General features: G+C 48.0%; 39 protein-coding genes, 1 tRNA gene and 1 pseudogene (2 of these 41 only partly in view). 12 read left to right on the forward strand and 29 right to left on the reverse strand.

The window, feature by feature from the left end; translation table 11 throughout:
- From GA0116948_RS00520 to GA0116948_RS00550, 7 genes are all read right to left on the reverse strand, one after another.
- Positions 1-2,563, reverse strand: partial view of a non-ribosomal peptide synthetase gene (locus tag GA0116948_RS00520; RefSeq protein ID WP_089707915.1) — the 5' end (the start) only. It extends 3,758 nt beyond the left edge of the window; the window shows 2,563 of its 6,321 coding nt (coding positions 1-2,563); its start codon is at positions 2,561-2,563; its stop codon lies beyond the left edge, outside the window.
- Between the two features lie 34 nt (positions 2,564-2,597).
- Entirely contained in the window at positions 2,598-8,978 is a 6,381-nt protein-coding gene (locus GA0116948_RS00525) for a non-ribosomal peptide synthetase (protein ID WP_089707917.1), read from the reverse strand.
- 9 nt (positions 8,979-8,987) lie between these two features.
- The gene (locus GA0116948_RS00530) at positions 8,988-9,788 is read right to left on the reverse strand and encodes an aspartate/glutamate racemase family protein (protein ID WP_089707919.1); all 801 of its coding nucleotides are present in this window, start codon (positions 9,786-9,788) and stop codon (positions 8,988-8,990) included.
- A gap of 7 nt (positions 9,789-9,795) precedes the next feature.
- On the reverse strand, positions 9,796-12,846 hold the full coding sequence (locus tag GA0116948_RS00535) for a cyclic peptide export ABC transporter (RefSeq protein WP_089707921.1): 3,051 nt from the start codon (positions 12,844-12,846) through the stop codon (positions 9,796-9,798).
- Positions 12,847-12,873: 27 nt separating this feature from the next.
- The gene (locus GA0116948_RS00540; protein ID WP_089707923.1) at positions 12,874-14,259 is read right to left on the reverse strand and encodes a condensation domain-containing protein; all 1,386 of its coding nucleotides are present in this window, start codon (positions 14,257-14,259) and stop codon (positions 12,874-12,876) included.
- Positions 14,250-14,765, reverse strand: a complete 516-nt coding sequence (locus GA0116948_RS00545; protein ID WP_089707925.1) for a UpxY family transcription antiterminator — start codon at positions 14,763-14,765, stop codon at positions 14,250-14,252. The genes GA0116948_RS00540 and GA0116948_RS00545 overlap by 10 nt, the downstream gene beginning before the upstream one ends.
- A gap of 403 nt (positions 14,766-15,168) precedes the next feature.
- Positions 15,169-15,972, reverse strand: a complete 804-nt coding sequence (locus tag GA0116948_RS00550) for a PIG-L family deacetylase (RefSeq protein ID WP_089707927.1) — start codon at positions 15,970-15,972, stop codon at positions 15,169-15,171.
- A gap of 129 nt (positions 15,973-16,101) precedes the next feature.
- Here GA0116948_RS00550 and GA0116948_RS00555 point away from each other — a divergent pair, with 129 nt between their 5' ends.
- The 5 genes and pseudogenes from GA0116948_RS00555 (at position 16,102) to istB (ending at position 21,842) form a co-directional block, all read left to right on the forward strand.
- A complete protein-coding gene (locus GA0116948_RS00555) occupies positions 16,102-17,295 on the forward strand; it encodes a glycosyltransferase (protein WP_089707929.1) in 1,194 nt (397 codons plus the stop codon).
- Between the two features lie 156 nt (positions 17,296-17,451).
- Positions 17,452-17,790 (forward strand): annotated as a pseudogene (locus GA0116948_RS00560) (transposase); the annotation flags it as partial.
- Between the two features lie 84 nt (positions 17,791-17,874).
- Positions 17,875-18,973 (forward strand): IS3 family transposase gene (locus GA0116948_RS00565; RefSeq protein ID WP_205686011.1). Its coding sequence is split into 2 segments (ribosomal slippage): positions 17,875-18,131 and positions 18,130-18,973, totalling 1,101 coding nucleotides; the frame shifts between segments, so codons are not numbered across the junction.
- Between the two features lie 564 nt (positions 18,974-19,537).
- A complete protein-coding gene (istA, locus tag GA0116948_RS00570; RefSeq protein ID WP_165798308.1) occupies positions 19,538-21,082 on the forward strand; it encodes an IS21 family transposase in 1,545 nt (514 codons plus the stop codon).
- 19 nt (positions 21,083-21,101) lie between these two features.
- Positions 21,102-21,842: an IS21-like element helper ATPase IstB gene (istB, locus tag GA0116948_RS00575; RefSeq protein WP_089707935.1), complete on the forward strand. Its 741-nt coding sequence runs from the start codon at positions 21,102-21,104 to the stop codon at positions 21,840-21,842.
- Positions 21,843-21,864: 22 nt separating this feature from the next.
- Here istB and istA (GA0116948_RS00580) read toward each other — a convergent pair whose 3' ends face one another.
- The 3 genes from istA (GA0116948_RS00580) to GA0116948_RS20945 form a co-directional block, all read right to left on the reverse strand.
- Entirely contained in the window at positions 21,865-22,635 is a 771-nt protein-coding gene (gene istA / locus GA0116948_RS00580; protein ID WP_089707937.1) for an IS21 family transposase, read from the reverse strand.
- 239 nt (positions 22,636-22,874) lie between these two features.
- Positions 22,875-24,446, reverse strand: coding sequence for a hypothetical protein (locus tag GA0116948_RS00585; RefSeq protein WP_205686013.1), 1,572 nt, complete (start codon positions 24,444-24,446; stop codon positions 22,875-22,877).
- Positions 24,447-24,789: 343 nt separating this feature from the next.
- Complete coding sequence (locus GA0116948_RS20945) at positions 24,790-24,984, reverse strand: hypothetical protein (protein ID WP_123891666.1); 195 nt, start codon at positions 24,982-24,984, stop codon at positions 24,790-24,792.
- Between the two features lie 577 nt (positions 24,985-25,561).
- Between GA0116948_RS20945 and GA0116948_RS00590 the strand changes: the two genes are divergently transcribed.
- Positions 25,562-27,220, forward strand: coding sequence for a recombinase family protein (locus GA0116948_RS00590; RefSeq protein ID WP_089707939.1), 1,659 nt, complete (start codon positions 25,562-25,564; stop codon positions 27,218-27,220).
- Between the two features lie 275 nt (positions 27,221-27,495).
- On the opposite strand, the gene GA0116948_RS00595 is transcribed toward GA0116948_RS00590, so the two are convergent.
- From GA0116948_RS00595 to GA0116948_RS00605, 3 genes are all read right to left on the reverse strand, one after another.
- Positions 27,496-27,568, reverse strand: a tRNA-Lys gene (locus GA0116948_RS00595).
- A gap of 72 nt (positions 27,569-27,640) precedes the next feature.
- Complete coding sequence (locus GA0116948_RS00600; protein ID WP_089707941.1) at positions 27,641-30,067, reverse strand: penicillin acylase family protein; 2,427 nt, start codon at positions 30,065-30,067, stop codon at positions 27,641-27,643.
- A gap of 27 nt (positions 30,068-30,094) precedes the next feature.
- A complete protein-coding gene (locus tag GA0116948_RS00605) occupies positions 30,095-31,210 on the reverse strand; it encodes an aminotransferase class I/II-fold pyridoxal phosphate-dependent enzyme (RefSeq protein ID WP_089707943.1) in 1,116 nt (371 codons plus the stop codon).
- A 147-nt stretch (positions 31,211-31,357) separates the two neighbouring features.
- Here GA0116948_RS00605 and miaE point away from each other — a divergent pair, with 147 nt between their 5' ends.
- On the forward strand, positions 31,358-31,954 hold the full coding sequence (miaE, locus tag GA0116948_RS00610; protein ID WP_089707945.1) for a tRNA-(ms[2]io[6]A)-hydroxylase: 597 nt from the start codon (positions 31,358-31,360) through the stop codon (positions 31,952-31,954).
- Positions 31,955-31,963: 9 nt separating this feature from the next.
- Here the strand turns inward: miaE and GA0116948_RS00615 are convergent, their stop codons facing one another.
- From GA0116948_RS00615 to GA0116948_RS00645, 7 genes are all read right to left on the reverse strand, one after another.
- Positions 31,964-34,216: a patatin-like phospholipase family protein gene (locus GA0116948_RS00615; RefSeq protein ID WP_089707947.1), complete on the reverse strand. Its 2,253-nt coding sequence runs from the start codon at positions 34,214-34,216 to the stop codon at positions 31,964-31,966.
- A gap of 15 nt (positions 34,217-34,231) precedes the next feature.
- On the reverse strand, positions 34,232-35,221 hold the full coding sequence (locus GA0116948_RS00620; RefSeq protein ID WP_240619100.1) for a GSCFA domain-containing protein: 990 nt from the start codon (positions 35,219-35,221) through the stop codon (positions 34,232-34,234).
- Positions 35,222-35,272: 51 nt separating this feature from the next.
- On the reverse strand, positions 35,273-36,121 hold the full coding sequence (locus GA0116948_RS00625) for a hydroxymethylglutaryl-CoA lyase (protein ID WP_089707951.1): 849 nt from the start codon (positions 36,119-36,121) through the stop codon (positions 35,273-35,275).
- Positions 36,122-36,136: 15 nt separating this feature from the next.
- Positions 36,137-37,057: a 23S rRNA (guanosine(2251)-2'-O)-methyltransferase RlmB gene (gene rlmB, locus GA0116948_RS00630; RefSeq protein ID WP_240619101.1), complete on the reverse strand. Its 921-nt coding sequence runs from the start codon at positions 37,055-37,057 to the stop codon at positions 36,137-36,139.
- A gap of 55 nt (positions 37,058-37,112) precedes the next feature.
- On the reverse strand, positions 37,113-37,667 hold the full coding sequence (locus GA0116948_RS00635; protein WP_089707953.1) for an NUDIX domain-containing protein: 555 nt from the start codon (positions 37,665-37,667) through the stop codon (positions 37,113-37,115).
- A gap of 88 nt (positions 37,668-37,755) precedes the next feature.
- A complete protein-coding gene (locus GA0116948_RS00640) occupies positions 37,756-38,196 on the reverse strand; it encodes a GNAT family N-acetyltransferase (RefSeq protein WP_089707955.1) in 441 nt (146 codons plus the stop codon).
- Between the two features lie 210 nt (positions 38,197-38,406).
- Positions 38,407-39,318, reverse strand: coding sequence for an EamA family transporter (locus tag GA0116948_RS00645; RefSeq protein WP_089707957.1), 912 nt, complete (start codon positions 39,316-39,318; stop codon positions 38,407-38,409).
- A gap of 440 nt (positions 39,319-39,758) precedes the next feature.
- Here GA0116948_RS00645 and GA0116948_RS00650 point away from each other — a divergent pair, with 440 nt between their 5' ends.
- Both GA0116948_RS00650 and GA0116948_RS00655 read left to right on the forward strand, forming a co-directional pair.
- The gene (locus tag GA0116948_RS00650; protein WP_089707959.1) at positions 39,759-41,189 is read left to right on the forward strand and encodes an aminotransferase-like domain-containing protein; all 1,431 of its coding nucleotides are present in this window, start codon (positions 39,759-39,761) and stop codon (positions 41,187-41,189) included.
- Between the two features lie 45 nt (positions 41,190-41,234).
- The gene (locus tag GA0116948_RS00655; RefSeq protein ID WP_240619102.1) at positions 41,235-42,926 is read left to right on the forward strand and encodes a M28 family metallopeptidase; all 1,692 of its coding nucleotides are present in this window, start codon (positions 41,235-41,237) and stop codon (positions 42,924-42,926) included.
- Between the two features lie 69 nt (positions 42,927-42,995).
- On the opposite strand, the gene GA0116948_RS00660 is transcribed toward GA0116948_RS00655, so the two are convergent.
- Positions 42,996-43,259 carry a hypothetical protein gene (locus GA0116948_RS00660; protein ID WP_089707961.1) on the reverse strand — a complete coding sequence of 88 codons (264 nt, stop codon included), beginning with the start codon at positions 43,257-43,259 and terminating at the stop codon, positions 42,996-42,998.
- 140 nt (positions 43,260-43,399) lie between these two features.
- Between GA0116948_RS00660 and GA0116948_RS00665 the strand changes: the two genes are divergently transcribed.
- The gene (locus tag GA0116948_RS00665; protein WP_089707963.1) at positions 43,400-44,677 is read left to right on the forward strand and encodes a flavin monoamine oxidase family protein; all 1,278 of its coding nucleotides are present in this window, start codon (positions 43,400-43,402) and stop codon (positions 44,675-44,677) included.
- Positions 44,678-44,850: 173 nt separating this feature from the next.
- Positions 44,851-45,141, forward strand: coding sequence for a hypothetical protein (locus GA0116948_RS00670; RefSeq protein WP_089707965.1), 291 nt, complete (start codon positions 44,851-44,853; stop codon positions 45,139-45,141).
- Positions 45,142-45,218: 77 nt separating this feature from the next.
- Here GA0116948_RS00670 and GA0116948_RS00675 read toward each other — a convergent pair whose 3' ends face one another.
- The 4 genes from GA0116948_RS00675 to GA0116948_RS00690 all read right to left on the reverse strand — a co-directional run bounded on the left by GA0116948_RS00675 (position 45,219) and on the right by GA0116948_RS00690 (position 49,329).
- The gene (locus tag GA0116948_RS00675) at positions 45,219-45,911 is read right to left on the reverse strand and encodes a LytR/AlgR family response regulator transcription factor (protein ID WP_089707967.1); all 693 of its coding nucleotides are present in this window, start codon (positions 45,909-45,911) and stop codon (positions 45,219-45,221) included.
- Positions 45,912-45,920: 9 nt separating this feature from the next.
- A complete protein-coding gene (locus tag GA0116948_RS00680; protein WP_089707970.1) occupies positions 45,921-47,447 on the reverse strand; it encodes a sensor histidine kinase in 1,527 nt (508 codons plus the stop codon).
- Between the two features lie 163 nt (positions 47,448-47,610).
- Positions 47,611-48,234, reverse strand: coding sequence for an HAD hydrolase-like protein (locus GA0116948_RS00685; protein WP_089708892.1), 624 nt, complete (start codon positions 48,232-48,234; stop codon positions 47,611-47,613).
- Between the two features lie 135 nt (positions 48,235-48,369).
- The gene (locus GA0116948_RS00690) at positions 48,370-49,329 is read right to left on the reverse strand and encodes an MBL fold metallo-hydrolase (protein ID WP_089707972.1); all 960 of its coding nucleotides are present in this window, start codon (positions 49,327-49,329) and stop codon (positions 48,370-48,372) included.
- A 154-nt stretch (positions 49,330-49,483) separates the two neighbouring features.
- Here GA0116948_RS00690 and GA0116948_RS00695 point away from each other — a divergent pair, with 154 nt between their 5' ends.
- A complete protein-coding gene (locus GA0116948_RS00695; protein ID WP_089707974.1) occupies positions 49,484-50,497 on the forward strand; it encodes a LacI family DNA-binding transcriptional regulator in 1,014 nt (337 codons plus the stop codon).
- Between the two features lie 122 nt (positions 50,498-50,619).
- On the opposite strand, the gene GA0116948_RS00700 is transcribed toward GA0116948_RS00695, so the two are convergent.
- The 4 genes in view from GA0116948_RS00700 to GA0116948_RS00715 are tightly spaced (at most 20 nt apart) and all read right to left on the reverse strand, a layout consistent with a single transcriptional unit that may run on beyond the window.
- Entirely contained in the window at positions 50,620-51,936 is a 1,317-nt protein-coding gene (locus GA0116948_RS00700; protein ID WP_089707976.1) for a DUF4302 domain-containing protein, read from the reverse strand.
- A gap of 12 nt (positions 51,937-51,948) precedes the next feature.
- A complete protein-coding gene (locus GA0116948_RS00705; RefSeq protein ID WP_089707978.1) occupies positions 51,949-53,298 on the reverse strand; it encodes a zinc-binding metallopeptidase in 1,350 nt (449 codons plus the stop codon).
- A 20-nt stretch (positions 53,299-53,318) separates the two neighbouring features.
- On the reverse strand, positions 53,319-54,791 hold the full coding sequence (locus GA0116948_RS00710) for a RagB/SusD family nutrient uptake outer membrane protein (protein ID WP_089707980.1): 1,473 nt from the start codon (positions 54,789-54,791) through the stop codon (positions 53,319-53,321).
- Between the two features lie 11 nt (positions 54,792-54,802).
- On the reverse strand, positions 54,803-57,671 hold the 3' portion of the coding sequence (locus GA0116948_RS00715; protein WP_240619103.1) for a SusC/RagA family TonB-linked outer membrane protein. Its footprint extends 722 nt past the window's final position; 2,869 of the gene's 3,591 nt are visible here — the last part of the coding sequence; the start codon falls outside the window, past its right edge; its stop codon occupies positions 54,803-54,805.

The following is a 57,671-nucleotide window of genomic DNA, read 5'->3' on the forward strand; positions in this document are numbered from 1 at the left end:
CTTCCCTGCCCACATATTCCAGCGTTCCATCCGGCAGCCAGCGCGCCAGATCTCCTGTTTTATACATGCGCGCACCGGACCCGGCAAAAGGATCAGCTATAAACCGCTTTGCGGTGAGCGCTTCCTTATTCAGGTAACCTGCAGCCAGGCAATCACCTCCAATGTATAGCTCTCCCTCCGTACCCGGCAATGCAGGACGCAGCAGCCGGTCGAGCAGGTAAATGCTGGTATTAGCCGCCGGCCTGCCAATAGGCACAGAAAGCGTAGTGGATTGCGGATCAAATAACTGGATCATACATCCCACCGTAGCTTCAGTAGGACCATACTCATTGAAAATTTCTATGCGTTCCGCGTAAAGCCGGCAAAAGTCTTTTGCCAGCGCTGTGTCCAGCTGTTCGCCACCGAGTACCAGGATCCTTTTTCCTTCCAGCCCTTGCGGCCATGGGAATGCGGCTTCCAGGAGTATTTTCAGGTGAGACGGGGTAAGCTTCAGCACCTGTACCTGCTCATGCGTAAACACCCGCTGCAGCAGCATGGCCGGGTCCCGTTCATTGAATATAAATAAACACCCGCCGGTGCAGAGTGGCGTAAATATAGCCGTTACCGTTAAATCAAAAGCCGGTGAGGTAAACAGCGCAAAATTGCGAATGGCATCATTGGTATAAGACCGGGCAGCCCAACTTACATAATTATGCAACGATGCATGCTTAATCATCACCCCCTTAGGATAACCCGTAGATCCGGAGGTATAAATAACGTACGCCAGTTCCTGTGGTGTAACAGCCACCGGAGGCGCGTCATCCGGATAGGGATCTGCGCTAAATTCCACGTCGAGCGTTAGTACCGGCGCACCCGTATCCGGCCATTCCATGTACTGCCACATTTCCATCAGCAGCACCTTTATATTGGCATCGTTGATGATGTATTTTTTTCTTTCTTCAGGATAATTGGGATCTATAGGTACATAGGCAGCGCCGGTTTTCAGTACCGCCAGTATGGAAATAACCAACCATTCACTTCTTTCCAGCAAAATACCGGCGAAATCACCCGGTTTCAGGCCATACTTCGCTATCAGGCAGTTGGCCAGTTCATTGGAACGCTGATCGAGTTCTTTATAGCTCAGCGCCATGGCTCCGCAGGATACCGCCACCGTGTCCGGTTGTTGCTGCACTTGCCTGTTAAACAACTCCAGCACCGTTTCCGCGCTAAAGGTAACAGCGGTGTTATTGAAATTATGCAGTAAACGCGCCTGTTCTTCCGGCAATAGTGCAGGCAGCTCACTTAATGGCTGATAAGGATTGGTGGTGATGGCATCGATAATATTTACAAGGCGTGTGGTTAACTGCTGTACAAATGTTTCTCCTACCACAGCAGCCTGGTAGTTCACGATGATATCAAGGTCTGTATCAAAGAAAACAATCAGCACCAGCGGAATACCTGTATCGCCATAGGTAGATCTCAACTCCAGCCGGAACCCGTCATTACAGTTGATCGACGCCATATCCAGCGGGTAATTTTCCAGGGTAAGGATAGAATCAAAAAGATGCTCGCGGGGCTTAATGCCCGTCAGCGTTTTTATTTCATTGTATGCAATAAGGCTATGCGAACCCTGTTCTATTAAACGTGTATGTACGCCCTGTACAATATGAAGCAATGTTTCCCCGCCACCATAATTAAACCGGAATGGAAGAGTATTGATGAATACGCCCATCACATTTTCCACTCCCTCCACCATGGTATCCCGAACAGATACCGGCATTGCGAATACTACATCAGCGGTGTTCAGGTATTGCTGCAGTAACATACCATACGCCGTACAAATCACCGCCGACCTCGTAACCCGGTGCGCTGCGGCGAATTCTTTCAATTTGTTTGCATCCGCTTTGTGTCTCCACGTCAGCACCTTCCCTGCTGCCGCTGCGTGTGGTGGCTGCTGAAATGGTATCTTATTTATTTCGTATTCCCGTAAGTTTTCTTTCCAGTATTTTATAGTGGGAGACGCGCCACTATGTACCGTTATATGCTTCATTGCCTCACGGTATGCCTGTTTACGGGCCGGTGGTACTGCCGCACCGGCCTGCAACTGCCTGTAAGTGGTAAATACTTCTTTCAGCAGGATGCCTGTACTCCACCCATCAAATAAAATATGGTGATGCGTTACGATCAATATGGCCTGCACCGGTGAAATAGTAATTACATGAATGCGGAACGGGGTAAGCTGCAGATCAAAACGCCTGTTACGATCAGTGGCTATAAGCTGATCGATGTTTTTTTGATCTTCAATAAAATGATGTTCAAAAACAAGGTCGCCGGATTTCAATACAATCTGCAAAGGACGTTTTACCTTTTTCCATTCAAAAACAGTCCTCAGTATTTCATTGTCAGCCTGCACTTTACGGAATGCCTGCTCCAGCAGGGCTACGTCAATGGCGCCGCTGATATCAAATACCGCCTGCATGTTATAAAGGTTCGTGCGACTATCTTCCAGGTAATGAAATAACATGCCTTGCTGCGCAAAGCTCAGTTCCAGGATGTCCTGCACATTGGATTTTTCCAGTTTCATGTTGATGCTTTTCTAGGTGAGGCTGCCTGTATCTTTAATCAAACAAGGCATCCAGTTCTTTCTGCGAAATTTGCAGACCATCAAAATCAGATGAGGTAAAATGTATCTCCGTTTCCTGACGGATATGGCGCAAAATTTCTGAAAGCGCATTGATAAACGACCTGGTAAAACGCGCTATACTGGCTGCTTTAAAAGATTTCTGGTTATAAGAGATATTTATATGCAGCCGGTCAGCGATGACCATGCTATTACATTCCAATACCGCAGTAATACGATTTTCGCGCGCGGTCATTACCACACCATGTACCGGCGAAGCGTTGAACATAGGATAGCTGAATCCATTGCTGAGATCACCCAGGTAATTTAGCCGTACCAGCGGAATACCGGCAGCTGTGCTCAACAGGCCATGGCCGATACCGCCTTTTGGAATGGCTCTCATCAGCTCTTTTGTATGCTTGATGAGCGTATCTGAATTGTGATGATAAGATAACCGCAGCGGATACATAGCGGTAAACCAGCCGATGGTACGAACGGTATCCAGGTTGTTTAGCAAGCGGCCGTGGCTTTCCTGTTCTACTGTAAATTCATTGGCGCCGGTCCATTGATGCAGGGCAATGGCCATGGCTGCATTCAGGAGCATCAGTGTATCCGTGGCATAAATTTTATGCGCGTCTGCCAGCAGAAACCGGGTATCTGTTTCGTTAAGTTCACCGGTTTCGTATGCAAGATTCCCTGCACAATGATCGTTAGTTACCATATCTACTGGCAACAACTCCTCACCCGCTTCCTGTTGCTGCCAAAACGGGGCTTCTGCCGCTGCTTGTTCCTTCCACGTGGCAAGCACCAACGTCCAATCAGTTACAGAGGCGGTTTTCGGCGGCAGCAGCGGTTGGTTGCCCGCGGCCAGCTGCGCACAAACCAGGTGCAGATCTTCCAGGAAAATGCGCCAGGAAACGCCATCCATTACCAGGTGATGCGCAGTGATATAAAATTTTGTTCCGTGAGGGGTATGCAAACCAAAGATTCTGATCAGCAGATCGTGATGAATATCAAATGTATAAAGTGGCGCCAGCACCGGATCTTTTTGCACCAGGCCTACCTCTCCGATATCTAATCCCGGCGCTTCGAGCACCACTACCTGTTGCCTGGTATCCAGATGCCGGTTGTTGTAAAACAGCGCCTGCATATCTGCCGTGCAATTCATGCGTAATCCGTCGTGATGCGCAATGAGTATATCCAGCGCAAGGCCCAGTAAATGCGGGTCTGGCGGTTCATTAAAATCGAGCGCTACCGATTGTGTATACATGCCAGGAACCGCCAGTTGTTGCTTTATTAACCAGGAGGCGGCTGGCGGCAGCGGAACTGTTCCCGTAAGTATGCCCTGCGTATAGGCTTTGCTGGTATCGCACGTTTCAACAAACCTGCTTATTTCGCGGATAGATTGCAGGGTGAGAATTATTCTGGCCTGTACGCGAAGTTGCCGGGCAAGAAGCCGGGCTGCCAGCTGTACCGCTTTAATGGAATCTCCGCCAATGGCAAAAAAGTTGTCGGTTACCAAAAGCGCCGGCTGGTTAAAAAAATGCTGCCATACTTCCAGCAGGATTGTTTCTACTTCGCCGACGGGTAGCACCTCTTCTGTAAGTGGCGCCGTTGTTTCATATTTCAGAAGGGCTTCCTGGTCGAGCTTACCATTTCTATTCGCCGGAAACGCTTTACAGTGTGTAAATTTCACGGGAATCATATAGTAAGGCAGCCGCGATACCAGGAAATCCCTTAGTTTCCCGGCATCCGGTATTTCATCTCCCGTATAAAACGCATGTAATATTTTCCCGGGCGCCAGTACCACTACTTCCCGGATACCGGGATATTGCACCAATTGCATTTCTATTTCCTGCAGTTCAATCCGGACACCATTTATTTTTACCTGGCTGTCTGTTCTGCCAATACAGTCAATTAAACCATTGGCACAGCGTTTGGCCAGATCGCCGGTGCGGTACATGACACTGTTTGCGGCAAATGGATTGGGTACAAACCGTTGTGCGGTAAGCGTGTCCAGCCCCTGGTAACCTGCTGCCACGCCTTTGCCGGCAATATATATTTCGCCGGTAACACCAGTAGCCACGGGGCGGAGGTATTTATCCAATAAATAAATCTGTGTATTATAGATCGGCGCACCTATCAGCACCCGGTGGCCGGTATCTGTTAACGGATGGAAGGTGTGAATCATACATCCAACAGTGGCCTCTGTAGGGCCATACTCATTATGTAATGCTACAGGGTGCGGGAATTTTTTGCAGATCTCCATTGCCAGCCTGCTTTCAAATAATTCGCCGCCAACAATAAACTGCCTTACCCTGCTCGCTGTAAATACTACTGCCGGTAATTCTTTCAATAACAGCAGATGCGAAGGGGTGAGTTTTATGATATCTACCTTATTATCGCGTAATACGGTTTCTATCAGCAGCTCATTATCCCTTTCTTCATAAATTACTATGGTATTGCCTGATATCAGCGGGGTAAAAACAGAGGTGAGCGTAAGATCAAAAGATACCGCCGTGAAGAGTGGAAAATCACAGCGTGCATCCTTTACATAATAGTCTGATGCCCACCGGATATAATTACTCAGCGCATCATTCCGGATGATCACCCCTTTGGGATACCCCGTAGACCCTGATGTATACAGCATATAGGCAATATCGTCCGCACTTGCGGTAATGGCTGCCGGCTCGTATAACGGCAATGGCTCATCTGCCAGGATGCAGGTATAATCACAACTTACCTGTGAAAAATGTTCGAGCATATCCTTACTGGTGATCACAACCTTTGCCTGGCTGTTGCGGAGCATGTAGGCGATACGTTCTGCCGGCAGGGTTACATCAATCAGCAGAAAAGCTGCACCGGCCTTCATGATGCCCAGCAGGCCTGTAATCAGTAAGGGAGAACGTTCCAGTAGGATGGCCACCACCTCATTGCGGCCATCAGTCAATGGCAGTAACCTGCCTGCCATGCGGCCGGCAAGATCATCCAGTGTTTGATAAGAAAGCCGCGTGCTGCCCTGCATTACAGCGGTATGATGCGGATGCAGGGCTGCCTGCCGGGTAAAACGTTGCAGGATACCGGCATCCTCCGGATCGGTATCCTGAGTAGCATTGAATCCGTTTATAAAATGATCGCTTTCGGCTGGCAACAACAAGGATACTGTTTGCAACGGCGCATTTATATCCTGTAATATATTTTTCAGCAGCTGTTGAAAATGAGCCGCCATCCGTTGAATGGTACTTTGCTCAAACAGGGAAGTAGCATATTCAAAAGCATATTGGATACCACTGTTGCTATAAAATATTTCCAGGGAAAGATCGTACTTGGCAATTCCCGGATCAAATAATTGCCTCACCAGTTTAAAATCTCCCGTTACAAAATTGTCGGCCTGCATGTCCTGGTAAATAAACATGGTATCAAACAGGGGATGCCTTCCGGGGTCGGCAGCCTGTGCTAAAGACGCTGCCAGGCTGCTGAAGGGATAATCCTGGTGACGGAGTGCGGCGGTAATATGCTGCTGTTCCTGTTGCAATAATTCACTGAAAGAAAGTGTTGCCGGCAGCTCTCCGGAGATAACAAGATTGTTTACCAGCATGCCCATTATACCCGCAGTACCGCTTTGGGTACGCCCTCCCACCGGTATCCCGGTGGTTATATTTTCCTGGCCGCTATAAGCGGCTAGCAACAAACGGTAGGCAGTGAGCAGCATTACGTGCAGGGTGCAATGCTCACTGGCAGCTAAATGGCTTAATGCCGCCGATTCTGCTTTGGTGAAAGCAAAAAACAATTTTTCTCCGCTGCTGTTCCATATCACCGGCCGTTTAAAATCGGTTGGCAGTTCAAGCACAGGCGGCGTTTCAGCCAACTGCTCCTGCCAGTAATCCCCGTGTTCCTGCCGGGCTGGCGCCGATTGCAAAACATCGTGGTAGGTAAATGGCAACGCAGGTAATATTCCGCCGTCGTACAATACCGTGAGTTCACTGATAAAATTGCTGATGGAAATACCATCTGCAATAATATGGCTGATATCAACCCATAAAAAAGTTTCTTCATGCAGGTGCGCCAGCGCAATGCGCAACAGCCACGACGCAGTAAGATCAAAGGGCCGGATCCATGCCTGCAAACACGTATCCAGGCTTTCGTTCATCACCGTCATTTCATCCACACTCAACTTCCACTCCGGCAAAATGGTATATACAGGGCCGTTGTCTGTATTCATAAAACACATGCGTAATGCATCATGCCGTTGTATCAGCTTGTTCACCGCAGCTTCCAGCCGTTCCCTGCTTATTTTTCCCTGCAGCTTAAATGCCACCGGTATATTATAAGCGGTTGACAACGGATCTAATTCGCACGCAAAAAATATCCTGCTTTGGGCCGGCGATACTGCCTGCGCGCCGGTGGGCAGCGCAGCAGATTGCAAACCATCAAACGCATGCGCAGTGAGGGCGGGTACAAGTTCCCTGACTGTTTGATACTGGTATAAGCTGTTTAGCGGCAGCTCTTTACCAAATGTTTGTTGAATCAGCATCATCAGTGTAGCCACTTTCAGCGAGTCGCCGCCGATTTCAAAAAAGCGATCCTCCACCGATACCGGTACACCCAGTACTTCCTGCCAGATAGCCACCATCGTGGCTTCTTCAGGCAACATATCAGTTGTTTGTTTGTTTTGTAATGCCTGTTGGTCGCGGATCTGCTCCATCTCCCCGCGGAATGCGCCTTCCCGGTATTGCTCCAGCAAACGAAACCGCTCTATTTTACCACTGGTTGTTTTCGGAATTTCCGGAACCGGCAGCACATGATCAGGTGCGAAGCCCACTTCCCGGTTAATAGCGGCAATAACGCCGCTTCGTATAGGCATAAAATCCGCTATAGCTCCACGGTACAATACAAATACAATTACTTCTTCCTTACCGGATGCAGGATCGTGCATACCTGCAACGGCTATTTTATTAAGCGCCACCCCTTCCACCTTTTCTGCCACCTCTTCCAGATCATGTGGATAGTAATTTTGTCCGTTGTAAAAAAGGATATCTTTTCTGCGGCCTGTAATGTAAAGATTACCTGCTGCCATAAAGGCAAGATCTCCTGTATGCAGCCAGTTATCGCCGCTTTTAGCCTGCGTGGTGGCTACCTCATCATTGTAATATCCGGCGGTAACATTGCCGCCTTTGATTTGTAATAACCCGATACAGTTATCGGGCAAGGGCTCCTCGTTAGTGTCTACAATCCTTACAGCACAATGTTTCACCGGCCTGCCTACATTCACCACCTTTACGGTGCCTTCCTCGCCGGCATTGGCGGGTATCACCTGCCCGCCTATACGCATATGCTTACGCAGCAACGACAACGACATTGCTTTTTCCTTCAGGTCCGAAACAGATACCGCCAGGCTGGCCTCTGCCAGCCCATATACGGGCAGCATCGCATCCGCGCGCAGGCCATAAGGCGCCATGGCGCTGTTAAACGCTTCGCACAGGGAAATAGAAATAGGTTCAGCGCCATTATAGATAATACGTACCTGCGAGAGATCCAGCTCCCGCGCCGCCTCACTGTTCCAGTGTTTCAGTACATAGTTGTAGCCGAAGTTTGGCGAGCAGAGCACGCTTACCCGGTGCTTCGCTGCCTTTTCCAGCCATAGCGCAGGGCGGCGGATAAAAAGATTTACCGGGATCAGGTAATGCGGGATGTTGCAAAATACAGGGTTCAGGTGAAAACCGATCAGCCCCATATCGTGGGTCAGCGGCATCCAGCTGAGCAGCGAATCAGCTGTGGTATAAGCAGCTGCCGTACTGATGGCATCCAGGTTTAGCAGCAGGTTACGGTGCGTTAACGAAATGCCTTTTGAGTTGCCTGTAGACCCGGAAGAGAACTGTACAAAGGCAATATCATCCGGCTTCGCCTCCCGGATAACACCCTTTTTTCCCGATGCCTGCAACAACGACGGCGCCACCATACGCTGTTCCATTTGTGAAACAATGGCCTGCTGATTTGCTTCAACGGCAAATGCCTTCACTTTCTTCATCAACATAGGATCAATAGCCAGAAAAGGATCATGCAGGCGATTCCATACCGAAAACAATTTTCTGCGCTGATGATCTTTAATGCCCGGTGATAAAGGCACCGGAATAATTCCGCCCAGTAGGCAGGCCCAGAATAAAGTAACAAACGTTTGTGCGTCATCCACCTGGAATATCAGCTCCTGGCGTGGTTTCAAACCTTTTTCCTGCAAATATCCCAGCTGCTGCCATGCATCTTCGTATAGCCTGCGGTAGGAAACATACACTTCCCCTTTGCCATCGGGGATGAACGTTACACCAGCGGTATCTTTTTCACTGCAGTATTGTATTGCATCAATAAGGGTTGCGTAATTCATAGTACCATGCTAACTCCCGGCCACCCGGGATGATGAAAAGGTTTGTGAAATTTTTTCGCCTGTGGCTTCCCTGATGAGGGCCATTGCCAGTACATGTGTGGAATCCACCAGTTGCATACTGTGGCTCATTCCTGTTGTGAGCACTGTTGAAAATTCTGTACACCCCAGGATGATCAAATCGGTACCGCGGCTGCTAAAATAGCCAAGCGCTTTTTCCATCAGCTGCTGTACCTCTGCTGTAACACTGCGTGGGCTGGCTTTTATACCAAAATTCTCATCATACACCATCCGGTGTATTACCTCATGCTGAAAGGTAAAATCCGGCCACACTATCTCGTATCCCATACGTTCCAGGATGGTTCTGTATATGCCCGACCGGTAGGTACCATCTGTTCCCAGCACCCCAACACGCTGTACGTGCGTATACTGGCGCTTTATAAAATGACAGGTTTCCTGCGGCATATGCAGCAGTTTTACCTGGCTGTTGGTATTGTTCAGTTGTTGCTTTACTTCATCATAAATAGCAGGGGCATGGGAAGTATTACAGGCAATACCTATAATGGAAGCGCCGGTTGCCTCCAGCCGCCCAATGAGGCCGGCAATGGCAAAAGCCGGGTTAATATCGGTGTGGCCCTCCAGGAAAGCCGTTCTGTCGGCAATGAGTCCGGGAAAAGATAAAAGCGCCACGGAAAGATGCTCCTGGTCTGTACCGGCAGTGGTTCCGCAAATCAATTCATTAAAAAGCGCTGCCCCCGCCTGCGGTCCCATACCGCCCACAATGCCAATGATAGTATTGTTGCGGTGTATCATAATTGTGCTATTTATCGGGGTAAATCTGCCGGGCAGTTTCCATTGTTTCCAACTTTCCCTGGTTCATCTTATATACCTTATCGGCTACATGAAAATATTGGTCGTCATGTGTAATGGCAATCACTATTTTCCCAGCATCTTTCATTTTTGGTAACAGGTGCAGGTAAAAAAATTCGCGGTAGGATGGATCCTGGTCGGCCGCCCACTCATCAAACAGGTATACCGGATGATCTTCGAGGTAGCATTGCAGCAAGGCCAGCCGCTTACGCTGCCCGCCAGACAAGGCAATGGTGCTGTATTGATTGTTACTGATACTTACCTTATCGTACAGGTTTAATAACTGCAGATAGTCGCTTATTTCGGCTGCGCGATGTTCCAGGTCGGTGTCATAGATTTTTTCAAATAGATGGGCAGGACTAAAAACCGTCGAAAAATATTCACCCAGCCGGGAGCTGTCAACTTTTTTCCCGTTAATCAGTATATGTCCCTGATGAGGTTTATACAGCCCCGTCAGCAGGCGCGACAAGGTTGTTTTACCACTGCCGTTTCCGCCAATAATAAATACCACTTCACCGCTGCTGATCTCCAGGTCTATCGGCCCCACGGCAAAGCTGCCATCCTCCCCTTGCTGGTAGTGAAAACTAACCCCGGCAGCCCGTATGGATTGTACCACCGGATCTACAGGAAGGGTTTGTTTATAGATATCCATCTCTCCGGGAACATCCTGCATAAACTGCTTTACCCGTTTCCAGGCCACCCGTAATTGTAATATGCCGGGCGCCGCGCTGAGTATGCCGTTGATCGGACCGATCAGGTATAGTAGTACGATGACAAAACCGGTAACAACAGCACCGGCAACATCAGGAAACATCCTGGGTATACCAAAAGCGGTGATGCCTAACAGTAGTATCAGCATCGACTCTCCGATCAGAAAAGCATTTACAAAGCGGGTATCTGCTATCACAATATGATCACGGTAAGCAGCAGCGGTACCGGTAATATCGCGTTTAAAGGAAAGACGCTTGTTGTTATGCATACTGAGTTCCTTGAATCCATCTATCAGGCCGTTCAGATGCCCCATAAATACAGTAACCGTATCCCGGGCGCGGCTGTAATAGATATCGGTACGCTTACCTACCACATAGTAAATACCGGCCACAATAATGATCAGTGAAAAAGTAAGCGCCGCTGCCGGCAGTGATAATGCCGCCAGGTAAAGGAAGGCGCCAAAGGCTGTGATGGCGTTGGTAAGTAACATAATCAACATACTGGTAGCATTGCCGATTACATCCACATCATCCTGTAAAGCGGTATAAATCCGCCCGCGTTCTATCCTCTCAAAAAACTGGTAAGAAGTGGCAAATATTTTTTCGATCAGCTTAATCCGTAAATCATAAACCATTCCACGGGTAAGCTTTACCAGGCGTACCTGCACAAACCATCGCCCGGCAAGGTATACCGCCATCGTAAGCGCATAATAAAAGAGCAGGTAACTGATATCATCTTCCACGTTTAAGGCAGAAGTAACCAGGATAATGACTACCATGTTGGCGATACCGGAAAGCATACTTACCAGTACAATACGTGGCAGCATTCTCAGCAGCTGGTCAGGCTCAGGCAGTAACAGGCCAGCCAGGTAAGATATGCAGGTAATGCCTGTAGCAATTAACACCATTACAATCATTGCGGCAAAGCTCTCCGGCATCCATACCAGGATGGAAGTCCAGTTAAACCCTGCAATGGCGCGCGGCAACAGGTAAATACCCAGCATAAAAGGTACTAATAGTAACAAGAGCTGCAGGAACTTCCAGAGTTTGGGTAAAACCGGTCCTGTTAATTTTCTTTTACCCTGAGACGCCCGTACAATCACAAGTACCAGCAAAACGATATTGCCCAGGATATAAAGTGCGAGTAAGAGCGCTATCAGCGAAAAGCTTTTATCGCCCCTGTCGGTAGGTTTGTATTTATCTTCCAGCTTTTCGGCAGCCAGTATTTTCATTACGCGTTCGGCAATGAAACCGGTCAGGTAGCTGTTGGAGTTTGCCAGCAACACCACGCCCTTGTTGGTTTGTGGCCGGAAAACGATGTAAGCGGAGAAATTGGGGTTCAGGCCCGCATGAAAAATGGCGCCGTCTCCATGAAAAGATACTTCCCAACCCATGCCATAGGCGGCCATTCCGTGTAAGGCAACGGTTTCGTCGCGCTGCTGGGTTTGCAGGGCCAGCGGGTATAAGGCGTTGGGCCGGCGCCCCATCTGAAAGAGCAGCCATTTTGCCATATCGTTGGCATCAGCGATCACATAGCCCGCGGCGTTATTACCGCGGAATACCGGCGCATCACAGGCACGTGCCCGGAAAAAACCGACTTTATATCCTGCCGCCATCCTGTTGCTGTCAACAGGTATGCCTACGGAAGAACTATGCATTTCCAGCGGCGCTAACAGCTTTTCGGCTACATATGTTTCAAACAGCTGCCCGGTTACTTTTTGCAGGATCAACGCCAGGATATCATAATTAATTGTGGCATATTCATATTCAGTGCCGGGTTTATGATGAAGCTTTACACCGGCCACTTTTCGCACAGTGGCTTCCAGCATTGTATCTGCATTGCCTGCCGGAATATCCGCAATTGTTTGCCATGGTATGCCGCTAGTATGATGTAACAACTGCGCTATTGTAATAGCCGCAGGCACGTTTTTATAGGTACTGCTACACCATGGCAGGTAAGTGGTTACCAGCGAATCGGGATGTATTTTTCCTGCAGCAATGAGTTGTTGTATAGCCAAAGCAGTAAAGGCTTTGGAACAGGAGCCCAGCTGGAATAAGGTATTCGGGGTAACCGGCATCTTTTTTTCCGCATCCGCATATCCATAGCTCCGCACCACGGGTTGCCCGCCATTTACCATCACCAGGCTGATACCCGGAATATTGCCTTCCTTCATGAGCGATTTCACCTCCCGGTCTACCAGCTGCTGCTTATCCTGCGAAAAAGCAACACTGGTGTACAGCATAAGGAACAAGCCTGCAAAATGCAGGAGATGCTTCGGGAAAAATAACATGTATAAATGGCTTGAGATAATGAAAGTTTATACAACCGCGCCGAGCAGTTGTGCTATAAACCCGGCATGTGCGTGAAGCAGTGCTTCCATGCTATCGAGGTCGAATAACTCATTATTATAATAAAGCTGCACTTCGCCTGCATCCTGGTAAAAATTAAAGAAGAGCGCCAGATCCTGGTAGTTGCCTGCACCAGCAGGTTTGCGGAATGTGATGCCTTCTTCTGTGCGGCCGCTTTGCTGTTCAAAATGCGTTAATGAAATAAATACCGGGATCCGGCTGCCTATTGGCGGTGTGGCATTATAAAGTACAGATTCATAGGGATAGAAAACATGTTTTGATAACTGGTAAAGCTGTTCATCCACGTACTCCAGCAAATCGCCTGCATCTTCTTTTCCGGCGATATTGAAAAAGCAGGGGCCGCCTGTAGCCAGCCATCCGATTGTTTGCATAAAATGCTGATCCGGTCTTTTGGATGCCATAATCTCAAAAACAAAAGTTTCCTGCCCGCTGTGTTGATGAAGCGACAGCATGATACCTGCCACCATCAACGTTAGTAAGCCGGTTTCGCATTGCCGGCGATACCGCTCTATCCGGGTAAAAGTGTCTGTTGGGTAAGCATAATGAATTTCTCCGCCCTCACTCATCTCATACCGGCGGATAACCGGGGCCACAAAACGTTCATCAACAAAAGGCAATTTGTACAACCGGTCTTTTACCTCCGCCACCTTTTGCAGGTGCCGCTGCTCAAAAGCCTGCCGGGCCGGCTCTTTAATCAACCGCAACATGGGCATCCCATTTTTTAATACAGACTCCCAGTAGTTACGGTATTTATCACCCCTGGAGGTGTTCAGCAACTCCTGTTCAAAACGCACGTATGCACTGTATTGCACGGCAGGATCAAATACATGCTGCCCGCCGGAAAGGAACAATGCAGCCATCTCTTTCATGCCGTCAACAAAAAGCCTGGTGGAATACTGATCCGTTACCAGGTGATGGAAAATAAAGTGTACCGACAGGTCATGCGGGGTATATTCCATCACCAAAATACGAAACAAGGGCCCTTGTTCTATATCAAAAGGCGTTAGCAGGGAAGCTTTCAGCATCTCCCTGGCGGCGGCTTCTGCGGCAGCAGGCTCCAGGTGGGTTAAATCTCTCTTATCAAAATCAATAACAAAAGTATCGGGCGTATGAATTACCTGGTATAAGGTGCCGTCGATTACCTGCAGCGTGGTACGAAAAATTTCATATTGTTCCAGCATCCGCAACATGATCTGCTGGTTCAGTTCCAGGTCGAATGCATCCAGCCGCAGCGACAATTCAAGGTTAAACGGCGCTTTATCGGACCGTACGTGGTACAACATCCACTCCCGCCGCTGCGTTGCGCTGCTGGCAAATATTTTAGCTACTGGCATACGGGAAGCATTAAATCCTGCGAAGGAATGGAAAGCAATACGTTTCCCTGAAGAATATGCACACGTACCAGTATTTTACGGGTATTGGCATACTGCACTACTTCACAAGACATCCCTGTAAGCGGCCCGCTGCCTATGCACAGCTTTTGCCCGGGTGGAAAACGCTGCATGGATACTTCCAGCCCCACATTATATGCCAGGGCCATTTTTATATCTTTGATTATATCTTCATGTACTTCGGCGAGCGACTTACCATTACGCACAAAATAAAGTGAACCTTCCATATCAATAACAGAAAAGTAATCCCTTACATGCCTGAGAAAAATAAATATATACGAGGGGAATAGCGGTTCGTCAATGCTTTTTTTCCTATCACCCCATTTCCTGATGGATTTCATCATGGGCAGAAAGGAATCGATCTGCATGTTTAAAAGCCGGGTATTAACTTTTTTCTCATGCCGGGGACGGGTATACAACAAATACCAACCTTCTCTGAAAGTTTGCATATCAAAAGGGTTATCTGCAAAGACCAGTTACAGCGCTTCGCATTGGTTAAATAATTAAACAGCTACCGCTACGGTCAACACCATTTAGTGTTTCCGGGAAAGGATCAGGTGGAGATAGGTTGAAAAAAGGGTTTCCACTATCATCGCAAATTACATTATTCAACAATAACCTGCGCTAGTAGAATCACGAATTTAAGATGCGGTTTTTACTACGTTACAAGTGGATGGGGCAACTAACTGTCTTTTCGTAAAACCCGCTATTATATTAGGTATTTATACTAAAGACTTGTTCAACAGTTTATTCTATTTTGCACGGTATACAATGTGCATTGTAAAGCGGCCAGGTGTGAGCGGCATAAGCGGTAGCTATGGTCTGCAGCGGGAAATACAGCCCCATAGCCAGCTACAACGAGCGATACACAGAGCGTTTGAAACACCACGGGATAAAAGAAGTATCCTCTGCAATGGTGGAATGACCATACAGCTTATACAACGACTGATGATAGGTGGTAAACATCCCGATTTTCCAAAACAACTCTTCCTCATTCAATATACCGCCTGTGTACAATATGTCGTAATCCACATACGCACGCTTGCGGCATGGTTGGTAAGCAGCCGTACTGCGCACCAGTTTAGCTGTATTATAATGATCGTTATGGTCGCGCGGGTTCATTACTACATCTTCTTCCGGGAAACACAGCAGCACATCCTCCAGGGATAATCCATCCGCTTCTTTGCGGATAATAGCATCCAGCGTTTGTGCCAGCTCCTGCCAGTTGTTGTATGCCGCTGTACCGTCAACACTTTCCAATCGCTGTATGTCCCCGCTGGCAAACCTTTCCAGGCTTTGCTGCCCATAGGCGGTAAACCCGGAACCATCGTAAGCGCCATCCGGTAAACGCAGAAAATAGCAGGTGCAATTATTAGCCGTGACGGTAAACAACTGCTTATCGTTAATTTGTACATACGCTTCCTTGTAGGCATAACTTTCGTCGGCCGACATACAAAAAATCATCGAGTCGATAGCTGCCTGTTCACGCGCTTTCCAATACTGCTCTTCTTTGCCCGCGTCGCCTGCGGTGGTATGTACGATCACTACTTTACATGATTTATCCATCATGTCGTTACTTACTTCGGGCGCCATAAACAGTTGCCAGTCATCGGCATGGGCAATAAAGTAGCATCGGATTGTTGGGTTGTGCTGCATAAGGGTAAAGTTGTAAATGGATTAACGTGATCCGGGATTTTCTACAAATTAAAAGTATTCCGATTAAAAAACACAATACCAGAAATTATTTCAAACAGCCATACGCAAACACACGATAAATAACATCTCATGATAAACCATTTGAAAAAAAATGCCGTACAAATAGAATGGGTGGGAAATGCACCAGGTAAGGAAAAGAAAATTGCTATGCTGGTCCCGCAATTCAATGAGAGCAAAAATCACAATTTTGAGTCAAGGCTCTGTTATTTTAAAACGATCTCCAAAAGCCATGAGCAGGAAATCGACCTGATCATTATCGATGACGGCTCTACGGATAACAGCCTTGAAATCATTAACCAATACCTGCTAAAAAATCCGGGCGCCTTTTACCTGGCATCCATACGGCCCAATGCCAGTAAGGTAGGCGCGCTTTTTCTTACGGCGCTGTCTATTTCACATGAGTATGTAATCCTTTCTGATTTCGACACAGATACCATTGGCTTACAGCATATGCTCAACAGTATCTCTGAGCTATCCAGCGATGTGCGGCTCATGGGAGGCTACTTCCGGATGCTGCCCTTTGAAGGCACCGGGCATATTTTCCGCTATCAGCAACTGGAATATACCATTGCCCGCAGCCTGTATAAATTTCATGCAGCAGAAAAAAGTATCCGCGTAATGCCCGGCGCCGGCTCCTGTTTCAAGCGCCAGGTACTGGTAGACATCTACCATCATCACAGTGGTTTAAGAAACGGAGAAGACCGGGAAGCCACTGTGCTCGGCTTAAAACTGGGATACAAAACCATCTATCTCAATAATATTCTCGCCCTCACACGACCTCCTCTTTCTATGAAAGCGCTCATAAAACAAAGAATACGCTGGAACCTTGGTTACCTGGAAACGCTTGCAAAAGAACGTAATTACTACCTCCGCCTCATTGCCCGCGGAAAGAAAATCGGATTGGTTACCTTTATGGACCTCCTCACCATTGCATTTATTGTATTGCTCCCCGTGATGCTGCTTACAACGTTGTTTCTCAGCCCGGTTTACTTCTTAATCAGTATCCTGGCAATATATATTTCACAGGTCGCATGGTGCGGCTACCTGATTTCCTCCGCACCACATGAAGCCCATGAATTTAAAAGCCGGCAGATAGAGGTGATCCTCGCCTACCCTGTACTGAAAATTGCGGTAGACTACTGCGCCTGGATGGGCGCCATTATTAAATACTTCAAACATCCAAAAGTAAAGGCGGTGCATTCACCGTTCCAGATACCCGCCGAAAAGGCAAAGCGCAAAGCAGAAAAAGCAAAAGCGTCGTAAGCAGGCGTTAATACCACTTAACGATATGCTAGAGGCCGTCTCATAAATATTTGAGGCGGCCTCTTGTATTAAGGGCTTATTTTTATCATTCTGAGATAAACTTTAAAAACGGAGTACTTTGCCTATCATTTTAAGCAGCCTTTTTGCGGAGATTATGTGCTAATGCTAATAATCCTACTTCTATACTTAAGCAGCTATAGCAAGACAGACGAAGATGCCACCTTCATGCGAATGAAGGAAGATCATATGAAAAACGGGCAATTAAAGCCAGCCTATAACTTACAGATAAGTACCAATAATCAATACATTGTCAATTACAGTCTTCATCAGAATACCACCGACACCAACACCCTGGAGCAACATCTGAATACGTTTATCAAACTGTATGAGAAGAAACCTGTTAATATCACTGCTGATGCAGGTTATGGAAGCGAGCAAAACTACGGGTGGCTTGAAAAAAAGCGAATTACAGCTTATGTGAAGTATAATCATTTTGACTGACCTCCCCCCAATAAATCGGGCAATTGAAAAGTAGAGAAATCGGGCAATAATTCATAATTTAAACATGAAAGATTGCTCATGAAAAAAACAAAATTTACCGAAAGCCAGATTGTGTTTGCGCTTAAGCAGGCGGACAGTGGTGTAAAGATCCAAGAAGTATGCCGGCAAATGGGTGTCAGCGAAGCTACTTTTTACAACTGGAAGAAAAAGTATGGAGGACTTGGAATGAGTGAGCTAAGGCAACTGAAGCAACTTCAGGACGAAAATGCGAAGCTGAAGCAGATTGTCGCAGATTTAAGCCTGGACAAACAGATGTTGCAGGATGTGCTAAAAAAAATCTTTGAAAACCCGTCAACTACGGCAGTTGGTAACCCATTTAACTGCCGACTACCAGGTATCCCTTCGAAGAGCCTGCCGCGTAGTTTGCATGCCCTGGTCCAATTGGCATTACCGTTCGCGCCGCCGAGAAGATCGGCACCTTCGCCAACGAATGCGCGAGATTGCAGAGGCGAGGGTCAGATATGGGATGTGGCGGATTTACATACTGTTACGCAGAGAGGGGTTTAAGGACAATCATAAAAGGATTCATAGGATCTACAAAGAAGAAGGGCTTAACCTACGCAGCAAAAGACCACGAAGGAATAAATCAGCGGCACACCGTCTGGAAAGACCCAATATCACTAATTTACACCAATGTTGGAGCATGGATTTCGTAGCCGATGCTCTCTTCGACGGACGTAAATTCAGGTCGTTAACTATAGTCGATAATTTTAGTCGCTACTGCCATGCGATCCGGGTCGGGAAATCCATCAAGGGGATAGATGTAGTGGAGGCTCTGGAAACTCTTAAGCGGGAGAATGGCACCGTCCCAAAACGGATACAAGTCGATAATGGAAGTGAATTTATCTCGAAGGATTTTGATCGATGGGCATATGAAAACAAGGTTGTGCTGGACTATTCTAGACCAGGTAAACCTACAGACAACCCATTCATAGAATCCTTCAACGGTTCATTCAGGGATGAGTGCTTAAACGTAAACTGGTTCTTATCCTTGGATGATGCCTATGAGAAAATTAGCAACTGGGTACAAGAGTATAATACCTTTAGACCACATAGCTCATTAAACGAGCTAACACCTGCTCAGTTTGTAGCCAATTGCAAACAGAACGAATATTGAGATGGTAGAAATAAAAATAAATCCTGATGATAAAAAGACGTCTTTTGCGGCAGTAGAATATAACAACTCTAAGTGGAAAAGAATACAGGAGAAGCCGTTCTACCAGCGATGTTGCAATTGGACAGGTACAATAGATAAAGGGCAAGCAAATTACCGACCCCTCTAATGAGGGGTCGCAACAGCATTTTTATCGCCCCGCGAATAATTTCCGGTCAATGCTCCAATAATCAAGCAGGCAATATAATATACCTTTCAATTCAACGGCAGAGCTATTATGGCTTACAAATTCCTTACTCATAGCCAGTTGTTCAAACTCTTTTGCTGTAGATTCTGTTTTATGTTGACCCATCATTCTGTTTTATGCTCACCCACCATTCTGGGATGTTGACCCAGCAATTTTGAAGGTCTTCCAGAATTTTTATTCATCGATTCTGGCATGTTGACCCACCCAGGTTGCACTTTTGGTCACGAAGTACCATTGTCATTCTGGCATGTTGACCCACCTGCAAGTAGAAGATAATGAGTAAGCGCTTTTTACGGTCATTTGCTCCAAAAAACAGGAGCATGGCACAAAAGCCCATAGCAATGGAACAGTTAAAACAGATCCTTCAACTTCAGCAGGATGGTATTGGTATACGGGAGATCGCTCGCCGGACTGGTATCAGCCGTAACAGCGTTCGTAAATACATTGGTCTACTTGCAAAAGATGCCCCTGTTGAAGCATGGGATAACAAAACGCTGGCTGATAGAGCCTATGGCAATGATAGCCTCAACCATGATACGGACCGATTACAGCAACTGATTATCCATTTTCAATATGCTCAGGGTGAACTCAATAAGACCGGTGTAACCCGCCAATTAATTTGGCAAGAGTACATCGGACAGCATCCAGATGGTTATGTATACAGCCATTATTGCCACCACCTTAATCTATATTTGAAAAACAGGGACCTGTCCATGCACCTGGAATACCATGTAGCAGATATGATTATGATTGACTTTGCAGGCAAAAAGCTCTCTTACATAGATCCCTCTACCGGCGAGGTTATTCAATGCCAGACCTTTGTTGCCATCCTCCCTTTTAGCGGTCTTATTTTCTGTCTGGCAGTACACACCCAGCAAACCGCAGATTTTACCACCTGTATCAATGCTATGCTGAGGTTCTATAGCGGTGTACCGGCTACTATTCTATGTGACAATCTAAAAACTGCAGTAACCCAGCCTAGCCGGTATGAACCCGTATTTACAGATATATGCCACCAGCTCAGCGAGCATTACAACACCACCTTCAGCGCAACCCGCCCTTACAGTCCCCGGGATAAAGTAATGGTAGAACGTGCTGTTAATATTGTTTATACACACGTATATGCCCCTTTAAGAAACCGGGAGTTTACCAGCCTGCAAACACTTAATGCTGCGATGCAAGAACAGCTACTACTGCTCAATAACAAGCCTTACAAGCATACTCCTTGTAGCCGCTGGTACTATTTTGAGCAGCAGGAACGTAGTGCCCTTAAGGCATTACCTACTGAGCCCTTTAGCGCTAAAAAAGTGGCCACCCTTACTGTTCAACGCAATTATCATATACAACTCTCGGAAGATCACCATTACTTCAGTGTGCCGTATGTGCATGTAGGAAAAAAGGTAAAAGTATTGTATGATCACCGGACAGTAGAAATATACCTGGACTATCAACGCATCGCACTACATATACGCAATAGCCACAAGAAGGCCTACACGACACTTGCCGAACATATGCCTCCTCATCACCAGCATATGCAACAGATTAAAGGCTGGAATCGTGATGACCTGCTATCCAAGGCGAACCGTATTGGGGCTTCTACCCATCAGGCAGCGGTACTCATGTTAGAAAATAGTATTTACATCGAACAGAATTATAAAGCTTGTTTCGGCATGTTGATGCTCGCCAAAAAATACGGGACCGGGCGATTGGAGGCGGCCTGCCGCCGTATACTACAAGGTACCCGCGTTAATTATACAATGATCAAGAACGTACTGGAACGCGGCCTTGATAAGCAGCTACCGCAGGTGGGTACGCCACCAACACCAACTCACGAGAACATCAGGGGGAAAGAGCATTATCAATAATCATATAAACTAAAAAACAATGAACACTACGCAAACGCTTCAGCAAATGCAACAACTCCGATTACAGGGTATGTACCAAGCCTATCGCTCCCAGCTTGAATTATCTATGGACAAGCAAATGGACGGTCATGAACTAATAGCCCACCTGCTTCAGTCAGAAGAACTAAACCGGGCCAATGAAAAAACAACACTTTGCCTTAAACTCGCGAAGCTTCGTTTACCTGTTACCATAGAACAGGTGGAATGCAGTCCGGCCAGGAATATTACCAGACAGCAATTGTCCATACTGGCAGAAGGGCGCTATATGCTGCAGGGAGAAAATATTTTGATTACTGGTGCCACTGGTTGCGGAAAAAGCCACCTTGCCTGCGCTCTTGGACACCAGGCATGCCTACATGGTTACAAAACTATTTATCTAAATATGAACCGGCTTGCAGAGAAAATTACCTTATCCAGGCTGGATGGTTACTACATTAAATTATTAAATCACCTGGAACGACAAGCCTTGGTCATCCTCGATGACTTTGGATTAGCGCCGATGACCCAGGATATGCGACTTACATTATTACAGTTACTGGAGGACCGGTATGGCAAAAAAAGTATCATAATTACCTCACAACTACCGGTTGCAAAATGGCACGAATACATAAACGACCCCACGCTTGCCGATGCCATCCTTGACAGAATGACAGCTAACTCTCATCGGGTTGAACTAAAGGGAGAATCGCTGAGAAGAAAAAAAGAGAATGCTAATCAATAACACTTTGTATTTTTAATCCACATCAAGCTCTTACTCTTATTGCCTGCTTCGCAGGTGGGTCAACATCATCAGAATATACACATTGTTGTATCATGTCGGTAAATACCGGCTCATAACGGCAGCTTTTACTCACCATCTGCTTCATGTTGTCTGTCTTCAGACTGGCTGGCACGCCTCCAAAATATTGCAGGCAATTGTTCAACGCTTTTACCAGGTGAGGAAGGCTGGCATCCGGCAGGGCAGCTATATAGCTATAACCGCTGTAAGGCAATACACAAACCAGTACCGGGCAATAGATCACCTCCCCTGTCCCGCGGTCTGTGTAACACAGTTTATCACCGGCAAAATCAATCATCATCATCTGACCCGGTGGGTGCTCAAAATGCATGGAGATATCTGTGATACTACTGTGGCGGGTTAGCAGGTCACAAAATTGTGAGTAGCCATAGCCACCAGGGTACTGCTGACGGTACTCTTGCCATAACAGGTGACGGGTAACGCCTGTACGTTTAAGTTCAGCCAGAAAATAACTGACGCGCTCCTCAAAAAACTGTTTCCGCTCATCTTTGACTGGTGGCTGCTCCGGGGCATAGGTCAGCTCACAAAGGGCTGCGTCCTCCAGCTCCAATAGCTGCTCCCAGGTGTAGGTAGTGGCTTTAAATCGTTGAATGTAATGCCGTACTGTATTACGGGAAATATTTAACTGGCGGGAAATCTGCCGCTCTGAATAATTACGTGCTGATTGTTGTATAATACTGCGTACAATGTGCATCTCTATAACCTTGTTAGCCATCACGATCCGGTAATTTTTACCGCAAAGCAATGGCTTGCTGATTAAATATGCTACTTGTAAGCGCTTTATAAATGGTTCACTTTGTGCCGGAATGACAGGTGCATAACCGATAAGGGTGGTTCAGTTTACTCCGGAATCTAATCTGCCAATTGAATAAACACTGCCATCAGAGTGGTTCACTTTGCCCCGGAATAACTGGTTCACTTTACTCCGGAATTAGTGGTTCACTTTACTCCGGATTATACACTCAACAAGATCTTTAAATTTTCAACAGATGTTTTTACGGCTTTATCATTCATCAATTGCGACACATTTCCTTTATACTCATCTGTTATATATTTAATCAGATCATTAACAGGCGGTGATGTTATACTTGGTATTACAATTTCTAATAACTCTTTAAATTTTTGTTGTGAAAGAGAAAATTGAAGCCTGCTGCTAATTTTCGAATCAGTAAATGAAAGACCAGCTATGTTTGCTTGATGGGAATTAAGATTCGAAAGTATTTCAGTGTATATCTCATTGGCAGAAACAGCAACACCATTACCATTAGTTAGAAAAGCTTCAACAATTGCGATTACGAACTTCTTTTCCACAGACTTTGGAATTTTTAAAGGCTTTCCTATGATTCGTAAAAGCTGCTTAGCAAATGCAGGTTCATTGTAGAAGTTATTGAACCCTCTATGCGCAGATAGTAGATTATCAATTGTGTTATCGATTTCTATAGCTCTTAAGTCATCAGGGATATAGCTTTCAGCACTAACAATTTGCAGAAATTGTCTTGATAATTTTTTCTCATCTTGACTATTATTAGCCGTAAAATGAGCGTATTTTAAACCGAACGATTGTTTTACATCTTCGTCAACACGTCCCCATATCTCTGGAAGCAAAAGATTTATATTTTGATGGGTTTGGCTCGTGGTTTCAGGCCTTACATATATCCCAAAGAAACCCGATACAAGATTATTAATTTGCTCTTGTATCAAACTTGTAGAAAACACAGCAATTTCTTGAGCATTCTTTGCTGAAATTGCAGTATTCTTGACGCCCTGAAGAAGTTGCTTTATTCTTATCGTAACATTTGAAATTGGTAAGGTAATGACTTCCTTTATACAGGTTTCAAGCCAAGAAACTAATTGTAACCCTGTTATCTCACTATTATTGGGATGAGCCGCACTTGCCCAATTTCTCATATAATTAATATATTCCAAATGTTTAAATCCTAAGTCGGAAATTAGCCCAATCTCTTTGGCACCTTTTATCAGGTCGTAGTCATCTACTTTATCTAAGTCACTCTCATCTTTTAGACGTTTTCTTCTATCACCTGTAACTGCATTATCATAAAAAAATTCAATATCATACTGAGAAACACGTTTCCTTATTTGCAAAATCGTTTCATCCCAAAGATAATTTAGCGATGCATCAAAAAGTCCGGATGCGGTACTTGCAATGAATTTCGACAAGTAAAGAGACTGCTGCTTTTTTTCTAGAGTGAGTTGACCTAGAACAGTATTTAAGTTCTTAAAAACATTAACCCTCTCAGGAATGCCTGCAAAAACGCCATCAGTGGGCAAGGAGTGAAAAATTAGAACCTGTTTTAAGTTGGTTTCAAATTCGTTTAGTTGTATTAAGCCATTCTGGGCCTGCTGATTTTGGGGTAAATTTTCGTTCATTGTATTTTCTTTAGGATTGCTGTTAACACTAAAATATATAAATAATCTCCAAGCAACTTCAGTCCCTTCTTTGGTGATCTTAACTGCATATATTAACACTCCTATAATAGTGACACGTATACCAGCTGCTGAACTCAAAAGAGCCTATATCTTCTGAGTTAATTCTTAAATGGGATATTCCGCGGTTATCCATTTTTGAAATTAGGTATTCGATACTAACATCGTCGCGATTAGAGATAATAAGTGTATTGGGCATATGTGAAATGATCAAGTCCGGGAATTCATTAGCAGTCACTATGCTCAGATGCATCTGCTGCCTCTCTCGTTTTGGCTATCATGGTCTGATAAGTAGAGGTATTAGGTATTGGCACATATACTAATTTATCTCCGCCACATTTCTCAAATGTTAGAGGGGTGTTTAGGTGAGTTTTAGATTGATTTTCTTCCCTAAAAAGCAGAATCGGATTTGCTATTTTCACAACTATGAGTGTTCTGATGTATCAACGGCCTCTCTTGACCTAGTTATCAAGGTTTGAGCAACAAAGAAAGCATCAACTTTTGTATTTGTAAAATTGCCTTGAACAAATAGCGTTGATGAATCATTTTCGTTGGGGAAATCATATCCACAGAAATCATTTAACTCTCTAAATTCGAGAATAGGGTTCTTAATTTCCATGTTTATGAATGTTCTGATGAATCGACCGCTTCACATGATTTTGTAATCAAAGTTTGATATTGGCATTGTGTATTTTTGTCACTCCGTGAAGAACTATTTGTTGAAATGGCATCTAGATTTCGAATTTTATTTTCCTGAATAGTTCGGAAATTAAGTATTGGATTTGCTTGTTCATTAGTGTTCATGACGACAGAAATTGCTAACTAATATTACGATTATTTTCTCACTCGCTGAATAATTATTGATCCCGATTACGACTTCATTGGCATCAATTAGGGCAACAAAAATTTTAGGGTTCGGCAACAGGGATATTATTGGAACAAGTTAAGAAAAATAGTGGATAATCAAAAAAAATATACCGATAACTAATAGGCCAGCGCCGCTAACCTTTTCACTAAATAATTATGAAACTATTAATATTTACATCCTCATTAGTACAGATGAAGATTGTGGCAATCTCTAGGATTGTATTTGTCTGATTTTCACGGTGTGCTTTGGGTGGAGAAATGTCGTACTGTCTTGTAACATTTCCCATTTTCAACAGTTGGGTTAACTAATCTGTTTTTTATATAAAAACATGAAAAATGCCACCATTTACATCCGTGTGAGTACAGATGAGCAAGCACTTAAGGGATACTCACAACGAAATCAAGAGGAGCATTTGCTCAAATTTTGCTGTGCAAATGACATTGAAATACTCGATATCATTCGCGAAGATCATTCTGCAAAAAGTTTTGACCGACCTGAATGGAAGGCCCTGCTGCGGTCATTTAATGAAAAAAAGAACATCCGTCCGAATCTTATCCTTTTCACTCGCTGGGATCGTTTTAGCAGAAATGCAGCTGATGCATATTACATGATCTCATTACTCAAGAAAATGAACATTGAGGTCCAGGCAATAGATCAGCCCCTTGATTTATCTATTCCTGAGAATAAGCTGATGCTGGCCATTTATCTTGCTACCTCCGAAGTTGAAAATGACCGGAGAGCCCTGAACGTAAAACAAGGGATGAATACAGCACGACGAGAAGGCCGGTGGACGGGGAAGGCGCCGATTGGGTACAGGAATACCATAACCTCGGAAGGTAAGAAGATAATAGTTCCCTATGAGCATGAAGCAAATATTATCCGTAGCGTATTCGAAAACCTGACATATGGAACCGACAGCATCAGGCTAGCTCATAAAAAAGCCGCTGACCAGGGGCTGCGGTGCAGTTTAAATAATTTCTGGCATCTTATCCATAACCCGGTTTATTGTGGGAAGCTGCTTATTTCCTCCAATAATGGTAGTAATTCCCATTTGGTTTGCGGGATTCATGAAAAGATAATTGCGGAAGATTTATTTTACGGAGTCCAACAGATTTTAAAAAGCAGAAAAGGTGCCCCACAACCTAAAATCATTCATCACACCCAATTTCCATTGAGAGGATATGTTTTTTGCTCAATATACCAAAAGAGGCTTACCGGTAGTGCGTCAGAGGGGAGAAGTCGTAAATATTACTATTACCACTGCACAGCCACTTGCGGCTTCAGGTGTAGGGCGGATGTCATCAATGAAAGGTTTATAAAAGAATTGGAGAAGTTGGTTGTAGATGAATTTTATGAGGGGCTGTTTACACAAACTTTGAAAATGCAATTTAAGGATTTATTTAACAATGGAAATGCCATGCAGGCTCAAATAACGAAAAACATTGAGCGATTATTCGAGCGGGCGATCAAGGCAAGAGAACTGTTGTTGTTGGGAGAAATTGATGGCGATGACTATTTAGCTATTAAACAAGACTGCGAGAGAAGAATAAACAGTTTGGGCCCGAATCTTCATACGGCGGCTTTGATGATCTGCCAATCGGAGCGGCTGCTTAAAGAGGCAACTGGCAAGCTTTCAAATCTGCGGGTGACATATGAGAATGCGGATATAGTCGAAAAGAGAAAAATAATTAAGGCTATTACTACTGGCAGGATTGTACTTGATAAAGATAGATTTCATTCTCTATTCAATGTGGCGATGTTGATTATTTGCAATCAAGACGCCCCAATAATAACCGATGAACAACAAAGCCGTACACCCAATTTTCCAAAAAATACGTATCGGATTGATAACAGTGAGGACAAAATTTTGAAAATTATAATGTTTGAACGTAATAGGAATGTAGTCATCAATCGTGATACAGCAGAACAAGTGTTGACGTTGTTAAAATCTTTTGCAGTAGATATTTTCAGTGAGTTTAAAGTCTAACAAAGCATGGACACTGCAAGGGTTCGAGTACCAAATGCTATTTTGCAATGTTCATGAAATATTTAGTTTGATGAAACCCGACAAAACTAAGTAACGGGCTATATTTCAGTGGTTTGTTTTTTATGCAGCGAATTTCTTACAGATTATTCCTGAGTTTGTCAACCACAATTTCCAAAATTTTGTGAGTATAATTTATGTGACTAAATAACTGATTTTCAATTTATTGCAAATGAAAAAGGGGCACAACTTTTCATATTAAAAGTTGTGCCCCTTTGTGAACCGGTTGGGACTCGAACCCAAGACCCATACATTAAAAGTGTATTGCTCTACCAACTGAGCTACCGATTCATACCCCGTTTGTGATTGGGAGTGCAAAGATAGGAATTAATCATTTCCTTCCAAATATTTCGATAACTATTTTCATCTTCCTGGCGCAAACGTAAGGTGGTAGCGGATATTAGGATCGTCGCTGTGTGCTCCGTCGAAAACGTGCAATGGATAATACCGGCCCTGTACCCAATCACTCACCATATTATCATAGTAAGGCGAACCGGGATTACCGCTTTGTCCGCCAGGGTAAATACCGTAGGCTTCGGTTTGTGCTGTTAGTTCTACTACCATGCGCCAGGATGGACCATGGCCTTGCTTGGTAGCGTTTACAATGTGCGGTCCGCCGCCGGTGCGCAGGTGCATGCGGCTGAATGCCGGCAGGCGGGCCAGGTGCTGAATATCCGTACCCCGGGCAAGGCCCAGTGCCAGGTGACCGGTTCTATCCAGCGAATCGGCGGTGCTGACTGCCTTTACAAAAGCTTGTTGTACCAGTTGGGAAAGATCTTCTTGTTGGGGCGTATGCACATCATCGATAAAGTGCATAGAGGAGTCGCGTAGCAGCCATTGCAAGGTCGTAACCGAGGCAGGACGTTCCAGCACAAGATTATCACCGCGGTCCAGGTCATCGTCCCAAAGGCCGGCTTCCAGGTTAGCCCACCATAGGTTAAATACGGTAGCTGCTTTACTTTGGGCATCGGCCACCAGGTTCCAGTGTGCAACCAGATCGTAGTATTGTACCTGCGTTTTCGTGAGCAAAGCTGGCTTAAAATGCCGTTCCAGCAAGGGAATAGCGGCACGTGCAAAAAGATTGGTATAATCCGTTTGCAAAGCCTTCATATCATCGCTGGTAATTTGATCCATGGCCGCCAGTTGTTCATTGATCCGCTTGCCCCGGAACACATCGTACGATCCAATGACGGGGTAAGGATAGGTAGTATCTGTAGGATTTTGATTGGCAGATGCAATAAATCCGCGTTCGGGATTTTTAATGTGGGGGTTTTCTTCCTGGGGAATAAAACCCTGCCAGTCGAACGTAGTGTCTGTGCCAGGCAGCAGGTATTGGCCCTGGCCCTTCCAGCGCAGGGGATACTGCCCGTTGTGCCAGATGGCAATGTCGCCGTCCTTGCTGGCAAAGGCGAAGTTCTGTGCAGGGCAGGCGTAGGTTTTCAACGCATCCACATACGCTTCATAATTCTTGGCGTGGTTCAGCTTCAGGAAGGTCATCAACTCATCCGATGGGTCATGGGCTTTCCAACGCATAGCGATGGCGCGTTTATCGCCATTTTTTTGGGGAAAAGCGGTATCGTATATCACCGGCCCCCAGTGGGTGTATGCCACCGTATCGTGCAGGGTGGCGGCGCCGCGTATCACGATATCTTCTATGCGGGGCGTGGTGGGCTGAAAGCTGCCGTTGAACAAATATTGACGGCCATGATCGTTGAGCTGCACGAGGTAATAATCTTTAACATCTTCTTCCGCATTGGTAACGCCCCAGGCAATGTGGTCATTAAACCCGATCACCACGCCGGGTGCGCCGGGCAGGGAGGCGCCGTACACGTTCATGTCGTTTACTTTTATCTGCACTTCATACCATAGCGATGGCAGGTGCAGGCCCAGATGAGGATCGCTGCACAGAATAGGCGCGCCGGAGCGGGTTTTGCGTCCGCTCACGGCCCAATTATTAGAGCCGTTGTCCAGGTCGGGCTTATCCTGTTTAAAGTGTAACAATTGCTGTACGCCGGAGATCACGCTATCCGGCGGGGCTATGGCCTTTACGGAGGGAGCCGGATATGCGGTACCAATAGGAATGATAGGATCAAGGGAATCGTTGCGGCTGGGATACATCTTGCTGGCATCGGCCACGCCAAAGAGGTGGCAGGCATTGGTAAAATCCATATCGTTGTCGTAACCCGCCAGGTCGTCTGCCATGTATTTAAGCAGCAGCGCGCATTTCAGCGGGGTCCAGTCTTCGGGTTGATAATCCAGCAATTTATATTCCACCGGCAGGTGGGCGGCATCCAGTTGGTGGATGTAAGCATTCACGCCGGCGGTATAAGCATCTACCGCCTGTTTGGTAATGGTGTCCTGCTCCATCACGCGCAGCGAGTTTTCTGCGCCATACACCATGCCTTTGCGGCGCTGCATCCGGTCGAAGTGCAGGGTAACACGGCCCAATATTTCCGACAGGCGGCCAGCGGCGGCGCGGGTTTGCAGTTCCATTTGCCAGAGGCGGTCGCGCGCGTGCAGGTAGCCCTCCACGTAATAGGCATCGGGCAGGTTGGTAGCAAAGATATGGGGTACCATGCGCTCATCCAGCCACACGTTTACCTTCCCGGTAAGGGCGGGCAGCCGCAGGTCTTCGTTATAATTTTTGCTGATGGGCGTTGCGTTTTGCCAGAAGCCTTGCTGGGGGCTGAGGAGTTTACCAAAAGGCGGTACGCTGCCCCATTTATGGCCCAGTACAAAAATGAGGACCAGCGTAACAATGGCACTGCTGAAAAAGGGAAGGATTCTCATAATGGTAAAGTACGAAAATTGTATAGCTTATGCACCGGCCCGTACTATTTCTATGAGGCGCGCCACTTCTGCACGGGTATTAAAACTATGCAGCACTACCCGCAGCCGCTCCTGTCCTTTGGGTACCGTGGGATGCAGGATGGCCCGCACATCCAGTCCGCCGGCCTGCAATTGCTCCGCCAGCCTGCGAACAGCCACATTGCCCGGTGCCAGAATGGGTTGAATGGGGGTTTGGCTGGGCAGTAACCGCCCAGCGGGCAATGCCTCCCGCAATTGTACAATGAGTTGCTGCAAATGCAGCCGCTCCGCATCCATGCCCGGAAACAGGCTGTAAGCCGCCACGATGGCGGCAATGGAAGCCGGTGGCAATGCGGTGGTATAAATGAAGGACCGGGAAAAATTGATCAGGTAATCGCGCAGCAGGGCAGATCCCAGCACAATAGCCCCATGGCAGCCCACCGCCTTGCCGAAGGTGTGTACCCTTGCAAAACAATAAGGCACCAGCCCAAGGTGCTGCACCAGCCCTTCTCCCTGCGCGCCAATTACACCGGTAGCATGGGCTTCGTCTACGATAAGGTAAGCGCCCGTTTCACGACATAGCGCCGCCATGGCGGCCAGGGGGGCCTGATCGCCATCCATGGAATACACCGACTCTACGGCCACGAATACACGCCCGCTGCCGTGGCCTACTTTTTTCCGGAGGTCTTCCAGGTCGTTGTGTACAAAAGAGAATGCCTGCGCCCGCGATAAACGGATGCCATCCCGGATGCTGGCATGTATCAGCGCATCGTACACGATGGTATCGCCCTTCTGGGGTACGCAGGAAAACAGGCCCACATTGGCATCGTAACCCGCATTAAAAAGAAGACCGGCACTCGCCTGATGAAAGGCCGCCAGTTGCGTTTCTGCGGCCATTATGGCCGCATAGTTTCCCGCCAGCAGGCGCGACCCGGTACTGCCCGGACGCTGATCGCCGGCGGCTAATATGGACTGCACCTTCGCCTGCATGGCCGCACTGGCCGCCAGCCCCAGGTAATCATTGGAACAAAAATCTACCTGGCCCACCGGCAGGCTCAAGGTCCGGAAAGCATGCTGCGCCCGCCGCGCGTCGAGTTGAGCATGCAGGAATTCTTCACTTTGCATGCGCCAAAGCTAATTATCTTTGCGCAACCCTGCACAGGTGATGGCTGTTCTACCGCGAAGGGGTGGTAAAAAAACCTTCGCCGGCGTTCAGCACCACAACAGGAGCACGGGATACACCCTGCCGGGTATCTTGTTTAATTTATCATCATGAGTAAAGTTTCCATTCTCGGTTTAAAACTGCCCAGCGATCCGCGTTGGGTGAACCTGGCTTCCATTTCTCTGTCGGAAGTGCTGACCGATCACGCTTTCTGCGAACAGAAGGCCGCTACCTCCTGCATTTCCCTGATCCAGCGATATCCCGAAAAAGAAAGGTTGGTGCAAGAACTGTCGCCCATCGTTACAGAAGAATGGGGGCATTTCCGCCAGGTATATGCCGAAATGCAGAAACGGGGTTTTATGCTGGGCCGCCAGCGCAAAGACATGTACGTAAATGCGCTTCAGGAACACCAGGTAAAAGGCGGCCATCCCGATGACGTGCTGCTGGATCGCCTGCTCATTTTTGCACTCATAGAAGCCCGTAGCTGCGAACGTTTCCGCCTGCTGAGTGAAGGGCTGGATGATGCATACCTGCGCGAATTTTACCGTAAGTTTATGATCTCCGAAGCAGGTCATTACCGCCTGTTCATTGACCTGGCACATGCATATTTACCGGAAGAAAAAGTGCGCACTCGCTGGCAGGAATGGTTGAAAATGGAAGCCGCTATCATGGACAACCTGGAAGTGCGGGGAGATAGAATGCATTAAAACAATGCACTAAAAATTAAACCCTACGTTTACATAAAAGCCCACAGTTTCTGATTGATCAGAGTAGATCAACGATGCTTCAATGGGACCCAATGCAGAGCTGTAACCCGCTCCCAGGGCGTACCCGCTGAGATAGTTATATTTCACCCGGGCTTTGTCTGCATAGTTATAAATAGCTACGTTGGCCCGGGGAATAATGAAGAGGTTATTCAAACACTCATACTGGTATTTTATGCCCAATGTGCTGATACTACCCGTCAGTACCTCTCCTTCGTACAAGCCGGCAAAAGGTATCTGGTAACGCACCTGGTCTGTAAGGCCACCTACGATATAGTTATTCACAATATTGGGGCGGTAGCCCAGGTTCACCGCAGCATTGGTAGAAAAATCAAATGCACTTTTGTGGCTGGCCCGCACATAATAATTTACTTTCAGTAACAACCGCCTGTAGTTATCGAAATTCAGCCTGGTCGTGTCACCGGGATTGGAAGCCTGGTAAAAATTGAAGTTGGGATGATGACTATACACCTCCCCCGCCTCCAGTTGTATGGAGACGCCTTTTGTCGGGAATACGGTGCGATTCAGTGTATTGAGTCCATAATAAAAATAAGAGTTCAGTTGCCGTGTATGCCCGCTTACTTCCACATAGGACGATATTTTGGGTTTTAGCCAGATATGTTCCCACTGCGTGGCAATGCCGAATATCATTTTATTGTTCAAAGCGTATTGCAGGCTACCACCAGCATCCAGGTATTTGCTATTGTACTCCTGAAGCTGGCGGAAGTTTTCATAAATGGGTAGGTCGTTGTTTTCAAAATTGGTGTACAAGCGGAAACCAATGTTGCGTTGCCGGCCCAGGTATTTAAGAAATTCACCCTTCAGGCGTGGGTTTTCACTCAAGCCTGCGGTAAGGAAGGCATTGGAGTTTTTAACCAGAAAGTTACGGCGGGTAATGTTTAGAATGGCGCTAACGCCTGTGTAGGTATTATAATTGAGGGCCGCCTTCACATAAGTCAGCGGTGTTTCTTCCACATGGATGTCCATCAGTACTCGGTTTCCTCCCTGAGGCTCCAGGCGGTAGGTAACTTCCTTATAGAACCGTGTTCCATATACGTTCTGCACGGCTTTATGAATCTGGTCGTCATTGTACCACTGCCCTATCTTCAGGCCGGTTTTGCCCACAAAGAAACTGGAATCGGAGTGTACCAGCCCGTTCACACGCAGGGCGGTAAGCTGCACCCGGTTGATCTCCGGCATACGGCATACTACGGGTGCCGCATCGGGATACAAGGCCCGCAGGGAATCTGCCAGGTGTTTAAAAACCGGATAAAACTGGCGGCCCAACCGCTTGCCTTTATCGATAATAGAATCCACGCTGCTGAAACTAGCCGCAGAATATTCACGTAATTCATGCTGGATAAAAACATCGGTTACCTTTCGTTCCTCTTTAAAGTCCATCGCGTCTTTGTAAAAGCCCAGCTGGTAAATCATATCCAGCGGGGTTTTCAACTCAGCAGCTTTGCGCAGTCCCTGGCCTACGTTGCTACCAATGGTGATGTTGGCCCCCATGTCTTTCAGGGTGAGTACGGGGAAGTTGCGTACTACACCGCCATCCACCAGCTTTTGATCGCCTATCTCTACGGCGCTGAACACAGATGGAATGGCGATGCTGGCCCTTACCGACATCACAATATCGCCGGAGTCCAGGGTTACCCTATCACCTGTGGCGATGTCGGTGGCGATACATTTAAAAGGAATATTGAATTTAGAAAAATCGCGCAGGTTTTGCACCGGCCAGAATAACTGTGCCAGTTGCAGCCACAGCTCCTCTCCCACAATCACGCCCGATTCCAGTTTGGGTTTGTTGCCCTGAAAAGGCACTTCCAGGGCATATTTGCCAAATTCACTTTTTTCTTCGTAACTGATTTCACTGAGCAGGGGGCGGTTGGAAAAGAGGCGCGGCCAGTTAATGCGGCGGGCGATGGCTTCGATGGTATCTGCAGAGTAACCCACGGCATAGAGTGCGCCCACAATACTACCCATGCTGGTGCCTGCCACGTAATCTATTTTCAGGCCGGCGCTGTCAATGGCTTCCAGGATGCCGATGTGGGCCAATCCCTTCGCCCCACCCCCACTCAGAGCCAAGCCTATGCGGGGCCGCTGGTCATTCGTTTGGGCCGATGCAACAAAACATGTCCCGGCAAGTACCAGGAACAACCCACAACAATAACGGTATATGCGCGCCAGAAAAACAAAATCCATCTACCCTAAAGGTAATTATTTACGATGTTCCTTTGTATTGAAATATGCAGCCTCTGATGATAAATCAAGGAAGGGATGTGCCGCCTGTAACGCCCCGGTTTTTTGAGCATACCGGGCCAGGAACTGCTGGTGCTGCGGTGTTGCCGGATTAAAGGGCCGGTGTGCAGCAGCCTGGCGCAGTTCCTGTACCGCGTGCAACAATGCCAGTTCCGCCGGCGCCAGTGCATATTTACAAAATTGCTCCCACACATATTGCACAGCCATCTCGTTGGGATGCACCAGGTCTTCCTTATAAAACCGGTAGTCACGCAGGTCATCTATCACTAGTTCGTAGGCCGGGAAATAATGCAGGCGCTCAAACTTATGGACCATGTGATGCACGGCCTGCAATAAAATGGCTTTGCTCAAATTATTTTCCACCACCCCATCGCGCACATGCCGCACCGGGCTTACGGTAAAGAGTATACGCACCTGGCGGTTACGGAAAAATAACCGGTGCATAACGTTATCCAGGGAGGTGATGATCTCTTCAACGCTGAGCAGTTTTTTATTGAAGGTATGGGCCGGCGCTTTGTGGCAATTGGCCACTAGCCGCCCGCTTTCCCTGAGCTGGTAGCCGAAAGCCGTACCCAAGGTAATGATTAGCCAGTCGGCATTCTCTATGCGATGAATGGCAGCCTGCTGGGCAACGTTGATCTTATCCAGGGCAGCTTCGGGTGTGGCAGCCGAAAAACGGCTATGGTGGGCCCAGCTATGCCAGAGATCATCTTGCTGAAAAAGATCATCTGCCGTATAAACTTTACCATCCAGGTAACTTTGCAGTGCCTGGGTAATGCTGAGCGGATTGTATAAAATGCCGTGAGGATTTTGAAGGACCTGGAACTTGTGCTGCTGCAGTAAATCGCCTATTTCTTCTGCAAAGCAGGAGCCAAGCAGCAAAAATCTGTCGCTGTAGCGGAGGGAGGGCGAAAGCGGCGCAACCGGAAAGGTAAGACGGAAGTTCATGATGCGTGTGTAGTAAGTAGTAGCAAGGAAGGGTGCATGCCGTGCAGTGGCTTATGGAACAAATATCTTTTCCGCCAGGCGGTAGGCCTTTTCCCACGCCACTTTATCCAGTGCGGGTTTGGCTCGTTGCCTGGCCAGGAAATCGAGCAGGTTTTCGGTAGCAATATTACCGACCAGTTCATCCTTAGCCATCGGGCATCCACCTATGCCTTTGATGGCGCTATCGAAGCGGCGGCAACCCTGGTCCCAGGCGGCGCGCACCTTTTCTTCCCACTGGTGGGGTGCGGCATGAAAGTGCGCGCCAAATTCTACGGCAGGATAGGCCGGCACCAGGGCTTTGTACAGGTAGCTAATCGTGGGCGGGTCTGCCAGGCCTACAGTATCGGCCAGGGAAATAATGGGAATTTCCAGCGCGGCCAGCTCGCTCACCCATTGCAGCACGATATCAGTATTGTAAGGATCACCATATGGATTACCAAAACCCATAGAAATATAAATGACCAGTTGCTTGTTATTTTTTATGCACAACTCCTGGATGGTCTGCACTTCTTCCATCGATGCGGCGATGGTTTTATTGGCATTGCGCAGTTGAAAAGTTTCGGAGATAGAAAAAGGGAAACCCAGGTAACGGATAGCATCATGCATCACGGCTTCTTCGGCGCCCCGCAAATTGGCCACGATGGCCAGCAGTTTACTGCGGCCAGGCAACTGTGTAAGGCCGGCCAGTACCGCCTGCGTATCGGCCATCTGCGGGATGGCTTTGGGCGATACGAAACTGCCGAAGTCGAGGGTATCAAAACCTACCTGCAACAGTGCGTCTAGGTAGGCAATTTTTTCTACCGTGGCAATGTGCCGGTGCCAGCCTTGCATAGCGTCGCGGGGACATTCGATAAGTTTCATGGGAAGAAATTGAAGTTAGGGCGCAATGGCCATCCGTTGTTTCAATGCTTCATATAAAATAATGCCGGCGGCCACCGAAACATTCAACGATTCGAACTGCCGGCTCATGGGAATGCAGAATAATTTGTCGGTGGCTTTGCGCAGGGCCGGGTAAATGCCTTTGTCTTCCGAACCCATGATAATGGCCGTAGGGATAGTCCAATCCAGGTTATACAGTGGTTCGGTGGCCTCCATTTCGCTGCCCATTACGGTAATGCCGTTGAGGTGCAGGGTATCGATGGCTTTCAGCAGGCTGTTAACGCGGCAGATGGAAATTTTTTCCAGTGCGCCGGCAGAAGATTTCATGGCTTCTTCGTTGAGGGCGGCTATGCCTTTGTCGGGAATAATAATGGCCTGGGCACCGCAGCACACCGCGCTGCGGGCAATGGCGCCAATGTTGCGTACATCTGTAATGCCATCAAGCAGGAGGAATAAGGGCACCTGCCCACCGTCTACCACCTGGGAAATCACATCCTGAAGGTCCAGGTAATTGATCTCGGTGGTGAGGGCAATAACGCCCTGGTGATTAGCGGCCGTAAAACTATTGAGCTTTTCTGCCGGCACCTGGTTGATGGGTATCTGCTGGGCTTCGGCCAGCGCGCGGATCTGTGGGATAATATCACCGGAAGCGCCGCGCAACATAAATATGCGCTCTAGCGGCTTGCCAGCCTGCAAGGCTTCTATCAATGGCTGACGGCCAATGATAAGGGCAGATTGTTTGGGTTTGGGCGTACTGTACCGGGAACCGCCGGTTTTGCGGGGTCCGCCCGCCGGTTTGCGAAATCCTTCACCATCTGGTCTGCGGTCGCCGCCTTCTCTTCGCGCGCCGGAATTGTATTTACGATCGTTCATTGCTGCAAAGAACGGAAAAAAAGGCGTGCCAGGCGTTTTTTGCATGCCAGGTGTGTGAGTATAGCATTGCCGTTCCGGTATACAACCGGTAAGCCTTCCCCTACTTTCTATCCAGCAGCCATAATTTCATCTTCAGCACCGCCGCCACCGTTATCGCATCGGTAATTTCTTCCTTCACTACCTTATCATACACCACGTCAAAAGGCAGTTTTTGCACGTGCAGTTGCTCTGTTTCTTCCGGCGACGCTTCGTGCTGGCTCAGATCTTGGGCCAGGAAAATGTAACAGTCTTCGTCACTTACGGAATTCGACAAATGCATGTGCAGCAGATGGGTCCAGGAAGCGGCTACCAGGCCGGTTTCTTCCAGCAGTTCCCGCTTTGCAGATGCCAGCGGGTCGGTGCCCACCGGGCCGCCGCCTTCGGGGATTTCCCAACTATATTGGCGCAGTGGGAAGCGGTATTGCCCTACCAAAAAAATATGATCAGCCGCATCGAGGGCCACAATGCCGATAGCCACATTTTTAAAATGAACCACCCCATAAATGCCGGGATTGCCTGCAGGGTTCAGCACCTGGTGTTCGGTAACCCGTATCCAGTTATTGTCGTACGCTATTTTTTCGGAAAGCAATGTCCAAGGATTCTCATGATTTTCCATGGCGTCAAAAATAAGCAAGTGCCGGGAAACATAGGTGTGCGTATTTCAAATGGCGGAAAAGAGAGCAGTAGTTCCCGGCTGCACTTACTTAAAGGTTTAAATAGTAATAGTAACAATGCCCATCGCGCCGGTAGCCGGTGCGCTCATAAAGGGCCTGGGCACCAGTGTTCACCATATCTGTCTGCAACATCACCCAGCCGGCACCCGAGGCACGGGCCATGGCGTGGGCCGCGGCCAGCAGCAGGCTGCCGCCACCCTTACCACGATGCGGTTCCAGCAGGAAAAGATCATTGAGCAGCCAGGCCTTGCGCATGCGGATAGAGGAAAAAATGGGATACAGTTGGGTAAAGCCAATGAAATGCCCATTATCTTCCGCCAGCAATATCACGCTGTCTTTCGCTTGCAGCCGCTCCCTTACAAAGGCGGTGGCCCCTTCGAGGTCGGGTATCTGGTGGTACCAGGCACGGTAGGCATCGAACAAACCGGCTACAACATCAAGGTGTGCCAGTTCTGCGGTAACAATGTTCATGTAGTTTGTTTTTACAAAAACCAGCTGCCCGTTACTGTAAATACAGCCTGGGCAGCTGGTCTATCTTAATCTAAATCGTAACGGTTTATCCATACCTGCTCCAGGTTATGATGCAGGTGATCCAGGTGATCGGTAGCCAGTATACTACAAATTTACCAGTGTGCAGAACGACTTTAGTAGTCCATTCAAGTATATGCTGATAATCCCATTTTAAGCGCGTTCGTAACTTTTAGCTTTGCTGAAAGAGCGGTTCACCAGGTACACCCCGCCTATCGTTACCAGCCCACACACGCCCATCAGCCAGGTGAATGTTTCATCCAAAATGACCCATCCCAGCAGCACCGCCACAATAGGATTAATGTAAGCATATACAGCAGCCAGGGAAGGCGGCAAGTTATTCAGCGCAAACACATAGGCAGAATAAGTCAATACCGACCCAATAAAAATAAGGTATAGTAAGCTTTCCCACAGATCGATGGTGAGCCCGTTGTGAGGCCGGTATATGCCGGTACACACGCAGGTAATTACCATCACCACACCACCAAGTAGCATTTGCAGGCCTGCGCCGTAGAGGTAATTTATGGGCAAGGCCCATTTGGCAGTAAGCACAGAACCAAGCGCCCAGCATAAACAGGAGATAAACGACAGGAAGATTCCGAAGCGGAAATCCGGGTTCAATAACTGTGGCAGGTAGTTGAAGAATATCCCTACCACGCCCATCAACCCTGCCACCAGGCCAATGATCAGCATGGGGGCCAGGCGCACACGCTTCACCAGCAGCAAACTGAATAGGGTCACCCACATCGGCACCGTAGCAGCCATGATGGCCCCCAGCCCACTGGGAATGTAAGCCAGGCTCCAGGTAAGCATCCCGTTACTACCAAACAACATTAGCAATCCAATGATAAAGATACGACCCAACAATCCTTTGTTCGGCAGCTTTTCCCCGCGCAACAGGAAGTAACCAGTGAGCAACGCCCCTGCAATCGCCATCCGTACGCCCGACAGCATGATGCCATGCAGGTGCCTTACCCAGATATGCGCTGCTAAAAAAGTAGTTCCCCATAAAATACTGACCAGCCCTAAAGCAAGGTAGGCGGGAGTTTTGGATGTCTGTTGCATACAATGGAAATAACAGTTGATATGAAAAGATTATCCGGGAGCCATACATCTTCCGGCTACAGGTGGCACCTACTGTTCGCAACACAAGGCGCATGTATCCTTATTTTATATTTTCTACCGCGTGCAAACACACCGTATAAAATACCCCGTACATTTTTATCACTTCACAAATGTGATACAATTCATGGAGTAAAAACAGATACAGATATTTTAATTTCAACCAGATCAGATGTGCGTTATAACAATAAATTTAGATATGCGTTCAGTGCGCTGCATTATAAGGAAGGAGTCCATCATCTCCCCCAGTATACCATTTTATGCAGCAGATGCGCAGGCTGCAATTTCGCAGGGATACTTATCCTGATCCACCTTTTGCTTACTTTTTATACTAAAAACAGATTCAATTTTATTAGATTTATACCAGATCAGAATCATGTGTTATGATAAAGACCGCCGAACATTTGTATTTACAGGTTGCTGATAAAATAGAGCAGTTGATAGAAAAAGAGGTCCTCAAAATAGGCGACAAGCTGCCCTCCGTGCGCATCCTCAGCAAAGAGCAGGGTATTAGTATGAGTACCGCCTTCCAGGCGTATTACTACCTGGAATCCAAAGGACTGATCGCTCCCCGGCCCAAGTCGGGTTATTACGTGCAGTTCAATAGTCGCCGCCTACCCCAGATACCCAAGGCTTGCGTGCCGGTAAAAAAAGCTTCGGATGTAAGCGTGGGGGATATGATGTATGAAGTCTTTGGCGATGTAAAGGCCAGCGACATCCTGCGCTTTTCCATCGCCGTACCGGCGGAGGAGCTTCTGCCCGGCGCCCGCCTGAATAAATCCCTGACCCACGCCATGCGCACCATGCCCGGTCATGGCATACAGTATGAAAGCGTTCAGGGTAACGAACTGCTGCGCCGCCAGATAGCGCGCATGAGCATGCACTGGGGCGGCGCTATCAGTGAAGACGATGTAGTAACGACCAACGGTTGTATGGAGGCGCTGAAACTCTGCCTGGGCGCCACTACCCAGCCCGGCGATACTATTGCACTGGAAAGCCCCTCCTATTGTGGCGCACTGCAACTGGCCCAACTTATGGGACTCAAAGTATTGGAAATACCTACAAACCCGGTCACCGGAATAGACCTGGACTACCTGGAAAAAGCCATTCCCCGCTTCCGTATTAAGGCCTGCATGTTCGTCACTAATTTCAACAACCCCCTCGGCTCCTGCATGCCCGACCGCCACAAAAAACAATTGGTAGACATCCTCGAAAAATACGAGGTACCCCTCATCGAAGACGACATCTATGGGGATATGTATTTTGGAAAAGAAAGGCCACAGTTGTGCAAGACCTTCGATAAAACGGGCAATGTGCTGCTCTGCAATTCCATCTCCAAATCGCTGGCCCCCGGCTATCGCGCCGGATGGTGTATACCCGGCAAGTACAAGGAAAAGGTGTTACGCTTAAAGCAAATCCAATCCATTGCCTGCACCTCCCTCACCCACGCTGCTATCGGTCATTTCCTGGAAAACGGGCGGTATGAACACCACCTGCGTACCATGCGCAAAAAGCTGCATACCCAATGCCTGCGCTACCTGCAGGCCATTGCAGACTACTTCCCGGAAGATACCTGCGTAACGCGGCCCCAGGGCGGTTTTGTGGTGTGGGTGGAGCTGGATAAGCGCATCAATACCTATGATTTATTCCAGCAGGCCATGCGCAAAAAAATAAGCTTTGCGCCAGGCCGCATCTTTACACTGCAAGACCGCTACCATAATTGCCTGCGCATCAGCTACGGCACCCCCTGGAGCAAGCAGATAGATGATGCCTTCCGTACGCTGGGGAAACTAATCAGGAATAGCATGAAGTAGGATGTATTTTCCGTATATTTAAAACCACAACAAAAACATACCCGCGTGAAAGCAATCCTCAACACGTTACTATTTGGTGGCGCGCTGGCCGTATGCAGTTGCCACCAGACCGGCGGCAGCAGCAACGATGCCACAGTGCCAGATAGTGCAGCCATCAAAGAGATTAATACGGATGGTTTCATTCAACAACTGAATGTGATCGCCTCCGACTCTTTCCAAGGCCGCAAGCCCTTTACCCCCGGTGAAGACCTCACCATTCATTATCTCGAATCGCAATTCAAAGCACTGGGCCTGAAACCAGGCAACGGCAACAGCTACTTTCAGGAAGTTCCTATGGTAGAAATAAATACCACCCCCGAAGGTCCCCTGGTGATCAAAGGTGCCAAAGGTTCCCTGTCGCTGGAATACCTGAAAGACTTTGTAGCCTCTACACGGCGTATAGTGGATACCGTTAGTGCCAAAAATTCTGAGATCGTTTTTGCCGGCTTCGGCATCGTAGCACCGGAATACCATTGGAACGATTATGAAGGACTGGATGTAAAAGGAAAAACAGTGATGGTACTGGTTAACGATCCCGGATTTACCGACAGCACCTTGTTCAAAGGCCACACCATGACCTATTATGGACGCTGGACCTACAAATATGAAGAAGCTGCCCGACAGGGCGCTACCGGCATTATCATTGTACATGAAACTGCGCCCGCCAGCTATCCCTGGCAAGTGGTGCGCGGTGGCTGGAGCGGTGCCCGCCTGGAGCTGCAGGCCGATGACAACTATGCTTCGCGCGCTGCCCTGGAAGGTTGGGTAACTATAGACGCCGCCAAAAAGATCTTCGCCCTGGCCCATGCAGGCGACAGCCTGATGGAAAAAGCCCACCACCCCGGCTTTAAGCCCGTAGACCTGCACCTCACCACCAGCTTCGTATTACACAACACATTGAAAAAATCGATCTCGCATAACGTAGTGGCCGTGCTGCCCGGTGAAACTAAACCCGATGAAGCCGTGATCTACTCCGCACACTGGGATCATTTCGGCATTGGGGAGCCAAGAGAAAGTCCGCTGAAACCCGGTGTAAAAGATTCCATTTACAACGGTGCGCTAGATAACGGCAGCGGCGTGGCAGCCATGGTATTACTGGCCAAAGCCTTTACGACCGCGCAACATAAACCCGCCCGCTCTGTAGTGATCCTCTGTGTAACCGGCGAAGAACAAGGCCTGTTAGGCTCTGAATATTATGCCACCCATCCCCTATTCCCCGTCAATAAAACCGTGGCAGACCTGAACGTGGATGAAATGAATAATTATGGCCGCACCAAAGACGTGGTGATGATCGGCTATGGCCAGAGCGACATGGATGATTATGCCCAGGCCGCCGCTACCAAACAAGGCCGCACCGTAGTGCCAGACCCCAAGCCATTTACCGGCTCTTTTTTCCGTTCCGATCACTTCAATTTTGCTAAGGCTGGTATTCCCGCCCTGTACTTCGAAGGCGGCCCTACTTCCCTAGAGCATGGCGCTGGTTACGGCGTGAGAATGAAGGAAGAATTTGACGCTACCCGCTATCATTCTCCTTTTGATGAACTGGATGTGAAGACCTGGAATTTCGATGGCATGGTGGAAGACACCCGCCTACTATTCGATATTGGTTTCCGCCTGGCCAATGATAACTCCTGGCCCAAATGGAAAACCGGATCAGAATTCAAAGAAAACCGCGATAAGAACGCTCCTAAAGAATAAAAATAATGTATCCCAAAAACAGCAGGCCGTTTCTGTGTCAGAAACGGCCTGCTTGCGTGCAGTTGTTTTTTACAGCAACGCGTACGGGTCCGTTTTGTTGCGATCATCCATATGTACCCGCTCTAATATGCGGGTGGCAATGGCATTCACTATTTTAGGAGGTACGCCCGTAGTAACCGGCAGCAACGTACCATCCCTACCACCCAGGAAGCGGATCACCTTATCTTCTTCCAACTGTGCATTATAGATCATGCCATCCGGCAGGGCTTGCGGCGTAACCACCACCAGGTATCCTTTTCCTTCCAGGTCGAAATCTAAGGTGAATGTATCCATAACCTACTTTTTATGCTGTGCTGCAAAATGCAGGCCTTTTTGATATAAGATATATGCAGGAATAAATGAAAGGCATTTGTGAGAACGCGTAAATGCCTTGAAAGCATTGCCGTATCTTTAACATTGTAAAAAGCATTTTTATGCAAACGGATGTGTTGATTATCGGAGCTGGTGCCACAGGATTGGCCACCGCTTACGAACTGGTAAAAGCAGGGAAAAAAGTAACCGTACTGGAAGCGCGCCCCCGCATAGGTGGCCGTATCCACACGGTAAAAACAGATAATGGGCATATGGAACTGGGCGCAGAATTTATACACGGCGACCTACCCATTACCCTAGGCCTGTTGCAGGAAGCTGGTCTGCGGTACACCCAGTCTGGTGGTAAATTATTCACCGTAAAAAACGGCCAGCTTACCGCCGGCGGTGATTTTATCGTAGAGTGGGACCTGCTCGAAGAAAAGATGCAGGCACTCACCGGGGATATGACGCTTGATGCATTCCTGCAAACCTATTTTCCCGGCGATGCATACGCCCAACTGCGCTTTTCTGTGTACCGCTACGCCAGCGGATACGATACTGCCGATCCCTCTACCGCCAGCACCTTTGCCTTGCGCGATGAATGGATGAAGGAAAGCGAACATCAATATCGCATAACCACCGGCTACGGCCCGCTGCTGGACTATCTCGCCGAAAAAATAAAAGCAGCCGGTAGCGAAATCCTGCTAAACTGCCCGGTACAAACATTACAGTGGAAGGCCGGACAGGCGCAGGCCCTCTGCCATAACGATCAGTCTTATACGGCTCCAAAGGCCGTGGTAACATTGCCCTTAGCCATGCTACAGCAAAACAACCCGGATGAGACATTCCACTTCTCCCCTGCCCTGCCAGAAAAAACTGCCGCCGCCCAACAAATGGGCATGGGCGCCATTGTAAAAATAGTACTGCAATTCAAGGAAGCATTCTGGCAAAACACCCCCTACCGTTCTATGGGCTTTATCCTGTCTGACGAAGCCTTTCCCACCTGGTGGACGCAATACCCGGAAGAATGGCCGGTACTCACCGGCTGGCTGGGTGGCCTGCCCGCCAAAGCTTACCGCGACGCGCAGGGCGAACATTTACTGCAACTGGCCATGCAATCGCTATCCAATATTTTTACCCTTCCCCTGGATACGCTGTATGATTGGCTGGAAGATGCCCAGGTCATGAACTGGACGGCTATGCCATACACCCAGGGATCGTATGCGTATGCTACTATTCATACCCATACTGCCCTCCCCATTTTGATGGAACCTGTACAGCAGACTTTGTATTTTGCCGGCGAGGCCCTGTATGAAGGGCCCGCTATGGGTACAGTGGAAGCCGCTTTTTCCAGCGGTATCCGGGCAGCAAAGCAATTACTTACCTCCACAGGCACCTAACCCAATACCGGTATGTGGTACACATTTTGGGGCGCAGGTTGCTAAATGCGCAGTATATGAAACATCCCATCACGGTTAAGTTGGAAGACCAGATCCTCAATACAATCACACCCACCCCAATGCAAGGGTGATGTAAAAACGGCCAATGTATTGTAAGTTATAATCTATACATCATGGAGCAACCTCAAAAAGAAAATACAATTATCGTGGCGGTAGATGATCAAAACTACCACTTCCACGTGCGCGTACACCATCATGACGGCATCACGGATTACGTGGTTACCCCAGGTAACGACACAGATGCCATCCGTGCCCTGATACCCCATGCGGTGAAACTTACCTACGGCCACGGCGAAGTGGGGTACGATAACCGTATCCAGTCGGAAGCTGCGCTGGCGCTTCAATACGATATCTGGCGCGCCATCAAAGAACAATTGATGGAAGACAACCATCCGCATTTGTAGTAACCCTTGTATTACATCATAAAAAAATCCAACGAACGTCCTGTCATTCGTTGGATTTTTTATGGGAAATAGTGTGGTTACAAAATCTTAGCAATGGCATCAGCATAAGCGCTGCCAATACCAATCATTTCCGCGCCAATGTACACGGCGTTGCGGTCTATTTTATCCACCTTGTTATTAGCTACGATAAAGGAGCGGTGAATGCGGGTAAACTGCGCCGCAGGCAGCAGTGTGAGCGCTTCCTGCATGGTAACGCGGGACAGTAGTTTTTTGTCTTTCAATACAAAGGTTACATAATTGCCAGCGCTTTCCAGGTAAAGGATTTCATCCAGCAGGATCTTGTATTGTTCGTACCCGCTTTTCACAAAAATATAGGAGATATCGGCGTTGGGTGCAGGGCTGCGTTGCTTTAACTGGGCCAGGTTTTCGGTCTTATTGCAGGCTTTGAGGAAACGGGCAAAGGAAAAGGGTTTCAGCAGGTAATCTACTGCATCCAGCTCAAAACTTTGCACTGCATGCTCGGAATAGGCCGTGGTGAAAACCACCATGGGCGGCTCCGGCAGGCTGATTAAAAAATCCAGTCCCGAAATATCGGGCATTTTAATATCGAGAAAAAGCAAGTCGATCTTTTCCCGTTGCAGGTGTTCCATAGCTTCAAATGCGTTGGTATAATAACCGCGTATGTCCAGGAAAGGCACTTTGGCGGCGTGAGCGCGGATCACCGCCAGCGCTACCGGTTCATCATCAATGGCAATGGCAGTTAATTGCATAGTTCTAATTTACAATTTTTCAGGGTTCACGGTTATGGTCAGGTGTACAAAAAACTCCGTGGCCGTTTGCCGGATGCTTAACTCATGATGCCCGGGATATAATAAAGCCAGCCGGTGTTTAACATTGTTGAGCCCAATGCCAAACCCTTCCTTTTCCGTATCGTTTTCCGGCCGGCTGTGAATGCTGTTGAACACATCAAAAAACACCTTGCCATTATCACAATACAAACTCACCGATATACGCGACCTGGAACGCAGGCTGATGCCGTGTTTGAAAGCATTCTCCACGAAAGGAATGAGCAGCATGGGGGCAATATCCATATTGCAATGCAGCTCGTTCATATTTACATCCACCTGTATATCGGGCGATGATTGGGTACGTAGGCGTTGCAGGGAGATATAATTATGCAGGTAGGCTACTTCTTTGGTGAGGGCTATTTTTTCCTGGGAATTTTCGTGCAGCATAAACCGCATCATATCACCCAGGCGTTGTATGCCTTCACTGGTATGCGTGGCATTTTCCTGCAGGGCGGTGCCATACAAAGTATTGAGGGCATTGAACAAAAAGTGAGGATTAATCTGGGAGCGTAGGAAATCCAGGTTGGCGGCAGACTTGCCCAGCGCCACTTCCAGGTCGCCCACAAGATCTTTGCGCTGCTTGCGGAGCTGGTACAGGCGCCAGGAAAGCGGCAGCAATACTACAAACTGCAACAACAATGTTACAAAACCCAGCGCTACTAACACCCCTCCCCAGCTATGTTGCATATGACCCAATGAGGCGATGATCACCATGGTAAGAATGGCCGCCGGCAGGGAATATAACAAGGTAGTTAACACAAAGGTGCCGCGGTCTTTTTTGCCCTGGTATTCAGGAAAGCCCTTATGCATCCATAGAAAATAACAGCCGGCCAGGTAAGGCCCGTAACATACAATATACCCCGCCAAATGCGAGCCCCGGCTAAGGGCAAATACCAGCAGCACCACCCATATAATGGCCATGGGAATGCCTTCAGAAATTATCTGGCGGAAAATCATGTTGGTCGATAACTGCGGGTACACGTAAGAGAGGTACAGCTCCCGTATGCTGTAATAGATGGCATAAAGCACCGCATACAGCAGGGTATTGTTAAACGCCATCTTCGCAAAATACATGTGCGCCCCTTTTACGGTTTTATACACGCCAAACAGGTAACCGTAATAATAAGAATCGGCTATCATGAGCATGAAAAACACAAAAACCGCCAACGGTGCCAGGCAAAGTAGTCCCAGTACCCATTTACGCCGTTCAAAATACTTCGGCACAATGAAGAAGTTCAGGAGTAAGAAAGCCCCGTAGGTCACTAAAATATGCAACACCACTGGTATGAGATAGTGAATGTAATAGTCGAACACCTGGTGGTACAATTCAAATTTGTAACCCAGGGTATGTTGCTCTTCAAATACATTATTGAACACCGAGTTGGATAAACAGGTAAGCAGGGAAAACAAGAATATTGCGGTGGCGGTGCCAAATTCCAGTTTCTGAAAGGATTTCATGAGTGGCGTTTGTTTTTACAATGATACGCCAGCGTTTGGGAGTGCTTGCGGAAAATGGGGCAAAACAGGGGGAAAATGGGATAAAAAAAGAAGGCGTTTAAAACAAAAGCCATCTCCATTGTGGAGATGGCTTTGCTGTACAAGCAGTATATCTGATAAAGACTTAATCCTGTACCAGCCCATATTCAGCCAGCTTCGCTTTGGTTTCTTCATAGTTGCGATGCAGAATGCCTTTAATATTCAGCCCTGCTGCCACCTGGATGAAAAGTTGCCGGTCTTCTAGGTAAAGTATATTTTCTGCCGGCACCTGTGCAATGTCCAAGGCCAGTTTGTAAATGTCTGCATCAGGCTTGCGGAAATGTGCAAAAGCAGACGATACAAAGAAGTCCACAAATTTGCTCAGGCCAAATTTCCGGATACGGTATTCGTTCAGTTCCCGGCCTTCGTTGTTTACGACGGCCACTTTCAGTTTATACTTTTCCTTAAGTTCACAGATCATTTTAATCATATCCGGGAAAGGCAGTGATTTTTCCAGCATAAATTCCTTAAAATCTTCCCGGGTAAAACTGCGTGGTTCAAAGAATACGAGGCGGTGCAGGTATTCGTCTAACGTAAGTTTACCAGATTCATACGTATCGAAAGTGAGGTGATGGCGGTCGTTCATATCGGCCAGGTTCAGGCCGTATTTTTCGGCAGCTTCTTTTCTGGCGTTTCTATCCCATCCATTAGTACCCAACACGCCCCCAATATCCAGGAAGAGGGTCGTGATCTTAGTTGTTGTTTCCATGATCATCGGTTTAGCTTAATCTTTAAAATTAAGGGTTTTCTCCCAGTTCCGGAAATCATAAACCGCTGTCCTGGATGGGTAGCTGATGGCTGGCTATTCCTAGGTGCTATCTTTATTAAAATAGCCATGGCCCTGCTATAAAGTAATTACCTGCGCCTGCTGGGGGAACAGCAACTTTACGCCCAGGGCATTTCCTTTTGCCAACTGCACTTTTATCCTGGCTTCATTATTCCCCACCGGTTTTATATGTGTGATCAGCACCGGCAAGCCTTTTAGGGAGCCGGGGCCGGCCAGGCTGTCCAGCACCGCCAGCTCGGTCATGAGCCAATGGGGTGTAAGATGACCATACAGCGCATGGTCCGACTGTTCATTGGGAAAGGAAGTTTCTATCATTATACCTTTGAGTTGGCGAGCTTTTAAGATGGGACTTACGGCTTCCCAAAGCTGGCGCAGGTTGTTGCCCCCTTCCAATGCGTCGGGGCCAGTATCGCCCAGGTAAAGCAGGTAGGACGACTGATGTTTTACCAGGAAAGCTGTACTCTGCCCGGGGGCGGAATGACGGAGCGGGTAGGCGCTCACTTCCAGGTCCAGGTCGGCAATGGGGGTGGCTACGCCGCTGTCCATGGGCATGTACCGGAACTTGCCCAGGGCGGGAGGATCGCCGGCATCGGCGAAGTTGCCCCAGCTCTTCCAGTTAAAGTATTTATCCTGTATAATGTTCAGGCAGAAAGGCAGTCCATAGAGGGCCTTGGCGCTATCGTCTGGCGCGTTTTGCAACATACCTTCCACGTGGTCCAGGTGGGGGTGGGAAATGAAATAGGCCCTTACCTGGCTTTTCAGCACATCGCTGGCCCGGCCCGGGAAAACATGGTGAGTAATGGCTTGCTGAAGGCCGGCGCGCACAGTGCCGCCATCCAGGCAAATGTATTGGGTACCGCCTGTGGGCTTCAACAGGTAAGCGGAAAGATTGCTTTCATCCAGCCCTCCCTTTACCCCCAGGGGAATAATGGTGAAGGTCTTACCGTTCTTTGTTTGCGCGCTTACTACCTGAATTGCCAGCAGCAGGCCGCATAAAAGCTTATACCAATTTTTCATGGGCTAAAAATAAGTACTTCCGCCTGCATTTTATAGTAAGCCTACCCTACAGCAACAGGCAGCAAACATCAACAACCTGCCATTGGACCATAACCCCCAGCGTGTAAAAAGTTGCTTTTTTAAAAAATGTGGGTATTTTTAACAAACACCTGTAATGGCCAAACTACCTACGATAAAAGAAATTGCCAAGCGCCTTCATGTGTCGCCCTCCACGGTGTCGCGTGCACTACACGATCACTATAGCATTGGCCTGAAAACCAAAACCATGGTGCAGCAACTGGCCAAGGAACTTGGCTACGAACCTAATCAGACCGCCATTTTTTTCCAGCAAAATAAAACCTTTACCATCGGCGTGATCCTGCCGGAACTGTCGGAAGCATTTTTCTCTACCGCCATCAGCGGCATTGAGGATACAGCCCACAAGAACAAATACACCGTGCTACTCGGACAGTCGCACGATGATGAGGATAGGGAAAAAACCATTGTGGAAACGATGAAAAACCACCGGGTAGACGGGCTGATTGTATCGCTAGCCAAGAACACGGTAAATTATGCCCACTTTGAAATGCTGAAGAAATATAACATTCCAGTGGTGTTCTTCGACCGCATTCCCAAGCTGCCCAATATTCATTACGTGGCCTGCAATATGGAGTCTGGCACCATACAGGCGGTAGACTTCCTGCTGGCAAAGGGCCACCGCATTATTGGTATGATAAACGGGCCTGATAAGCTATTCGCCAGCCAGGAGCGCGTGAAAGGATATATGAACGCCCTGCACAAAAAACGCCTGAAGTACGACCCTAACCTGCTCGTTTCTTCCAACCTTACCCGCGCCGGCACCCACGCCGCCATGGCCCAGCTCCTTTCCTTAAAAAGAAAGGTGACTGCTATCGTGGCATTCAATGATTACGTAGCGCTGGACGCCGTACAGTATGCCCGCGAAAAAAAACTGAAGATCAATAAAGACATTGCCTTTGTAAGTTATGCCAACCTGCCCCTGAGTAATTACACCGCATTCCCTCCCCTGGCATCGGTAGAGCAGTTCCCCTACCTCCAGGGCCAGAAGGCCACAGAAACATTGTTGGAATTACTGGATTCCAAGGAAGACAAATCCTCCGCGTATTACAAGATTATCCTCGATTCACAACTGGTGGTGAATAAGTATTGAGCTTGCTGCAATACAGCTGCATGCTATTAGAAAAAGGGTTAACAACATGGAAAAAGGGCCAGGCCTGAAATTATGAACCACGACCACTCGTGCTGCGTGGCCGTGGTCATAAAAAGGAAGTATTAGTTTAACGTACCGGTAAAAGTAAAGTCTTCATGTTCCACACTCTTGAATTGCCCCAGGATACTGCCGGAAGCCTGATCTATGTAATAATCCAGTATAAAATGATCGGCATTTAACCTTTGCGTGGTGAGCGGGGCCATATCGTTCACGATCAGGCCAGCATTGCCCGTGGGCGTAACCCCACTGAATTTATATACCCCCTCATCCGTCTTGGTATAGTTATACAGGAAGTCAGCCAGGAACTTATTACTACCCTGGTAAATATCCAGCTCCAATAACATTTGATTAGCGGGCACACTAAATAAAAACTGCATCCTGTCCATCCGCAGCCCATAGGGACCCGCTTGCATGCTGGCGGCAGCAGTGGCGCGCCGGGTTTTGAAGTCTTCTGACCAGCCAGGGTAGTCAGTAGCATTCGGCACGATAATGTCAGTATAACTCACCCCGATGAGCAGGTGCAAGGGCAGTATGGGCGTAGGCGATGCCTGTACCACTACTTTCTGGCCATCTACCATGGCATACAATACCTGGTTATCGTTGTCCCAGGTAAGTTCATAGATCTTTTTACCATTGTACTCCACCGGCTGTTGCAATACGATGCCGGTAAGCGTAAAGGCAAAGGCCGATGCACTGGAGGAAATAACATTATCCTTCAACCAGTTTAGTGTAATTACTTTAGTATTGGGATTGATGGTGGTTTGTATCTTGGTGTCATCGCCCAGCAATACATACAGATTCAGGTTACTGGCGGTATAGTCCAGCAGTTCATGCACCAGGGTATTAAGACCACCGGCCTCATAACTTGCTTCCTGCGCGGCAGTAGCTTTTACTAATATCATCTTGCTGTCCAGCAGGTTGCCGCGCAGTGTAATAGAGTCGTTAAACAGGCTATCGAACGAAAATTCAAAATCGGAATACAGTCCCCAGCCAGCTACCCCTCCTAACACGCCGGGCGAAGGATCAGCCAGGAGGTGGAGGTAATTGTAGGTATCAAACAACAGGGAAGGTGCCAGCACTGATTTTAAGCGGTAGCTGCTTTCAAAGGGTTCCAGGGTAGATGTTTCTGAAATATCTGCCATCATGGAAACACGGTTGCTGTCGGTGAATTTCAGAAAGAAGGAAAATCCGCCGCCGCCCTGCGGGTACAGGTAAGCTATCCATCCATTATTACTGCCGGTAAGGGCAGACTGGTATGCATGCAGTTTGGCTTCCGTGCGTTCTTCCGGTCTTTGTCCGGACGCTGGGTCTACGCCTTCTTTTCTGCAACTGGCCAGCAAGGCCAGTATAAGCGCTATAAAAACTAAATATCTTTTCATGGTAGTATGCGATTAGTTTAGTGTACCAAGTAAGTAGGAACTGTTATCCCCCACTTTATAGAAGGCGCCCGTTGCTCCTTTAGCGCCCTTAGCGCCATCGGGTAGGCCAGGCCCCCAGTCCAGGTGGAAAGCAGTACCCTGGATATAAGCATCTGAAGCCGTCATGGCATTCTTAATAAAGTTCATGTTACTGTAAGTGGTACCCGATGGTTGCGGGCTTATGGGATCCAGGGTCAACAGGCCTGCGTCCTGGTCTGTAAAGTTTAACAGGTAATCTGTATCGCCGTAATACGTAGTAGTGCCGGCGCCATTGGTGAAGTAATAGCGCAGCGTCATCCTATTATTGGCTTTAAACGTCATGTCGTATTTCGTCAGCACGAAACCCATGTCGGACAGCGCTGTTTTGGCGGTAGTCCATTTGGCCAGGTAATCGGCAGATTGTGGCGCGTCTGTAGTGGGGCTGGCCGCGAAGGTGGTGTACACATTGTTGGGGCCAATAGAATGGGTAAGGATTACCGGCGCGGTGGCCTGAATGGCGGCGCTCACACTGACCTGCAACTGGTAGAAATCGATGTTCCAGGCGTTTTTAAAATACTCCACCACCAATTGTTCTTTCTTCCGCAGCTTGGTCTGCGGATCGGCGGGCAGGGCGTTCACAATATTGTTGTACTCATAACTTCCCATCATCAGCATATTGGCCACCATTTCTGCGAAGTCTTCGATAGGATTACTGCGGGAATACTGGGTAATGAAACCCAGCGAACGCGCTTCCGCCAGGGAAGGAATGTTCCAGTTGGCCGTATAGTCTGCCTTAGTCACCAGCTTAAAGGCCGGATCAAAAGCCACTTTCTGGTTCAGTATGTGGGTAAATTCATGCTGGATCACCTGTATCATCTGTTTCACCTTCTGCGTGTTGGTCTTATCAAAATCGTTGATCACATACAGCACGATCTTGCGGCCACCTTCTGCCGTACCCAGGGTAATGGTGCCATCACCATTAAACTCCGGGCTGCCCACCAGCACAAACTGCTTGGGTGCATTCAGCTTCATGAAGTTGGCCCCACCCACCACTTCGTACGGTTTTATCCATACATCTTTCACCGTTTGCATAGCCGGGATCACCTGGCTTTCCAGGGGTGGGGTCATGTCTTTAGACAGGCTTAGTTCAAACGCATCCCAGCGGTATTTTACTTCAATGTTGTACGGTACCACGTAATTGGCGTCCAGCCAGTCATCCAGTTCTGTTTTGGCAGACTGGTTACGGTCTATGGCGTCCAGGTTGGCATTCAACTGTTCGTCTTTTTTACAAGCGCCCAGTACCAGCAACAATACGAGCAGGTTTATAACATATATCTTTTTCATGTATTTACGGTTTGGTATAGTTATCTCGGGTTTAAGGGTACATCCGACAGCGACACTTCCGGTGGCAACTGGAAGAGGCGGCGCGGATCGTCCGGCTCCAGGGTTACGTAGGAATCCACGTTATTCACCGCCTTGATATTATGGGTAACCGGTAGCTTTAGGCGGATGATGTCCAGCCAGCGCAATCCTTCTTGTATAAATTCTGCTTTCTTAAAATCGAGTACGGTGTTTATCAGCCCTTCCCGGGGATCGTCGGTGCCATAAAAGCTGGCCACTTTTGCCAGGGTTACTGCCCGTGTAGATGGGTTATAGTTGTAGATGCGGGTGCTGGCAAAGGTGTTAATGTCTGCCAGCGCTTCATCATACTGGCCGGTATTGGCATAGGCCTCTGCCCGGTTCATCAGCAGCTCGTCTGTGGTAAACTGGGGCATGATGGTGTAGGGAATACCGATATTAGCGTTAGGACTGGAGCGGATGAACAACTCATTAAACTTCAGATAAGTATAATTAGGCGCTCCGTAGCTGTATAATTTCCTTCCACTGAAATTAGTGCCGGTTACATTGGGTTGTTGCAACGCTACGTTCAACTTAAGGCCCATGCCGTAGCGGTAAAACGCATAACTACGCGCCCACGCGGAAGGCGCTTCCGTGAGCAGCAGGTTGGAATTTTCGGCGGCCTGGGTAAACATGATCTGCATTTCATTGGCCGACGAGTTATAGTAACGTGTATTCCAGGGGCGGATGTTGGCGGCAAAACTATTGCCGGGGAAGGCCGCACTGGCATATTGTATCACCTTATCGTATTCTTTTTTGAAGAGGTAAAAACGTGCAGCAAAAGCATAAGCAGCGGCCTGGTTAAAATGATATTTAGGTACTTGGTAAGCGCTGTTCTTAATAAGGGGCAATCCTTCCTGCAAATCTTTTTCAATCTGTGCATAGGTATCGCCCACCGTGCCACGGCTGTATTTTTGAAACACCACTTTTTCCGAGGTGAGTACGTAAGGAATACCGGGCGAATCATTGGTACCGCCTGGCTCAAAGGGCTTGGCATACAGGATTACCAACATAAAATGCGCGTAAGCCCTGGCCAACAAGGCTTCCCCTTTGTACGGCTGGTATGGTGCAGGGTCTTTCACCACCGCAATAGCGTCCAGGGCAGCATTGGCGGCGGCAATGGCGGCATAACTGGCATTCCAGAATGCCGTAGGCGAACCGCCATCACGGCTTTGTACATCCTGCCACAAGTAGGCGTCCTGGTTCAGCGGATCCAGCGAGCCTACGTTCACGCCTTTATCTTCCGCATTGTCGGAAGCCGCTTCGGCAAAGGTGGCATAATCTGCCTGGGTATAAGCAGTGCCAAGTATCTCGGACACTTTTTGCACGGTGTTTAATTGTGTACGCTGGTCGGGCGCCTGGTCTAAATATTTCTTGCAGGAGGTAGAGAATAGCAAGACGACCGCCGGTATGATGAGAATGTGTTTTTTGTTTTTCATGTAGTGCAGTATTAGAATCCTACTTTAAGCGATAAAGTGAACTGGCGGGGTATGGGTAAGGCCACACCGCCCGCGCCAAAAAACTCCGGGTCCTGGCCATTCAGTTTTTTGTCTGAATAAATCAACCATACGTTGTTGGCCACCAGGGTTAACGACGCATTTTTAAACCCGATATGCCGCAAAAAAGCCGGCGACATGAAATAACCCAGCGATACCTGTTTTAACCGTACAAAGCCGCCGTCTGCCACTCTTTCTGTCGAATAATTATAGTTGTTGTAGGGATATCCATCCAGCTGACCCTTTTCGCGGGGGCTAATGATGGAAGGCACGTTGGTTTTTAATTCATCGCCAGGCGCTACCCAGCGGTTGAGGAATACAGACGACATCGCATCGAGATCCGTGTAGTCCGATTTAAAAATGGGCTGCAATCTTACTTTATTGCCTGCGCTAAAGGTAACCAGGGCAGAAAGCGAAAAACTTTTATACTTCACGGAGTTATAGTAACCGCCGGTAATGGTAGGATCTACCGGGCCTTCGTAGTGCAGGTATTTGGTTTCATCACTTTGCAGGTATACGGCGGTGCCCTTTTCCCCATTTTCATTGGTGAAATAAGGAATGCCCGTTTCATGATCCAACCCCAGGAAGGGAATAGAAAACAGTCCCCGCTGTGCATAACCTTCCTGTGCGCCACCATCGGGCTTTACCAGGTCAAAGATGTTGGGCTGGTTTTTCAGGTTGGTGATCTTATTGGTATTGCGGGCAAACGTTACCTGGGTATTCCAGTTCCAGTTTTTATTTTTCAGGATAGCCGCGCCCAGGGTTACTTCCACGCCTTTAGAGCGCATGTCGGCGTAGTTGGCTACTTTGGTTTCTTCACCGCCTATGCCGGAAGTGCGGATCAGGCCTATGAGGTCGTAGCCCCGCCGGTCGTACACATCTACCGTAAGGGTAATGCGGTCGTTCAGGAAACCCAGGTCTGTACCCAGATCCAGCTCTTTCTGTTTTTCAAAAGTGAGCTCCGAGTTTTCCAGGCCGGCTATGTACAGGATGGTTTCTTTTTCTGTAGCATAAGGCCGGTTGGTATTCTGTGCTTGCAGGTACAAACTAGAGTTGGTGGCGGGCCCCATGCTGGCGGTAAGGCCATAGGTGGCACGCAGGGTGGCGCGGTTCAGTACTTTCAGCAGTGCGGTATTTGTTTGCATAAACCTTTCTGCATCGAGGTTCCAGGCGCCCGAGATATTCCAGGTAGGCAGCCACCTGGCGGTACGCGACTCACCCAGCAAATTAGACCCATCGTAACGACCGGTGGCGTTCAGGCTATACCGCCCTTTGTACGAATAGGCTGCACGAAGCTGGTAGTTCAGGTACCGCTCGTAGCTGTAGTTCATGCTGTAGTAGTTGAAGTTCGACTCTACATTCTGCTTCACAATATTGGGGTCTATAAAGGGCACCCCGCCCTGGTCGAACTGGTATCCATATCCATCGAACGTACGGTGCTGGCGGTTAATGTAGCGCAACTCCTGCGCGCCGTACACATTCACCAAGTGATCCTGGTGGAAGGTTTTATTCCACTCCAGTGCATTGCGGAAATAGTAGTTGGTAATATTATCATCTATGGTGTTATAAAAACCCCCATAAGGCAACACCGTAACCGGTAGTGCATTAGGATCGTCCGGGTTGTGGTACAGGAAGCGGTTATTGTCCATGATGGAAGTATTTTGCTCCGCCACGCCGGCCCGGTAGGCCTCTGCCTGGTTAGAGTTTTCCGTAACCTTATGCTCCTGGTTTGTTTTGGCATAACGGTAGGCCCCATCGAAAGAATATTGCAGGTCTTTAGTGATCTTGAACTTTACACCGCCCTGGCCTTTGAAATCAATTTGAGTAAGGCCCAGGGTATTGTTCTGCAATTCATGGATAATATTAAACGGTGCATAATCGCGGGTAAAATATTCCAACCCACCCTTTTCGTCATAAGGCGTGAGTACACGGCTGGTATTGAGTGCATAACTGAACGGGTTAATATCAAAATCGCGATCGTACTGGCCAAATACCGGGTTGCTGATGCGGCCCAGGGTACCGGGGGCCATCTGGTCGCGCACGGAGCCTTGGGTGAGTAATTCAAAAGACAGGCGTTCATTAATCTTAAAAGTACCCCGCAGGTTGCCGGTAAACCTTTTTACATTATCGCCAATGGTCCACCCATTGTCATGTAAAAAGCTCGTAGAGGCATAAAACTGCGACTTCTCCGAACCAGAAGATACGCTGAGCGAATGCTCCATCATCAGCGAGTTTTTAAACAGCACATCAAACCAGTCGGTATTGGCATTGGCATACCGTTGCAGGTAGGCCTTTTCACTGGGAATGGTATTGTTCAGTGCATAGGTACCGGTAGCGGTATCGTAGTCATACATCTGGTTATACATCTTGGTGAACACGCCACCACTGGAATTATTGGCCGTAGAAGAATGATTGAGCCATCCTTTGTTCTGCATTTCCAGGTACACATTCATCTGGTCCGCAGCGTTCAGAATATCGTAGTTATCGTACGATGGTTTCAGGTAGGACGTAAAATTGCCCGTATAAGAAATTACCGGGGAACCGGAGGTATTCTTTCCTTTCTTGGTGGTCACCACGATCACGCCATTCATGGCCCTGGCGCCATACTGCGCGGTGGCGGCGGCGTCTTTCAGGATCACGAAGTTTTCAATATCGTCTGGGTTCAGTCCTGCCACAGAAGAGCCGATCAGGGTATTGGGATCGCCTGTGGAGAGCTGCTCATTGGAGATGTTTACCACATCTTCCAGCACCACGCCATCTACTACCCACAGCGGTTTGTTATCCCCATTGATGGAGGTGGCACCCCTCACCCTTATCTTAGGA

Origin of the sequence: Chitinophaga costaii, assembly GCF_900094705.1 — a bacterium.
Classification (GTDB): domain Bacteria; phylum Bacteroidota; class Bacteroidia; order Chitinophagales; family Chitinophagaceae; genus Chitinophaga; species Chitinophaga costaii.

Excerpts from the sequence above, each read along its gene's own strand:
- GA0116948_RS00525 (WP_089707917.1), bottom strand. The coding sequence starts at position 8,978 with ATGAATTACGCAACCCTTATTGATGCAATACAATACTGCAGTGAAAAA.
- GA0116948_RS00530 (WP_089707919.1), bottom strand. The coding sequence starts at position 9,788 with ATGATACACCGCAACAATACTATCATTGGCATTGTGGGCGGTATGGGA.
- GA0116948_RS00535 (WP_089707921.1), bottom strand. The coding sequence starts at position 12,846 with ATGTTATTTTTCCCGAAGCATCTCCTGCATTTTGCAGGCTTGTTCCTT.
- GA0116948_RS00540 (WP_089707923.1), bottom strand. The coding sequence starts at position 14,259 with ATGCCAGTAGCTAAAATATTTGCCAGCAGCGCAACGCAGCGGCGGGAG.
- GA0116948_RS00545 (WP_089707925.1), bottom strand. The coding sequence starts at position 14,765 with ATGCAAACTTTCAGAGAAGGTTGGTATTTGTTGTATACCCGTCCCCGG.
- GA0116948_RS00550 (WP_089707927.1), bottom strand. The coding sequence starts at position 15,972 with ATGCAGCACAACCCAACAATCCGATGCTACTTTATTGCCCATGCCGAT.
- GA0116948_RS00555 (WP_089707929.1), top strand. The coding sequence starts at position 16,102 with ATGATAAACCATTTGAAAAAAAATGCCGTACAAATAGAATGGGTGGGA.
- istA (WP_165798308.1), top strand. The coding sequence starts at position 19,538 with ATGGCACAAAAGCCCATAGCAATGGAACAGTTAAAACAGATCCTTCAA.
- istB (WP_089707935.1), top strand. The coding sequence starts at position 21,102 with ATGAACACTACGCAAACGCTTCAGCAAATGCAACAACTCCGATTACAG.
- istA (WP_089707937.1), bottom strand. The coding sequence starts at position 22,635 with ATGGCTAACAAGGTTATAGAGATGCACATTGTACGCAGTATTATACAA.
- GA0116948_RS20945 (WP_123891666.1), bottom strand. The coding sequence starts at position 24,984 with ATGGAAATTAAGAACCCTATTCTCGAATTTAGAGAGTTAAATGATTTC.
- GA0116948_RS00590 (WP_089707939.1), top strand. The coding sequence starts at position 25,562 with ATGAAAAATGCCACCATTTACATCCGTGTGAGTACAGATGAGCAAGCA.
- GA0116948_RS00600 (WP_089707941.1), bottom strand. The coding sequence starts at position 30,067 with ATGAGAATCCTTCCCTTTTTCAGCAGTGCCATTGTTACGCTGGTCCTC.
- GA0116948_RS00605 (WP_089707943.1), bottom strand. The coding sequence starts at position 31,210 with ATGCAAAGTGAAGAATTCCTGCATGCTCAACTCGACGCGCGGCGGGCG.
- miaE (WP_089707945.1), top strand. The coding sequence starts at position 31,358 with ATGAGTAAAGTTTCCATTCTCGGTTTAAAACTGCCCAGCGATCCGCGT.
- GA0116948_RS00615 (WP_089707947.1), bottom strand. The coding sequence starts at position 34,216 with ATGGATTTTGTTTTTCTGGCGCGCATATACCGTTATTGTTGTGGGTTG.
- GA0116948_RS00620 (WP_240619100.1), bottom strand. The coding sequence starts at position 35,221 with ATGAACTTCCGTCTTACCTTTCCGGTTGCGCCGCTTTCGCCCTCCCTC.
- GA0116948_RS00625 (WP_089707951.1), bottom strand. The coding sequence starts at position 36,121 with ATGAAACTTATCGAATGTCCCCGCGACGCTATGCAAGGCTGGCACCGG.
- rlmB (WP_240619101.1), bottom strand. The coding sequence starts at position 37,057 with ATGCAAAAAACGCCTGGCACGCCTTTTTTTCCGTTCTTTGCAGCAATG.
- GA0116948_RS00635 (WP_089707953.1), bottom strand. The coding sequence starts at position 37,667 with ATGGAAAATCATGAGAATCCTTGGACATTGCTTTCCGAAAAAATAGCG.
- GA0116948_RS00640 (WP_089707955.1), bottom strand. The coding sequence starts at position 38,196 with ATGAACATTGTTACCGCAGAACTGGCACACCTTGATGTTGTAGCCGGT.
- GA0116948_RS00645 (WP_089707957.1), bottom strand. The coding sequence starts at position 39,318 with ATGCAACAGACATCCAAAACTCCCGCCTACCTTGCTTTAGGGCTGGTC.
- GA0116948_RS00650 (WP_089707959.1), top strand. The coding sequence starts at position 39,759 with ATGATAAAGACCGCCGAACATTTGTATTTACAGGTTGCTGATAAAATA.
- GA0116948_RS00660 (WP_089707961.1), bottom strand. The coding sequence starts at position 43,259 with ATGGATACATTCACCTTAGATTTCGACCTGGAAGGAAAAGGATACCTG.
- GA0116948_RS00665 (WP_089707963.1), top strand. The coding sequence starts at position 43,400 with ATGCAAACGGATGTGTTGATTATCGGAGCTGGTGCCACAGGATTGGCC.
- GA0116948_RS00670 (WP_089707965.1), top strand. The coding sequence starts at position 44,851 with ATGGAGCAACCTCAAAAAGAAAATACAATTATCGTGGCGGTAGATGAT.
- GA0116948_RS00675 (WP_089707967.1), bottom strand. The coding sequence starts at position 45,911 with ATGCAATTAACTGCCATTGCCATTGATGATGAACCGGTAGCGCTGGCG.
- GA0116948_RS00680 (WP_089707970.1), bottom strand. The coding sequence starts at position 47,447 with ATGAAATCCTTTCAGAAACTGGAATTTGGCACCGCCACCGCAATATTC.
- GA0116948_RS00685 (WP_089708892.1), bottom strand. The coding sequence starts at position 48,234 with ATGGAAACAACAACTAAGATCACGACCCTCTTCCTGGATATTGGGGGC.
- GA0116948_RS00690 (WP_089707972.1), bottom strand. The coding sequence starts at position 49,329 with ATGAAAAATTGGTATAAGCTTTTATGCGGCCTGCTGCTGGCAATTCAG.
- GA0116948_RS00695 (WP_089707974.1), top strand. The coding sequence starts at position 49,484 with ATGGCCAAACTACCTACGATAAAAGAAATTGCCAAGCGCCTTCATGTG.
- GA0116948_RS00700 (WP_089707976.1), bottom strand. The coding sequence starts at position 51,936 with ATGAAAAGATATTTAGTTTTTATAGCGCTTATACTGGCCTTGCTGGCC.
- GA0116948_RS00705 (WP_089707978.1), bottom strand. The coding sequence starts at position 53,298 with ATGAAAAAGATATATGTTATAAACCTGCTCGTATTGTTGCTGGTACTG.
- GA0116948_RS00710 (WP_089707980.1), bottom strand. The coding sequence starts at position 54,791 with ATGAAAAACAAAAAACACATTCTCATCATACCGGCGGTCGTCTTGCTA.